The following is a 57,671-nucleotide window of genomic DNA, read 5'->3' on the forward strand; positions in this document are numbered from 1 at the left end:
GACGCATTCGGCCAATCCTTTTCTGCTCAAGACCATGAGCTATGATCCGATCAAGGATTTTACGCCGATCGCGCGCACCGGCGACCTGCCCTTCATGCTGGTGATCAATCCTGAGATTCCCGCCAACTCCGTGGAAGAGCTGATCGCGCTCGCCAAGAAAGAGCCGGGCAAGTACTCCTACGCATCGGGCAGTTCGTCGGCGATCGTCTCGGGCGCGACCTTTGCCCGCCTAGCCAAACTCGATCTCCTGCACGTGCCTTACAAGAGCTCACCACCCGCGCTCACCGATGTCATCGCCGGCCGCGTCAGCATGATGTTCGTCGACGTGCCGACCGGCTTGCCGCACGTCAACGCCAAGGCGCTGAAGTCGCTCGCGGTGACCACGAAATATCGCTCCAAACTGCTGCCCGATCTGCCGACAATGGACGAGGCCGGCGTGAAGGGCTTCGACATCACCTCCTGGCAGGGCTATCTCGGCCCGGCCAACATGCCGAAGGACATCGTCGTCAAGCTCAACGCCGAAATCCGCAAGATCGTCGAACGCCCCGAAATCCAGAAAGACCTCGCCAACCGTGGCATGGAAGCCTTCTCCGGCACGCCGGAAGAATTCGACGCCTTCCTGAAGGACCAGCTCAAGGTGTGGGAAAAGCTGATCACGAATGCGGGGATCGAGAAGCAGTAGAGAAGCAGCCCCGTTTGTCGTCTCCGCCCCTGCCTTTGGCGTGCGAGGCGGAGACGATGGCGGAGAGGCTGTGACCCAACCCGCAGCCGCGGCGACCCCATGCCGCAGCTCTTTCCCCTACTGTCACCCAGTCGTCATGAAATTGTCAGCGCAGCGTAACGCCCGCGCCCCAGAACACGCCGCATGGTCACCACAAAGGAGACAACCATGCGCAGCACATTCCTCTGCTCCGTCGCTTCCCTCGTCATGCTTTCTTCCGCAGCCTTTGCGCAGTCGGAAGGCGAATTCCCAGCCAAGCTCGCCGGCCATGCCGTGCTGCCGGCCACGTCGACCATCGACGCGCCCGCGGACGCGCCGAACGACCTGAAGACCTCGGGCAAATACACCACCGGCAAGCGCGTCGACGCGCTCGGCACCGTGATGGGCAAGTCCTATGAGCGCGCCACCGGCATCTCGCTGCCGATGAAGGGCCAGCCGCTGCAGGGCCATTCCGGCATCAAGGTGATGCCCGACGGTTCGTTCTGGGTGCTGACCGACAATGGCGCTGGCTCGCGCTACAATTCGGCCGACTACATGATCTATCTCAATCACCACAAGATCGATTGGAAGAACGGCAAGGTCGAGCGTCAGGCCACCGTGTTCCTGCACGATCCCGACAAGAAGGTGCCGTTCCGCATCGTCCATGAAGACACCGCCAAGCGCTACCTGACCGGCGCCGATGTCGACACGGAAGGCTTCCAGATCGTCGGCGACAATTTCTGGATCGGCGAAGAATTCGGCCCCTACATCATCAAGGCTGACAAGACCGGCAAGGTGCTGGCCGTGTTCGACACCGTCGCCGACGGCAAGCCGGTGCGTTCGCCGGATCATTGGTCGGTGCAGTCGCCGGGCGCGCCGGGCGCCACCTATACCACCGTCAACCTGCGCCGCTCCAAGGGCTATGAAGGCTTCGCCTCCTCGAAGGATGGCAAGTTCCTCTACGGTCTGCTCGAAGGCCCGATCTGGGATGCCGAGAAGAAGGACTGGGAAAAGGTCGACGGCAAGGAAGCTTCGCGCATCCTGGAATTCGACGTCGCCAACGAGAAGTTCACCGGTCGCTACTGGCAGTACGTGTTCGAACAGAACGGCAATGCCATCGGCGACTTCAACATGATCACCGCCGACAACGGCCTGATTATCGAGCGCGACAACGGCGAAGGCACCAAGGACAAGGCCTGCGCCGACGGCAAGCGCGGTGAAGACTGCTTCCCCGACCTCGCCAAGTTCAAGAAGGTCTACAAGATCGAACTGAACGACGCCAATGTCGGCAAGCCCGTTCGCAAGATCGGCTTCATCGACCTGATGAAGATCCAGGACCCGAACAAGCTGGCCCGCAAGCCGCTCAATGATGGTGTGCTGACCTTCCCGTTCTTCACCATCGAGAACGTCGATCAGGTCGATGCGACGCACATCATCGTCGGCAACGACAACAACCTGCCGTTCTCGTCCAGCCGCGATCCGAACAAGGCCGACGACAACGAGTTCGTGCTGCTCGAGGTCGCCGACTTCCTCAAGGCGAAGTAAGCAACGCGAGCAGGCACTCGCCTGAAACGACGAAAGCCCTCCCGCAAGGGAGGGCTTTTTGCGTTCGAGCTTGATCTACTTTCCTCTCCCACAAGAGGAGAGGGGAAGAAGTGCCTCTACGCAGCACGCACCTTGGTCAGGAACTCGTCCACTGCCGTCCGCAACATGCCGGACTGGGTATCGAGCTCCCTGGCATTCGACAACACCTGCGAGGCCGCCGTCCCGGTCGCTTCCGCTGCGCTGCTGACGCCCCCAATATGTTCGCTGATTTCACTGGAGCCCGCCGCGACCGACTGAATGTTGCGCGCGATTTCCCGCGTGGCCTCGCCCTGTTCCTGGACGGCCGTGGAGATGCTGGTGGTGATCTCGCTCATCTGCGCGATCGTGCCGGTAATGGCGCTGATCGAAAGCACGGCTTCGCTGGTGGACGCCTGCATGGCGGCAACCTGGGCGGAGATCTCTTCGGTGGCCTTGGCGGTCTGGCTCGCCAATGCCTTCACTTCAGAAGCGACGACCGCAAAGCCGCGGCCGGATTCGCCGGCGCGCGCCGCTTCGATGGTCGCATTCAGCGCGAGCAGGTTGGTCTGGGAGGCGATGCTGTGGATCAACTGAACCACTTCGCCAATCTTCTCCGCGCCGCTGGACAGGAGTTGAACGGTCGCATTGGTGCGTTCCGCATCGCCGACTGCCTTGCTGGCAATTTGGCTCGACTGCGAGACCTGCCGCAAGACTTCGCTGACCGAAGCCGACAATTCCTCGGCGGCGGCTGCAACCGTGCTGACATTGTCAGACGACCGCTCCGACGCGGCGCCGACCGTCGATGCCCGCGAACTCGCATCGCTGGCGGTTGCCGTCATGGATTGCGCGGTGGTCTGCATTCCTGCCGCCGCGGTCGATACCGAGCGGACAATTCCGTTGACGCTGCGTTCGAAGTCATCGGCGATGCTCTCCATGGCCGAACGCCGCTCGGCAGACGCGCGCGCCTGCGACTCGGCCTCGATCTTGTCGAGCCCGCGAATCCGGACGGCATTGTCCTTGAAGACCTGGACGGTCGATGCCATCGCACCGATCTCATCGCCGCGCCCGGTCCCGGGAATGTCGTCTTCAAGCGCTCCATCGGCTAGCGTGCGCATCCGCGCACCGAGCTGACCGAGCGGGCGGCTGATGCTGCGACCGATCATCCAGGCGATGCCGCCCGCGACCGCACCAATGGCAAGGATCGCCAAACCGAGCGCCCAGACGATCGGCTTCAACCTGGCGTCGAGATCTTCCAGATAGGCTCCGGCGCCCACATACATGTTCCATCCGGGGATCGCAGCGGCATAGGCAACCTTGCGCAGCGGCTCCGTCTGGCCAGGTTTGACGTAGTCATAAAACATCGTGTGCTCGCCTTTAGCAGCAACACTGTCGCGCCACTCGCGACCGATCGCCTTGCCATTGGTCACCACATCGAGGCGGTTCTGACCGATCTGCTTGGCATCCGGCGACAACACCGTCACGCCGTCCATCATGGAGCCAAACAGGTAGCCCGCGCCGTTGTCGTAGGTCATCGTATTTGCACGACGACCGAATTCAGCCATCGCGGCTTCCTTGGTGAGCTGGCCGGCGTCGACTTGCTTTTGCAGTCCGATCGCCACGCTGCGCGCGGCATCGACGAAGTGGCGAAGCTCCTCGATCCTTGAGGTCATCATCTCGCGCTGAACGAAATATCCCGCGAGAACGCCGGACGCGCACAGACCAAGCAACATGACACCCACCAGAATACCTAGCTTGGGCGTGATCGTCAGATTACTTATCTTCACAATGAGTTCTCCAAAAAAGGTCGCGGGGGCAAATACCAATTGAGGAGAAGAATACCGAACAGACCTTTTTTTGTTCTTTACAAACCAAACCCGCAAATCATCGAGCCTGTGATACTTGATGATGAGCAACGATTGCAGCGCTACAAGAGCTCGCTCTCCGCGAGAGAAGAGGAAAGGCCCTACGCTGCGCGAACCTTCGCGAGGAATTCATCCACCGCCTTGCGCAGGATGCTGGATTGGCCGTCCAGCTCCTTCGCATTCGACAGCACCATGCCTGCCGCCTGCCCCGTTGCTTCCGCCGCTGCGCTGACGCCGCCGATATGAGCGCTGACCTCGCTCGAGCCAGCGGCAACCGACTGGATGTTGCGCGCGATCTCCTGCGTGGCCGACCCCTGCTCTTCCACGGCCGACGAGATCGTCGTGGTGATCTGGCTCATCTGCGCGATCGTACCGGTGATGGCGTTGATCGAGTTGACAGCCTCCTGCGTCGACGCCTGCATCGCTGCAACCTGCGCCGAGATTTCCTCGGTGGCCTTGGCCGTCTGGCTCGCCAGTGCCTTCACTTCCGACGCGACGACCGCAAAGCCACGGCCGGATTCACCTGCACGTGCCGCTTCAATGGTCGCGTTGAGCGCAAGCAGATTGGTCTGCGAGGCGATGTTGTGGATCAGCTGCACGACCTCGCCGATCTTCTCAGCGCCGCTGGAGAGCTGCTGCACCGTCGCATTGGTGCGCTCCGCATCGCCCACTGCCTTGCTGGCGATGTCGCTCGACGCCGCCACCTGACGCAGCACTTCGCTGACCGATGCCGATAGTTCTTCAGCCGCGGCGGCAACCGTGCTCACATTGTCAGATGAGCGCGCCGATGCCGCACCGACCGTCGATGCGCGCGAGCTCGCGTCGCTGGCCGTCGCCGTCATCGACTGCGCGGTGCTCTGCATACCGGCCGCAGCGGTGGAGACGGAACGCACGATGCCGTTGACGCTGCGCTCGAAATCATCGGCGAGGCTCTCCATCGCCGCACGGCGTTCGGCAGCAGCACGGGCCTGGGATTCCACCTCGATCTTGTCCAGCCCGCGAATGCGCACCGCATTGTCCTTGAACACCTGAACCGTTGCGGCCATGGCGCCGATCTCGTCGCCCCGATCGACGTCGGGGATCGCTTCATCCAGCGCACCATCGGCGAGACCGCGCATGCGCGCGCCAAGCCGGCGAAGCGGAATGGTGATGCTGCGGCCAATCATCCAGGCAAGCGCGCCGAGAATAACAATGACCGCGAGTGCCGCGATCATCACGGTGCGCGCACTCTCCCAGAGCTGTACCTGCAAGTCGTCGATATAGACGCCGGTGCCGATGACCCAGCCCCAGGGCTCGAAACCGACGACATAAGAGAGCTTCGGCTGCGGTGCGTCCTTGCCGGGCTTGGGCCACAGATAGTCGACGAAGCCAGCCTTCTGCTTCTTCACGACATCGGCGAATTCGACAAACAGCCGCTTGCCGTTCGGATCCTTGTTGCCGGAGAGATCGCTACCGTTCATCTCGGGCTTGATCGGATGCATCACCATGCGCGGCTGCAGGTCGTTGATCCAGAAGTAATCGCCATTGCCGTAGCGCAGTTTGCCGATACGCGCCGCTGCGGTCTTGCGCGCGGCCTCGTCCGACACGCCGCTACGCTGAATCGTCGCGTATTCTTCCTGCGCGATGCCGAGCGCCAGCTCCGTAAGATGGGTCAATTCGCTCTGGCGCTGCTGCTTGAGGGAGTCGCCGAGGGTGTTCAGCTGCATCCAGGCCAGCCCGGCGAGGCCAAGAAAGCTCAAGCCAATGATGCTGTAGAGGCGAAGGCCGATCGAAATTTTCAAACGATTCATGGGAAGTATCCCTGTAAGGCGCGCTGAAATAAGCGAGTCACCATCGCAGGGTGTAGTTTCGAGTTCGTGAAGTGGTGTGTAGTTCCGTTTTTGCAACCGCGGTTACAGGTTACCTCGAATGCGCTAAAAGTCCCGCCACAGGTAGCTATGCACCTATATGAACTATCATTGTGCAGATTTTAATTTGGTGGTGCAGCGATACGACGCAGCGGCCGAAGCTCAATCGTTCAGGCAAGTCCCAGCCTGGTAGCTCCCCGAGCACAGCGAAGCCGCGCTCGGGGAAGGATTTGACTCAGGCCGCCCTCACCTTGGTGAGGAAGTCGTCGACCGCGGTACGCAGCATGCCGGACTGGCTCTCGAGCTCCCGTGCATTCGACAGCACCTGCGATGCAGCCGAACCGGTTGCTTCGGCTGCGCTGCTGACGCCGCCGATATGATTGCTGATCTCGTTCGCACCGGCCGATACCGACTGAATGTTGCGCGCGATTTCCTGCGTCGCCGTGCCTTGCTGCTCCACCGCCACAGAGATCGTGTTGGTGATCTGGCTCATCTGCGCGATGGTGCCGGTGATGGCGCCGATCGATGCAACGGCCTCGCTGGTCGATGCCTGCATGGCGGCAACCTGCGCCGAGATTTCCTCAGTGGCCTTGGCGGTCTGGCTGGCCAGCGCCTTCACCTCCGACGCGACCACGGCAAAGCCGCGACCGGACTCGCCGGCGCGTGCGGCTTCGATGGTCGCGTTCAGCGCCAGCAGATTGGTCTGCGAGGCAATGCTGTGGATCAGCTGCACGACCTCGCCGATCTTTTCAGCGCCGCTCGACAGGATCTGAACGGTGGCATTGGTGCGCTCGGCATCGCCTACCGCCTTGCTGGCGATCTCGCTGGAGGCCGATACCTGACGCAGCACTTCACTGACTGACGCTGACAATTCCTCCGCAGCCGCCGCAACCGTGCTGACATTATCGGACGAGCGCGTCGAAGCTGCGCTGACCGTCGCGGCGCGCGAGCTTGCATCGCTTGCCGTCGCCGTCATCGACTGCGCGGTGCTCTGCATACCGACTGCGGCGGTCGAGACCGAGCGGACGATACCCGTCACGCTGCGCTCGAAATCCGTGGCCATCGCCTCCATGGCAGCGCGTCGCTCCGCAGCGATGCGGCCCTGTGCATCCGCCTCGACCTGTTCGAGCGAGCGGATACGCAGCGCATTGTCCTTGAACACCTGAACCGTCTTGGCCATCGCGCCGACTTCATCGCCGCGGCCGACGCCGGGAATTTCCTCATCCAGCGCACCATTGGCGAGCGACTCCATGCGCGATCCCAGCATGCCGAGCGGCTTGGTGATGCTACGGCCGATCAGCCACGCGATCGCACCCGCCACTGCGGCAATGGCCAGCATGGCCAGGCCGAGCGCCCAGATGATCGGCTTCAGATGGGCGTCGAGGTCGTCGAGATAGGCGCCGGTGGCAATGAACATGTTCCAGCCGGGAAGCGCCGCGGCATAGCCCATCTTGCGCGACGGGACCTGCTCATTGGGCTTCTGGAATTCGTAGGTCAGAATCTTCGTGCCGTTGGCTGCGACGCCGTCGCGGAATTCACGCGTAATGGCAACGCCACTGACCTTGACGTCGAGCCGGTTGGATCCTGCCTTGAAGCCCGGCAGATGAACCACTTCACCGTCCATCGTGTAGATGAACAGATAGTTGCCGTTGTCATAGGTCATCGGCTCGATACGGCGTACCAGCTCGGCGGTCGCGGCTTCCTTGGTGAGCTTGCCTGCAGCGACATCCTTCTGGATGCTGGCCGCTACGTTGGTCCCGATTTCGACGATCGACTTCAGCTGCTCGGTTCGCGCAGAGAGCATCTCGCTCTTGACCATATAGGCGGCCAGAATGCCCGCGGCGCAGAGGCCGATCATGGTGACGGCCACCAGAACGACGAGCTTGTACGTAATACGGATATTGGCGAGCTTCACGGCTGTATTCCCCCGGGCGTGCGATTTTCGATCGCTGATTCCTCGGAGTAAAATGTATCGGGGTAGTGTTCCCAAATCCTTACACGTGCGGGCGGGGGCAACCTGCCGCGCCGACCTGAATGTGAACATTTTCCGCATAACGAAAAATCCCCGCCTTTCGGGCGGGGATTTCGGCAATGTCAGTTCAGATGAGGGACCTTCAGAACGTCAGCGCCTTGGCCTGTTTCACCTGCGGCAGCGCCTGCACCTTGCTCAGCACGTCGGCCGGCACAACGCCGTCGATCTCCACCAGCGCGATGGCGTCACCGCCCTGCTCGTTGCGGCCGAGATGGAAGGTTGCGATGTTGACCTTGGCATCGCCGAGCAGCGAGGCGAACTTTCCGATGAAGCCCGGCTTGTCCTCGTTGGTGACATAGATCATCGACTTCCCGAATTCGGCATCGACGCGGATGCCCTTGATATCAACCAACCGCGGCTTGCCGTCATGATAGACAGTGCCGGACACCGAGCGTTCCTGCCGTTCGGTGATAACCGTAACGGTGATCAGGCTTTCGTAATCGCTCTGCGCCGCGCGCACCACTTCATCGACTACCATGCCGCGCTCCTTGGCAACGGCCGGCGCGGAGACGACGTTGACGTCGCCGAGCATCGGCCGCAGCAATCCGCTCAATGCAGCAGACGTCAGGGCCTTGATCTTCATTTCGGCGACCGCGCCTTCATAGGTGATCTGCACCTTGGCAATTCCGGTCTCGGTGAGCTGGCCCGCGAACGAACCGAGCTTCTCGGCGAGTTCGATGAACGGCTTCAGCTTCGGTGCTTCTTCCGCGGTGATCGACGGGAAGTTGACCGCGTTGGAGATCGCGCCCGACAGCAGATAATCCGACATCTGTTCGGCGACCTGCAGCGCGACATTCTCCTGCGCTTCGGTGGTCGATGCACCCAGATGCGGCGTGCAGATCACGTTGGGATGACCGAACAGCACGTTCTTGGTGGCCGGCTCCTCGACGAACACGTCGAAGGCAGCACCGGCGACATGCTTACTATTCAGCGCATCGACCAGCGCCTGCTCGTCGACCAGACCGCCGCGGGCGCAGTTGATGATGCGCACGCCGGGCTTCATCTTGGCGATGGCGGCGGCATCGATGATGTTCTTCGTCTTCTCGGTGAGCGGCGTGTGTAGCGTAATGAAGTCGGCGCGCTTGAGGAGGTCGTCGAGCTCGACCTTCTCGACGCCGATGTCCTTGGCACGCTCCGGCGACAGGAACGGATCGAAGGCAATGACCTTCATGCGCAGGCCGAGTGCGCGGTCGGCCGCGATGGCGCCGATATTGCCGCAACCGATCACGCCCAGCGTCTTGCCGGTGATCTCGACGCCCATGAAGCGGTTCTTCTCCCACTTGCCGGCCTGCGTCGATGCGTCGGCCTGCGGGATCTCGCGAGCGAGCGAGAGCATCAGCGTGATCGCATGTTCGGCCGTGGTGATCGAATTGCCGAACGGCGTGTTCATCACGATGATGCCCTTGGCGGTCGCCGCGGGAATTTCGACATTGTCGACGCCGATGCCGGCGCGGCCGATCACCTTCAGGCGCGTCGCCCTTTCGAGAATCTTCGCAGTTGCCTTGGTCGCCGAGCGAATGGCGAGGCCGTCATAATTGCCGATGATCTCGGCAAGCTTGTCCTTGTCCTTGCCGAGGTTCGGCTGGAAGTCGACGTCGATGCCGCGATCCCGAAAGATCTGCACGGCGGCGGGAGAGAGGGCGTCGGAAATGAGAACTTTTGGGGCAGTCATGGATGTGATCCTCGAAATGGGAGCCAGTGTAGGCGCGACAAACGCAGCAGGCTCCTTCTCCCCGTACTCACGGGGAGAAGGTCGGGATGAGGGGCCGCTTGCCGACCCGTGAATGCCGAAGTGAGGTGAACCGAGTGCCTTGCCCCTCACCCGGACATCGCGCTACACGCGATGTCCGACCTCTCCCCGCCCAGAGCGGGGAGAGGTTAAGAACTACGCCGCCTTGGCGAGCGAGGCCTTGGTTTCGGCGAAAGCCCAGTCGATCCACTGCGTGAGGATCTCGACGTCCTTGGCTTCAACCGTGGCACCACACCAGATACGCAGACCGGCTGGCGCATCGCGATAATGCGCGAAGTCGAAACCGGCGTTTTCCTTCTCGACAGCCGCGACCAGCTTCTTGGCGAAGTCAGCCTGCGCGTCCGGCGAGAGCGCGGTGATCGCGGAATCAATAACCTTCATGCACACCGACGTGTTGGAGCGGATCGCGGGATCAGCGGCCAGGAAGTCGATCCACGGCGTCTTCGCTTTCCAGTCCGCGAGCGCCTTGGTGTTGGCGTCCGCACGCGCGATCAGCGCCTTGAGGCCTCCAACCGACTTGGCCCAGCCGAGCGCATCGAGATAATCCTCGACGCACAGCATCGACGGCGTGTTGATGGTCTCGCCGACGAAGATGCCTTCGTTGAGCTTGCCGCCCTTGGTCATGCGGAAGATCTTCGGCAGCGGCCACGGCGGCGTATAGCTTTCGAGACGCGCAACGGCGCGCGGCGAGAGAACGAGCATGCCATGTGCAGCTTCGCCGCCGAGCGCCTTCTGCCAGGAGAAGGTGACGACATCGAGCTTCGCCCAGTCGAGCGGCTGCGCGAAAGCGGCCGAGGTGGCGTCGCAAATGGTCAGGCCTTCGCGGTCAGCCTTGATCCAGTCGGCATTCGGCACGCGCACGCCGGAGGTGGTGCCGTTCCAGGTGAAGACGATGTCCGAGCTCGGATCGACCTTCGACAGGTCGGGGAGTTCGCCATAGCCAGCATGCAGCTTGGTGACGTCCTTGAGCTTCAGCTCCTTGACGATGTCCGAGACCCAGCCCTCGCCGAAGGATTCCCAGGCGATGGTGGTGACGGGACGCGGCCCGAGCAGCGACCACAGCGCCATCTCGACAGCGCCCGTATCCGATGCCGGCACGATACCGATGCGGTAATCTGCGGGCACTTCAAGCACTTCGCGCGTCAGGTCGATCGCGAGTTTGAGCTTGTTCTTGCCGATCTTGGCACGGTGCGAACGACCGAGAGCTGCGTCAGAGAGTTTTTCGGGGGTCCAACCGGGGCGCTTGGCGCAGGGGCCGGAGGAGAAATGCGGCACGTTGGGCCGCGAAGCGGGCTTCGCTGCAGTCATATTCTATCCTTCCAGATAGCTAGCCTCCCGTTGGGGGGAGGTGTCCCGCTGGCGTGGATATGGGAACCAACCCGGAGCGTCAAGCGACTTCCGGGCTATCACGCGTGATTGATGGCGTGACGATATCGCCCGCCGCCGCGTGATCAGCCACGGACGGGGCATCCCCGGGCATCGCGAGATCGACTGACGATGGAGCTTCGGCTGGCATCAAAGGCACATCGTTAAGTAACTCGGAGGCATCGACTACGAGCTGCGCGGCACGGCGCCGGCTGCCGACTTTCATGACGCTTTGATCGTCGACCTTCACGACATAGTCGCTGCCGACCTTCTCGATCGAATAATTGCTCATGAGTCCTTCCAACGTCCCCGCGCACAGGGATACGTCGCCCGTCCCCGCACGTTCCGAAACAAATCCCATCAGCGCTTTGCTGGTTTACGGGTCATTAACCGGAACAACGAGGCGCACAGCCACATGATACCGGCGCTCCTCCTCGTTATTCACCGCTCAAGAGCGAACACGGGCGGTCAATGAAAAAGGCAGCGATTGCGATCGCTGCCTTTGCGTTTGAGGTTGCAGCTCACTCGCTCTTGTGAGCGAAACGCCTATCGTCCGACCTTGCCGGGAAAACCCGGCGCATTCGGATTATCGCCAGGTAAGCCGCTCGGCGACGCGCCGGTGCCGATGCGTCCCGGCGTCGTCGTGTTCGGTGCGCCCGGCTGACTCGTACCACCGCCCATGCCTGTTGTACCCGTTGCGGGAGGCGGCGAGACATTCGGGCTCGGCATCTGTGTCACCGGAGCGCCAGTGATACCATCCGTGCCGGCCCCCTGGGCGGAAGCGAATGTGGTCGAGGCCAGAAGCGAGGCAACGATGATGGCGGAAAGACCGAATCGGGATTGCATGGACAGCTCCATCATTGATTGATGATGATGATGATGATGATGATGATGATGGGCAACCGCTGGCCTCGTTCGTCGTTCCGACACCGCACGGCATGGTGATCGCGCGTGGCCTAGAAGCGGAACGTCATGCCGACATGGCTGTCGGCGAAACCGAGCCGCTTGTAGAATCGCTGGGCATCGACCCGGGTCTGATGCGTCAGCAGCTCGACGAGTTTGCATCCCCTCGCCTGTGCCTCGCCGATGGCCCATCGCACCAGCAGTTCACCGATGCCCTGGCTGCGCAGCGTCGTCGACACACGAACATCCTCGATGAGCGCTCGCGAAGCGCCCTGCGAACTCAAGCCCGGCAGGATGCAGAGCTGCAGGCAGCCAACCACGCTGCCGTCGCCGGCTTCTGCAACCGTCAACTGGATATTTGGGTCATGTGCGAGTTTATCGAAGGCCTCGTAATAAGATTGCGGCAACGGGTCCTCGATCCGCTCGCGGCCACGGCCGAGCGCATCATCAGCCAGCATTACCACGATCGCGACGACGTCCTCGCGGCGCGCAGGCCGTAGCTTGATCTGCGTATTCACGAAATACCCAATGCCTTCTCACTGCCGGCGATCCAGCGCCTGATCGACGCGTAACCGTCGAGATGAAAGCCGCCCTCATGGGCCACGCGCGTATAGGCCAGCAACGACGCGTCGGCCAACGAGACGCGATCTCCCACAAGGAAAGGTGATGTCGTCAGGTGATGCTCCATGCGAGCGAGTGCGAAATAGCCGCGCTTGAGCTTTTCGGGATCGAGATCCGAAATCGCCTTGCCGAGATAGACGATCTGATAGCGGCACACCGCGATATACGGCTCGTGGCTGTATTGTTCCCAGAACAGCCATTCATCCATCTTGGCAGCGTCATAGGCATCGGTCGGGATCAGATCGCTGCCACGCGCGAGATAGCGGATGATGGCGTTGGATTGCGCAAGTGGGCGGCCGTCGTCGAGCACGACGGTCGGCACCTGACCGGCGCCGTTAAGCGCCAGAAACTCCGGCGTCCGGCTCTCGCCCTTGCTGGTATCGACATCGATCCACGCATAAGGAAGTTTGAGGTGATCGCTCACCCACTTCACCTTCAGGCAATTGCCGGAATTCAGATCGCCGTAGATTTTCATGATGGCTGCCCCGCATCATCAGACACGGTAAGGCAGCATTCGTCAAACGGCATGTCAACAGAGATCAAACTCGTGCCGAACGTACGCGACCTTGGCCGGTCAGAACTTGTAGCCGACGCCGGCTCGCACGGTGTTGATATTGGTATCAACCGATGACGTGAAGCGGACGTATTCCCATTCGGCGCGTGCGAACAATCCGCCGATCAGATTGATGTCAACGCCAAGGCCGGCAGAGTAGCCGTAGATGAGATGGCTGTATTGGCCTTCGGTCTTGCTATAGTCGAACGGGATGCTCTGGAAGCCCGGCGCTGCGGCTACATTGACGGCAACCCCGTGAATGCGTGCAGACCGAACGATATCGGCCTGCCCGAGCGCGAGACCTCCGAACATGTAAGGCAAGAACGCTCCCACGGCATAGCCGGCGCGGGCGCGCAGCGTGCCCATATCCGTAATCGACATCTTCGCAGCGGCATCGTAGGTGACGCCGTTGGTATAGCCGAGAGCATCGATGAACGAGCGCCCCATCGAGCCGCTTGCGTCGCCGCCGAACTTGCCATGCAAGTAGCTCATTTCAACGCCGATCACGACGTCGTCCCACTGGCTGTTGTAACCGATAAAGCCACCCCAGCCCTCGCCGCGCTGCGACGTCTTGCCGAGCAGCGGCCATTGTGAGACCTGGCCGGCGGACTCCATTGCGAGACCGTCTAGCAGGCCTCCCGCCAGGGTCCGCGTTGCGCCAGAGAAATTCATGTCGGACTGTCCGATGCCGGCTTGGGCGCCGATATAGAAGCCATCCCAGTCGGATCGCCCCATTGTTCTGCCTTCAGAAAGCGAGCCGCGCAGAAATGGCAGGTCGGCTGCATGAGCCGCTGGCGCTGCGATCGAAAGCACTACGGCAAAGATAAACTTACGCATCACGACAATTCCTCAACTCACCGAACTGTCCCGATCATCCGCTGTTAACCTTAATCATTGGTTGCAATCATACCGTCCGCACAAAACAAAACGGCGCGGGAAGCTCCCGCGCCGTTAAGGTCTCTTAAGATAGTTGAGGCAATCCGCTTAGCTTTAGCCCTTGCGGATCAACGGCGGCGGCGCATAGGCCGGCGGGCTGTCGAGATTCCAGCGCACGCCGAGCTTCAGGTCATGCGAGGTGATGTCCTTGAACTGCATCGCCACACCGCGGGTGAAGCCGTCATAGGTCGAGACCGGTCCGGTCTGGCCATCGCCGAGGTTCATGTAGCTGTAGCCGAGTTCGACGGTCATTGCCGGATTGACCTTGTAAGCCAGGCCCGTGTGCAGGGCCCATGCGAAGTTCCACTTCGATGCTGCCGGTGCGCTGGCATAGCTCGGGAACGGGCCGCCGATGAAGGGCACGCCGCCGGCGGAACCGACATTGATCGCACCGTTATCCGTGTAGTTCCCGATATTGACGCGAGCCATGCCGACGCCGGCGCCGACGAACGGGGTCACGCACCACCAGGTGCCGAGATCGACGTAACCATTGGCCATCACCACCCATTCGGACTTGGTGGCGTTGTAGTTGTTCACGCCGGTACCGACGAGGCCGCTCGACGGGAACGTTACGTGATCGGTGCCCTTGAAGTTCGAATTGCCGCGATACTGGCCGGTGATGTCACCGCGGAACCAGTTATTGAACTGATAACCGACACCGAGCTGGAAGATGCCAGCCGTATCAAAGGCAGTGGTCTGCTGAAGCGAGAGGAGATTGGCGTTGCGACCGTCACCCATCTCGATGTTCTTGACGCGCTGATTGCTGAAACCGATATCGCCGCGCAGGTACCAACCACCGAAATCTTCGACCGGCGGCGGCGCATACATCTGAGGCGGTGGAGCAATGGGCATGTCGGCAGCGAAAGCAGCGGTCGACATCAGGGAAGCCGCGCCTGCGGCCAGAATGAATTTAACGCTACGCATTGGCTTCGTCCTTTTGGGCCAGTGAGACAACTAATGGAGGCCTCACACTCGAAAACTCACAATCGGACGATGACACCAACTCCTTAAGCGGCGCTTAACCCTAACTTTTAAGGTTGATATTTGGTGACGAAAATGCACGCAAATTCCATCAGGCCACTGCGTCGCCACAGTTACTAACAATGTCTTGCTAATCAAAACGCGCTGCAATGCGCCGCGGCATCGCCAGGTGTTAACGAGGACTTACCTGCCAGGAGCCTTCGACTCTGACCGGATTAGAACCGAGGCTCCGGCTTTTTGTTGAGACGCGTTTTCTTGATGCGAACCGGTGCCCACTTCGCTCGAAAGCGCTCCAACGTGAGCTATCAAAATGCGGAAGAGCCGCCTCACCCGATAAATATTCGGACAAGACGGCTCTTCATGTCAGCTCGGCAGTTCGCGCTGGCGCCTCGGCCAGAGCGAACGAACAGGAAGCTTACGCTGCGGCCGCGTGGCCCAGCGCGTCAACGATGGAATCCACCACTTCCTCGACCATCACGCGGTCATCGCCCTCTCCCATCACACGGATGACCGGCTCCGTGCCCGACGGGCGGATCAGGAGACGACCATGACCATTGAGGCGCTGTTCGCCGGCAGCGATGGTGGATTTCACTTCCGCATCATCGAGCGGCTTGCCGCTGCGATAACGCACATTCTTCAGAATCTGCGGCAACGGATCGAACAGGTGGCAAACTTCCGACACCGGCCGACCGAGCTTGGTCACCACGGCCAGCACCTGCAGCGCGGCTACGAAACCGTCGCCTGTCGTCGCATGGTCCGACATGATGATATGGCCCGAGGGTTCGCCGCCGACATTGTAGCCGTGCTGCAGCATCTGCTCGAGCACATAGCGATCACCCACCGCCGTACGGATGAGGTCGATGCCCTGCCCCTTCAGGAAGCGCTCCAGACCGAGATTTGACATCACGGTGGAGACGATACCCGGCTTGGCAAGCCGTCCGTCTTCCTTCCAGCTCTGCGCAATAACGGCGAGCAACTGATCGCCATCAACCAGATGGCCACGCTCGTCGACCATGATCAGCCGATCGGCGTCGCCATCCAGCGCAATGCCGATATCGGCGCGCATCTCGCGCACCTTGCGGCTCAGCGCTTCCGGCGCAGTCGATCCGCATTCCTTGTTGATGTTGAAACCGTCGGGCTCGACGCCGATGGAGATGACGTCCGCGCCGAGTTCCCAGAGCGCCTCCGGCGCCACCTTGTAGGCGGCGCCATGGGCGCAATCGATGACGACGCGCAAGCCATCGAGGCTGAGATTTCGCGGCAGTGTACGTTTGGCGAATTCGATGTAACGATCATGCACCCCGTCGATGCGGCGCGCCCGACCGAGGCTGGCGCTCTGCGACAGTCTCTTATCGAGATTCTCGTCGAGCAATTCCTCGATCTGCTTCTCGACATCGTCCGACAGCTTGTAGCCGAGCGGTCCGAACAGCTTGATGCCGTTGTCCTCGAACAGATTGTGCGATGCGGAAATCATCACGCCGAGATCGGCGCGCATCGACTTGGTCAGCATCGCCACGGCGGGCGTCGGCATCGGCCCGACCAGCAGCACATCCATGCCGACCGACGTGAAGCCTGCCACCATCGCATTTTCGATCATGTAGCCGGACAAACGGGTATCCTTGCCGATCACGACACGATGACGGTGTTCGCCGCGCTGAAACACAAGACCTGCGGCCTGCCCAACCTTCAGTGCCAGTTCCGGCGTGATCAAACCATTGGCGCGGCCGCGAATGCCGTCTGTCCCGAAATATTTACGGCTCATGGTAACCCCCAATGCCCTCGCGTCTTGCGCGAGGACTCAAAACCCTGTCTCAGGCGACTGACCCATTGGCAGCGCCATATATGTGACGGACTTATAAGGCTCGGGCCCCTAAAATCGCTTCAAAAAATATGATGAATCATTACCAAGGCCCGGAACACGTAATTAACGACAAGCCATTGATATTACTTATATACCGCACCTTTGATGTAACGCCTTCGAGAGAACGCCGGCTTACGGAACCCGGCCCAGCTCAGTCCTTTCGCTTGATATGCGCATCCGCCTTTGAATGGGCAGGCTGGGTCACACTGACCGGATCGGAGCCCGGAAAAGTCTCCTCCAACCCTTCGTCCAGCGCAACTTCCAGCTGTCGCTTTTCTTCGTCCGCAGCCGCCTTGCCTGGAGCCTTGCCGACCCCGTGGCCTGCTGGATTTGTCTTGGAGCCGGACATTCTGGCCTCCTTCAATTTCGACGACATCCCGATGACAAGGATGATATGGCGGACCGCCTAACCATGCTAGATGACACCGAAACAAGCAAATACAAGCAAAGACAAGAACGGCTGGGACATCTCATGAAGCATATCACCTGCATCGAAGATCTTCGCCTTGAGCATAAGCGCAACGTGCCAAAGGCGTTCTTCGACTATGTCGACCATGGCTCCTATAGCGAAGACACGTTCCGCGCCAATTGCGAGGATCTGCAAAAGCTGAAGTTCCGCCAGCGCATTCTGGTCGACATCGCCAATCGCGACACCTCGACGACCATCCTCGGTGAGAAGGCCACCATGCCGCTGATCTGCGCGCCGGTCGGCTCCACCGGCATGCAATATGGCGACGGCGAAATTCACGCCTGCCGGGCGGCGCAGGCGGCGGGTATCCCCTATACGCTCTCGACGATGTCAATCAATTCGATCGAAGACCTCGCCGAGAATGTCGAGAAGCCGTTCTGGTTTCAGCTCTATGTCATGAAGGATCGCGGCTTCATCAAGGAGCTCATCGAGCGCGCCATCAAAGCGAGGTGCAGCGCGCTGGTGCTGACTGTCGATCTGCAAGTGATCGGCCAGCGTCATGCCGACATCAAGAACGGTCTGTCCGTGCCACCGCAGCTCTTCAATCTGAAGAATATGATCGACTTCGCCAGCAAGCCCGGCTGGCTTATGCGCACGCTGAAAGCCAAGCGGCGCAACTTCGGCAACATCGCCGGCTTCGTGAAGAACACCGACGATCTCGGCTCCGTCGCGCAGTGGACAGCATCGCAATTCGATGCGTCGTTGAACTGGAAGGATCTCGACTGGATCCGCAGCATCTGGCCCGGCAAGATCGTGATCAAGGGCATTCACGATATCGAGGATGCCCGCGAAGCCGTGAAGGTCGGCGCGCAGGCGATGGTCGTATCCAACCACGGCGGACGTCAGCTCGACGGCGCACCGTCGTCAATCTCGGTACTGCCGGGGATCGCCGATGCCGTCGGCTCGGACATCGAAGTGATGTTCGACAGCGGCATCCGCTCGGGGCAGGACGTGATGCGTGCGCTCGCCCTCGGCGCGAAGTCCTGCATGATCGGCCGCGCCTATATCTACGGCCTCGGTGCCTATGGCGGCCCCGGCGTGACCAAGGCGCTGGACATCCTGCGCAACGAACTCAGCGTGACCATGGGCTTGTGCGGCGTGAATTCGATCGCCGAGATCGACAGGCACGTTTTGGTGCAGTAAGGCCTCGTCAGATCGCCGCGTCGATCCACGCGGCGATCGTATCGACGACTTTTTGCTCGATGCCGTAATAGCCGTGCGGAGACAGCGACCCGCAATCCGTGGACGAGCGCTGATCTCCGCCACTGACCCTGATGACCTTGACGCGCGGCGCGCCGGTCATCGCTGCTGCGATCTTGTCGGCGTCTTCCGGCGGTGCGACATTGCAGCGATCGTCTGAATTGGCGACGACGAGTGCGGGCACACTGACTCGTTCAGGATGCGCGTCGAACACCGTCTCGTGACTGCCACCAAGGCGCGACACCGACTCAGTGAGCACGATACCCGCGATCTGACCGTCACGCAGATTCGCTGCGCCGTTCATCGCCGCAATCGAGCCTTGGCTGGTCCCGAGCAGAAAGACCGGTCCCGGCGCCTGCGCATGAGCCGCAGCGACGAGATCGCCGACAAGTGCTGCATATTGCGGCGAGCTGCGCAGCCCGCGCAAGTTCTGACCATCCACGGTGTCGGGGATCAGCACCGCGAAACCCGCAGCATTCCAGAGCGCGCGCGAGCGGACGACGAAGTTGTTACCGTGCGCTATCGCGCCATCCCGGGCGATGCCTACATCGCCCGCTCCTCCGGGCATCATCACGATGGTCGCGCGTGGATGCGATGGACTGGCGTAGAGCGCGCGCTGCTGATCGCCGCCATAAACAGGTAGGTTCAGCACGCGCTCTGTCGGAGCAAGTGTCTGCGCAGCAACGAATTGCAGCGCAGACAACAACAGAGATGCGAGGATCAGGCACGGTGTGAGGAATGGTCTGCGCAAGAGCTCCTCCGCTGTTTCGAATTTCTTACATCGGCGGCGTCAGCCCATCCAACCCGACATTGACGCGCGCCGTCTCGAAGGTGCCGTCATCCTTCTTGGTAGCGCCCATGATGATGATCTTGGCGCCGGGCTTGAGTTCATCCTTGTTGCCCGGCACGAATGTCACGATCGGCGTGTCAGGCGTCACGGTCACTTTCTTTTCCCCGTCCTTGTACTTCACCGTCACCGTCTGGCCATCGGAGGCCTGGACCTTCTGATCGACGGTGGCATTGGTCATGCTGCTGTTGGGGCGCAGATCCCAGGGGCGCGAACCTTCGCCGGTGCCGCGCATCGCTTCCGGAAAGATATGGATCGCGATGGCCTTCTGCGACCCATCGGCCTGTGGCATGCCGGTCACGCCGATATAGGAGCCGGGCTTCACCTCGGCCATTGTCGTTCTGGCTATGCCGGTGACGGTGACATTGTCCGTCATCTTCACTTTGCGCTCATCGCCTTCGCGCGTCTTGATCGTCAACACCGCGCCATCGACGGCTTCGATGGCACCACGGATGCGCAGAGATTGCGGCTGCTGCGCCGATGCAGCGGAGATCAGCAATGAACCAGCGAGAAGTGAGCCCGCGAACAAGCGAGCCGACGTCGATAAGATCTGAACCATAGGGGAATTTCCTTTGAAGGCAGCGCCCACCGCTGCAGATGGAAACCCCAAGGCCAAATGGCTATTCCCCGCTCACGCCACTGTGAGATCGGCCTCGACGAGGCGACGCAGTTCGGGCGTCACATCGGGGCGCTGCCCGAACCAGAGCTCAAAGCCGCGCACGGCCTGATACAGCAGCATGCCGAGACCGTCCGCGGTGCGGAGGCCCCGCGCGCGGGCGGCGGCGAGCAGCGGCGTATCGAGCGGCACGTAAACGAGATCGGCGACGACCGCCTGGTCAGGCAACAGATCGAGGTCGATGATCAATGGCGGCTGACCGCCCATGCCGAGCGACGTGGTGTTCACCAGCAAGGATGCGCGCGGCAACATGCTGGCGACATTCTCCCACGCCAGCGGCACCACCTGCGAACCGAATTGTGCGGCCATCGCCTCGGCGCGATCGAGACTGCGATTGGCGACATAGACGTGTTTGATTCCGCGCTCGAGCAATCCGAACACCACTGCACGCGACGAACCGCCCGCGCCGAGCACCAGCGCGTCATCGGCATGGTCCCAGTCGTGCGCGCAATGATCGAGATTGTCGATGAAGCCCTCGATATCCGTATTGGTCGCGCGCAGCGTACCGTGATCGTACCATAGCGTGTTGGCGGCCCCGACCGCGCGCGCGCGGCGATCCGGCGCGGTGAGTTTCAGCACGCGCTCCTTGTGCGGGATCGTCACGTTCGCGCCGATGTAACCATGCTTGGACAGGTTCATCACGAATTCGGCCACGCCTTCCGGTGGAATCGATTCGATACTGTAGCCGCCCGGAATATCCATGCTGCGCAGCCAGTGATGGTGGATCAGCGGCGAGCGCGAATGCGCGGCAGGCCAGCCGATCAAACAGGCGGCGCGGGGCTTGGTCTCGTTCGGCATCATCCATCCTTCGCTTCAAGCGGAAGCGTGCGTAGCATGAAAATCATGCAGGGGCTCTTAATCATCCGACAGTTTTGCGGCGCACAGCAAGTCCGACAACCCATGCAGACGATCAATATCGCAGCTGCGAGCAATTGCCGATGCCATCAGCGCAAGCTCGACGTCTCCTGGATCGCTGCAGCGCGTCGGGTCTTGATCTCGCTGACGGCCGCTGCAACATCCGCACGGTATTTGACCAGCGGCGGTCGCGCGCCGTGGGTCAGCAGCGCCCGGCGCACGCCCTGCGAGGTGCCGGTGAGAATCACGCGGACGCCCTGTCGCTTTGCCTTCTCGGCAATGCCCTTGATCGCGTTCGCAGCAGTGGAATCCAGGAAGGGGACCGCGGCAAAATCGATCACGAAAGCCTTGTGGCGATCCGAGAAGCCGTCGAGCACCGAACCAATGGTCGAGGCCGCGCCGAAGAAGAACGCACCGGTGATGCGATAGACCATCACATCCGGATCGCTCGCCAGTTTCGCATCGTATGGTGCGCGATCGCCATTGGCATCATCCGCGCGATCGGCAGCGACCAGCGGCCCATCAGCCTCTATCCCCGTGATCTCCGCCATGCGGTTGATGAACAGCACGGCGCCAAGCGCGAAGCCGACCAGGATGCCCTCGGTGAGATCGCGAAAAATCGTCAGCAGGAACGTCGCCAGCAGAACCAGCGCATCGCCCCATGACGAACGCAGCAGCGTGATGAACTCATGCTTCTCCGCCATATTCCACGCCACCACCGCCAGCACGGCGGCCAGCGACGCGAGCGGAATATAGCTCGCCAGCGGCGCTGCGATCAGAATGAACGCCAGCAGGAACACAGAATGCAGCATGCCCGAGAGCGGCCCATGCGCGCCGGCCCGGACATTGGTCGCGGTCCGCGCGATGGTGCCGGTCACGCAGATTCCTCCAAACAAGGCTGCGCAGATGTTGGCAACGCCTTGCGCCACCAATTCACAGTTCGACCGGTGCCGCCGCCCGGTCATGCCATCGGCAACAACCGCCGACAAAAGCGATTCGATGGCGCCGAGCAGCGCGAAGGCAATCGCATCGGGGAGGATGGCCTGCAATTTGGCGAGGGACATCGCGGGCAGCGTCGGCAACGGAAACGATTGCGGAATGCCCCCGAAGCGGGTGCCGATGGTTTCCACGGGCAGCGCCAACGAAGCTGCCGCGACGGCGCTCGCGACCACCGCGATCAGAATGCCGGGCCATGATGGCCGCAGCATCCTGAGTCCGACAATGATCACGAGCGAGACGACGGTAACGGCAACGGCCGCAGCGTTCACGGTCGGCAAAGCGGAACCCAGGGCCTCCAGCTTGGGAATGAGATCTCCTGGCTCCTTGCCAGTCAGCGTCAGACCCAACAGATCCCTGATCTGGCTGGCGAAGATGATGACGGCGATGCCGGCTGTGAAACCGACCGTGACCGGATAGGGAATGAACTTGATGTAGGTGCCGAGCCGGAGATAGCCCGCCGCCATCAGAAAAATGCCCGATATCATGGTGGCGAGGATCAGTCCGTCGATCCCATGGCGGCTCACGGTGGCAGCCACCAGCACGATGAAGGCGCCGGCCGGGCCACCGATCTGAAAACGGCTTCCACCCAGCGCAGACACCAGGAAGCCGCCGATCACAGCGGTGATGAGGCCACGATCCGGTGACGTCCCCGAGGCTATGGCAATCGCCATCGACAATGGAAGCGCGACGATTGCCACCGTCAAGCCGGACAAGATGTCGGCGCGCAGATCGGCGATGCCGTAGCCTTCGCGCAGTGCCGTGATCAATTTCGGCGTGAACAGTTCGGCGAAGGTCGGCTGATGCGACCCCCGCGCGCGATTTCTGGAAATGTCCATTCCCGACTCGCCCCTGTCACTCGCCGCGAATCTCGATCGAGGCCGCGGCCCGTTCTCAATCCGTCAGCTTTGGCTCTTCAAGTTTCGGTGGTGGACCGGGCTGTTTCAGCCTCACCCCTCGTCCGCCGGAATCGCTGCGAACGTTCTCGCCGATCAAATCGACGCCTGAGCGATCGAGGGCATCGACAACCTTGATCAGCGAATCCACCACTCCTCTGACGTTGCCATCACTCGCTTCCATGCGCTGAATCGTCGGCAGCGAGACGCCGGCCAGTTCCGCCAACCGCTTTTGATCGATCCCCAGCAACGCCCGCGCCGCGCGCATCTGAAACGATGTGATCAAGCTAATCTTCCTGTTTAGGGAGTCTTATATCAAATATAAAATGGCTTCAATGATGTTTAAAACATCATTGAAGCCGTTTGAAATTGGTATAGCCGGAAAACGTGCAGCTACGGACCGATCCCGGCCAGGTTCGCCACAAAATCATCCACGGCGGCTCGGTCACCGAACCTGATCTTCGCGTTCGGGAATTGCGCGAACAATGCCTGATGTCCGGCAAAGGATGTGGACGTCGTTCGCTGCCAGTAGTCCTCCGCCCATCCGAGAAAGTCGGCATGCTCCTCGGCTGCCGCGCCGCGCCAGGGGCCACGCGCACCAAGACTGTCGCGGCAGACCTGCGGACTCATATCGAGCCAGATCAGCGTCGTCGCACGCGCGAACGCGGCTTCGGCCAGCCAGCCATAGACGCCTTCGATGATCCAGCTCGGCTTGGCAGCAACGGCGGCAACCCGCTCCCTTGCTTCCTCCTCGTCGCGCTTCACTCCGACCCTGTCCAGCCAATGGATATGATCAAGATCCGTGCGTTCGCCACCGACGCGGCTTTCAAGCTGCCGCGCCAGCGTGCTTTTGCCCGAGCCGCTATTGCCGATGATCACAACCCGCGGTCCAAGCGTCATGGGCCACTGTACTAAGCCGCCACCCGATGCGCCGCAACGATCTGGTCGGCGGTGCGGCCCGAGACTTCGGCCATGTGGTCGAAGCTGCGGGTGAAGCTGCCGGCACCGGCAGTGGCCGATCGGAGTTCGACGATCAGGTCGCCGATCTCCGCTTCCGGCAACATCGCGCGCACCGTGTCCCAGCCCGGCCAGTTGTCCCGGGTGTCGAAACCGAGGATCTGGCCGCGCCGTCCAGACAGGATGGCGTTGACCTTGGCCGTGGCCTCGGTGGGACAGACGATCTCCACCGTATGGATCGGCTCCAGCAGCACCGGCTGGCATTGCGGCAGCGCCTCGGTGAAACCGATGCGGGCAGCCGTCCGGAACGCCTGATCGGAAGAATCGACGCTGTGATAGGACCCGTCGGTGAGCGTCACCTGCACGTCGATGACGGGGAAACCGAGCGGGCCACGCTGCAGCCCGTCGACGACGCCTTCCTGCACCGCGGGAATGTAGTTGCGCGGCACCGCGCCACCGACCACCTTTTCCTGGAATGCAAAGCCTTCGCCGCGCGGCAACGGGCCAATCTCCAGCACAACGTCGCCAAACTGGCCGTGACCGCCGGACTGCTTCTTGTGCCTGCCGCGCTGGGTGATCGGTTTGCGGATGGTCTCCTGATAGCCGATCACCGGCGCATGCGATTTGACGTTGATGCCGAAGCGTTCGTGCAGACGCTCCATCGCCACCCGCAGATGCATCTCGCCCTGCCCCCACAACACCACGTCATGGGTCTGCGCGTTATTGACCACCGCAAGTGACGGATCTTCCTCGGTCAGCCGCAACAGCGCCTGGCCGAGCTTGACGTCGTCCTTGCGATCGGCCGACGCCAGCGCCATAGCCAGCACCGGCGACGCAGCCACGACATTCACCAGAGGCGCCGGCGCGGTCTTGCCGGTCGAGATCGTGTCGCCGGTCCTGACATGATCGAGCTTGCCGAGCGCGACGGTCTCGCCCGCTTCGGCCGATGCGCGCTTGCTGTCATGTCCGCCGCTCGCCGCAAGAATGCCGGAGACACGGCCGCTTTCGCCGGACGAGGACAACAATGTTGCGCCATCATCGAGATGACCACTCAGCAAGCGCGCGTAAGACAGCTTGCCGCCATGCTGCAGATGGCTGCTCTTGAACACGTAACCGATCGCATCCTTGCTGTCGGCCACGCCGAGGCGCTTCGCCGTCTCGGCCACGCCGGGTGCCTCATGGCGTAGCGCCTTCATCAGCCGCAGCACGCCGTTCTCGCGCATCGCCGAGCCCAACAGCACCGGACAGATCAGGCCTTCGCGCAATTCGCGCGCGAGATCGTCGAACACGGCGTCGGCCGGCGGCGCGATGTCGTCAAGCAACTGCTCCATCAGCGCGTCGTCATGATCCGCAAGCTTCTCCAGCATGGAGAAACGCGCTTCCTTCTCGCGGTCGAGATCGCCGCCTTCGAGCTTGATGACCTCGGACGCCTTGTGCTCGCGATAGACGAAAGCGCGCTCCAGCGCGAGATCGACGAAACCGGCGACCAGGTCGCCGTTCCAGATCGGGATCTGCCGCAGCACCAGCGGCACGCGCGAGGCTGGCTGCAATGTGGCTAGCGTCTCGCGCACACGCTTGTGGGCGCGGTCGATCTTGTTGAGAAACAGAAATCTGGGAATGCCCAGGTCTTCGAGTTCACGCAGGATCAATTGCAGCTGCGGCAATTTTCGCGCATCTGCCTCGCAAACCACGATGGCTGCGTCGACGGCGGGCAATGCCGCGCGCATGTCATGTGCGAACTCCACCGAGCCCGGACAGTCGATGAATGTGTAGCTGTCCCCCATGAAAGTGGTAGTGGCCGCGGTGAGGCCGACGCCCATCTTGTGGGCTCTGGCTTCCGCATTGGCGTCGCCGATGCTGGTGCCGTTGTCGACACTGCCGGCCCGCGGGATCGCCCCGGTACGGGCCATGATCGCTTCAAGCAGTGTGGTTTTTCCGCTCTGGAAGGGGCCCACCAGCGCAATGCACCTTGCGGCATTGCCTTGTGGACCGCGGGGACTTCTCAGGTCTTGTCCCATTGCCGCCTCCTTGTCTGGAGCTCGGCCCGTGATTGGGTCGGCCATCGATGCTCGACCCGGTCCGGACATTTGGCAAGACGGAAACGTCGCTGCGATGCGGCAGGCACAATCAAATGTGGTGGGATCGCGATACGAAAAATCCGGCTCCGCATATGGCGAAGCCGGATTGGACGCGTTCAAGCGACCGTTGTGGCGATCAGCGGCCCGGGCGCAGTTCCAGGCTTTCGAGACCGGCGGCAACATTGAGACCGGTCGAACCCTGCAGGCTGAGCGGCTGCAGCGCGATCGAATTCTGCGAACCGCCCACCAGCACGTTGGCGCCGAGGCCGACACCGAACGAGGCTGAACCCTGTGCGCCGGCATAGTTGCCGGACAGATCGCCCTGACCGGCATAGTTCACCGGTGCGAACACGGCCCATGACAGTGCGGTTTCCTGGGTGATGCCGAGATCGATACCCACCTTACGGATGGTTGCGACATAAGGCTGATCCGGACGGCCGGTACCGGTAAGGACGCAGCCGAGATTGGTCACCGACCCAACGACGAAACCGACACTGGCGCCGCCGCGGCAATTCAGGACGCCGAGTTGAACGGGCTGCTGGGCTTGCGCGCTGAAGGCAACGAAGGTCGAGGCGGCAAGGCCGAGAAGGAGCGAAAGGCGGCTCATCGAGTGATCTCCGGGTGAACGGTGTGATGCAGGGATCCTTGACGCGGAGGCTTCAATCACATCCGCGTCAACTGAACTATCCATAGCCAATGATACCGCTCAATGACAGCGCCACGCATGTGGCGCGCGCAACAAAAAAGGCCCGCTCGCGCGGGCCTTTTCGTTAACCTTGCCGATCGCTTACACGATCGCAGCAATCACTTAGCGGTGGCTACGATGACCACGCTTGTGGCGACGATGACCGCTGACCGGACCGGTCGCTTCCAGTTCGAGCTGAACGATGCCGCTGGCGACGTTCAGACCGGTCTGGCCCTGCACCGAGATCGGCTGCAGCGAATAGGTGTTGCCCGGACCGCCAACGAGGAAGTTGCCGCCGAAACCGAGGCCAACCGATGCGTTGGTACCAACGCCGCCGTAGCTGCCGGCCAGTGCGCCGCGCGGCACGCGGGTGGTCGGAGCGAATGCAGCCCACTGCACCGTGGTGTTTTCGGTGAAGCCGAGATCAAGGCCGAAACGGCGGATGTTCGCGACGTAACCTTCGGCGCGGCCACCGGCGCTCTGGAAGACGCAATTGAGGTGCGCATTCGAACCGACCACGTAGCCGACGTTCTGGCCGCCACGGCACTCCAGCACGCCAACCTGAACGCTGCCAGGCTGCTGTGCATTTGCGGTCGCAACCGACGCCGCAAAGGCCACGGCCGTCAGGCCGAACATCTTGGAAAGTCGCATAGTGTTACTCCACCTTGGGGATTTTGATAGCGGGGGGACAAGAAGGAAGCGCCGTGTCGAAAACAAGGCGCTTCCTGGAATAAGCCCCGAAATCGTCAAAAGTTTCGGGGCAGGTTTTGTTACCGAAGATTTCCGCAGAAGCGCTGGATGCGCTTGCAGGCATCTTCGAGATCGGACGTTTTCGTCGCGTAGGAGATGCGGAATGCCGGGCCGAGGCCGAAGGCCGAACCCTGCACCACCGCCACGCCTTCGGTTTCCAACAGTTCTGTGACGAAGTCTTCGTCATTGGCAATAACCTTGCCCGAAGGCGCAGTCTTGCCGATGGTGCCGGCGCAGGACGGATAGACGTAGAACGCGCCTTCGGGACGCGGGCAGTTGATGCCCGAGGCCTGATTCAGCATTGCCACCACGAGATCGCGACGCTCCTTGAACACGGCATTGTTCTTCGGGATGAAGTCCTGCGGACCGTTGAGCGCTTCGACGGCTGCCCACTGCGCGATCGACGACGGGTTCGAGGTCGACTGCGACTGGATCGTCGCCATTGCCTTGATGAGCTCGGCGGGACCACCGGCGTAACCGATGCGCCAGCCGGTCATGCAGTAAGCCTTGGAGACGCCGTTCACGGTCAACGTGCGATTGAACAAAGACGGTTCGATCTGTGCCGGCGTGGTAAACTCGAAGTCGTCATAGACGAGGTGCTCATACATATCGTCGGTCATCACCCAAACGTGAGGATGCTTCACGAGGACATCGGTGAGTGCCTTGAGCTCCGACTTCTTGTAGGCGGCGCCCGTCGGGTTCGACGGCGAGCACAGGATGATCCACTTGGTTTTCGGCGTGATCGCCGCTTCCAGCGCGGAAGCCTGCAGCTTGAAGCCGAATTCTGCGGTGCAGACCACGGACACGGGCGTGCCGCCGGCCAACGCCACCATTTCCGGATAGCTCACCCAATACGGCGCCGGGATGATGACTTCGTCACCCGGGTTCAGCGTCGCCATCAGCGCGTTGTAGAGCACCTGCTTGCCGCCGGTGCCGACGATGATCTGGTTCGGCTTGTAGGTCAGGCCGTTCTCGCGCTGAAACTTGCCGATAATGGCTTCCTTCAGTTCGGGAATACCGTCCACGGCGGTGTACTTGGTCTTGCCGGCCTCGATGGCGTGAATCGCTGCCAACTTGATGTTCGCCGGGGTGTCGAAATCGGGCTCGCCCGAACCAAGGCCGATGACGTTGCGGCCGGCTGCTTTCAGCGCACGTGCTTTATCCGTCACCGCGATCGTCGCGGACGGCTTCACACGGTCGAGCGCAGCGGACAAAAACGACATCATCTTCTCCTGAGAAAGGTCGCGGACCCGCGGTCGGCGACGTCAAAATGGCTGATCCTGCTGGGATCGGCGCACCCTAGTGCGTGCGACGTTGCATCGCAAGAAGCTTGGGCAAAAACACATCTGGAAGTGATGCAATTCAGCAAGCGTTAAACGGGGGCCGGTAGCGTCAACCGCACGCCGCAATCGACGATTTGAGCCAAAATGCACCCTTAGAATGATCCGGATCTGGCAGCACATTGAAAGCGGCGCATGGCTGACCCTCGAACGCGTGCGGGCTTACAGCCTGATCGTGCTCGCTCTGGGCATATTGGCCGTCGCCGGCTGGATTGCGGTCTCGGATGGCGTGATCGACCGCAACGGCAAGCCGATCGGGACCGATTTCTCAAGCTTCTATACCGCGGGAGCGCTCGCCCTCGAGGGCAAAGCCCACGATAGTTATACGGTAGCGGCGCACTACGCGCGCCAGCAGCAACTTTTCGGCAGCGATACCCCCTATTACGCCTGGTTCTATCCGCCGATTTTTCTGCTGGTCGCAACTCCGCTGGCAATGCTCCCCTACCCGTTCGCGCTTGCTATCTGGCAGGGCGGCAGCTTCGTATTCTACCTGTTCGTGATCTCGGCGATCCTGAAACGAGCTGCCCTGCCTGATGCGGTCCATCGCTTGTGGCTCCCGGTAGCGATGGCGTTCCCAGCGGCATTCATCAATCTCGGTCATGGTCAGAACGGCTTTTTGACCGCGGGCCTGTTCGGCAGCGCCCTGCTCGCTCTTCCGCAGCGCCCTTATCTTGCAGGCATCCTGTTTGCGCTGATGGCCTACAAGCCGCAATTTGCCATTGTCATTCCGCTGGCGTTATTCGCGGCGGGCCAGTGGCGATGCATTGCTGCAGCAACCATCACCATCATCGCTCTCACGTGTATCGCGACCGCCTTGTTCGGCATCGACTGCTGGATCGCTTTCGCATCCGTTACCGAGACATCGCGTCAGCTCCTGCTCGAACAGGGACAGGTCGGATTCGAGAAACTGCAGAGCGCATTCGCGGCAATACGGATGTGGAGGGGAAATATCCTATCCGCGTATCTCGTCCAGGGCATCGTCTCGATCGCCGTGATTGCCAGCGCAGTCTGGGCGTGGCGCGTCGCACGTGACGCAAATCTCAAGGCCGCAATCCTGTTGATCGCAACCCTTCTCGCTTCGCCGCACGTGCTTGACTACGATCTGATGCTTCTCGGTCCAGCCATTGCATTCATGATCGTAACCGGCTTCAGCACAGGATTTCGCGATTATGAGATCAGCCTGCTCGCATTGACCTGGATCATGCCGCTGCTGACGCGCAGCATCGCCGGCGCCATCGAACTGCCGCTCGGCTTTCTGGTGATGGTCGTTTTCTATATCATCGTGGTGCGGCGCGCACTCGCTGATAACAGCACATCGCAGCACCTTCACACACAGATCGCGGCAGCGTGATCTTCCATTGCGGAATGCTGCCTGACATACATTTTTCTCAATCCAGACTGCCGCAGCCGTTTTCGACTTTTTCCATTCCTTGGGCCTTGCGACAGGCTCGCATCAGCATCATTGTCTAACCGCGATACGCGTTGGCCAATCGCGCAGTTGCCTTGACCTGAAATGAATTGAACATCTGCGAATGTACAAACTCTATTCGATGCAGCGCTCTGGCAATAGCTACAAGGTTCGCCTTGCGCTGGCGTTCCTGGACGCGCCTTATCGCGCCATCGAAGTGGACATTCTGCGCGGCGAGAGCCGTACCCCGGAATTTCTGGCCAAGAATCCCAGCGGCCAGGTGCCGCTGCTCGAGATTGCCGAAGGCCGCTATCTCGCCGAATCCAACGCCATCCTCTGGTATGTCGCCATCGGCACGTCTCTGGCGCCGGAATCGCGGATGGACCGTGCCGAAGCCATGCAGTGGATGTTCTTCGAGCAGCACGCGCTGGAGCCGAATCTCGGTGCTGCCTATTTCTGGCTATGCCTGGTGCGCGGTGGTCGCGACCTGCAGACCCACGCGCTGGAAGACTGGATGGAGCGGGGCTACGCCGCGCTGCAGGTGATGGAGAATCACCTCAAGATCCATGACTTCTTCGCCGCGGGCCAGCTGACCATCGCCGACATCGCGCTGTACGGTTACACCCACGTCGCCGAGAAGTGCGATTTCGACCTGTCCAGCTTTCCGTCGATCCGCCGCTGGCTGCGACTGGTGGAGACCCAGCCGGGCTTTATCTCCATGGACTGGCATCCGACATCGTCGGAATACGATACTTTGGACGTAGTCGCCGACGCTTAGGTCCTGAAATAGCGGGCATAGACGCCGTGAATGCCATTTTCCTGCCATAGTTACGGCCAATCCCGCCCAAATCTCGCCTGCCGCAGCTGCGAATTTGTAGCACGCGGGTGATTCGCCCGCGATTTGAAGGATTTACGGCCATGATACGGTCGCTTCGCGTGGGTGCAGGATTTCAGGCGCGCCCCACGTCCATCGCATCCACCCGGTTGACCCACGCCGTCGCGGCGTCGCTCGCGGTTGGTTGTCTGTCGCTCTGCGTCATTCTCGCCCTCACCGTGATGTCGATCCCGGTGGCGAGTGCGATGCCGCTCTGACGGTCCCCACAACTCATAAACACTCAGCCGCGATGCCGCGCATCGCTTATGCAACCTGCGACTCCGTGATGGAGCCATACCGATGAAAAGGCCCGTGATCTGGGTCACCGTCACGTTGACGGCGGCTATCGTCGTGACCGCGAGCCTTCTGATCGCCACGACCACCCGTGGCGAAAATACCTCGTTCGGCTCGTCGGCCGGCAGGCTCGAAGTACAGACCGTCGCCTGCGGCCTCGCTTATCCATGGGCACTGGCGTTCCTGCCCGAGGGCCGCATGCTCGTTATAGAACGGCCCGGTCGCATCCGTATCGTCTCGCCGCAGGGACAGTTGTCGCCTGCGGTGAAAGGCGTGCCCGAGGTGATGGCCGTCGGCCAGGGCGGTTTGCTCGATGTCATCACCGACAAGAACTACGCGCAGAACACCACGATCTACTTCTGCTACTCGGAACGTTCGGGCAGCGGCGGTCGCACCGCCGTGGCGCGCGGCAAGCTCATCGACGGCGCTGCGCCGCGCCTCGACGACATGAAGGTGATCTTTCGCCAGGACGGCCCGCTGTCGTCGGGCAATCACCACGGCTGCCGTATTGTTCAGGCGCCTGACAGCAACCTGTTTGTTACACTCGGCGAACACTATAGCGGCCGCGATCAGGCGCAGAGTCTCGATAATCATCTCGGCAAGCTGATCCGTATCGCGCCGGATGGATCTGTGCCGAAAGACAATCCATTTGTCGGCCGCGACGGTGCCAGGCCGGAGATCTGGAGCTACGGTCATCGCAACCAGCAAGGCCTCGCCATCAATCCGGCGACCGGTGAGTTGTGGGAGACCGAGCACGGGCCACGCGGCGGCGATGAAGTGAACATCATCGGCAAGGGCAAGAATTACGGCTGGCCGGTGATCGGCTACGGCATCGACTATTCCGGCGCGAAGATCCACGAAACCACGTCGAAGGCGGGCATGGAGCAACCCGTGAAATACTGGGTGCCGTCGATCGCCCCGTCCGGCATGACGTTCTATACCGGCGATCTCTTCCCGCGCTGGCGCGGCAGCCTGTTCACCGGCGCCCTGGCCGGCCAGATGCTGGTGCGGCTACAGCTCAACGGAAACACGGTCACGTCCGAAGAGCGCGTCCTGCAAAATCTCAACGAACGCATCCGCGACGTCCGGCAAGGACCGGACGGCGCACTGTGGCTGCTGACGGATAGTTCGGCAGGACGAATCTTGCGGATTACGCCAGCCGGGAAGTAAGCGGTCGCTGCTACGACCACTTGTGAAAAATGAAGAACGCCCCGAGCGCGATGAAGGCAAAGCCCAGCGCGTGATTCCAGCCGAGCGGCTCCTTCAGATACAGCACCGAAAATGCAGCAAACACGACCAGCGTGATGACTTCCTGCATCGTCTTGAGCTGGGCGGCATTGTAGACTTCGCTGCCCCAGCGGTTGGCGGGCACCGCCAGCCAGTATTCGAAGAAGGCAATGCCCCAGCTCACCATGATGACGAGGGGCAACGAGTGATCCTTGAATTTGAGATGGCCATACCAAGCGAAGGTCATGAAGATATTCGAGGCCAGCAGCATCAAAATCGGTAGCAGCAGCGGCGGAATGGTGAAGGGCATTCGATCGGGGTCCTTTTTAAATCCCGGCGCTAACATTCAGGGGCCGGCGCCGGTTCCGGGCATCGATAGCATTTGAAGCGAACAAGGGGAAAATGATGCCGGGCTCTTCACGCGCCGTTAGCTATACCGCCGGGAAATTGTGGGCCTTTTTGCAACCAGAGGCCAACCTGCGTTTCTTACCTTTGTACGGACACAGGTACAGCCGATGCAGTACGATTGGCGACTGATTCTCGATCCGGGAATTGAAACGGCGATCATTGTGATCGCAGCCGTTGGGATCACTTTGGCAATCCGCCTCTTTCGGCTGCGACGCGCGGCCCGGGCCCGCGAGAATGAGCAGCAAGCCACCGCCCAGCGCCTTTCGGCTGCGCTCGACCGGATCGATATCGGTATCGTGCTTCTCAATGCCGACACCCGCGCCGAATTCATCAACCGCGCCTTCCGCGACTACTTCACGCTCCCCGACGAGAAGGCCGACAGCAAGCCGCCGCTGATCGCGCTGATGTATCACGCGCGCGATATCCACGCTTACGCCCTCCCCGACGACGAAGTCGACAACTTCATCGCCAGGTGCGTCGAGATGATCCGCGCCGGCACTTCCACGCCGACGACGTTGCGCCTCTCCAATGGCCGGGTGCTGCGGCTGAGTTGCGCCGTGCTGCCCGATGGAGGGCGGATGCTGAGCTACACTCCGGTGACCGACCTCATTCGTCACACTGACGACCTCTCCGAGCGCGACTATTATCTGGCGCTGCGTGAGGGCGACGTGTTCGGCTCCCACCGGCTGGATGCAGCCGAATAGGGCGTAACGCCACCTGTGGATATCCCGGGTTGTCATGGCGATGTCACTCGCCCCGGCTAGGCTTCCCATGCAGCCGGTTGCTTCCCCCCGTCGCCAATCGGGTGCTTCCCCAGCGGTCTCCGTCAGTTGCCGCGCTGACCGGGACCGCTTCTTTTTGCCTTGGTTTCTTTTAATTCATGCAACTGACTTTGCCTGCGGAAGTCGGCCCCGGTATAACAAACCCATGATCCGTTTCGCCGCCGTCCTGCTCTCCTTGACCATGCTGACGCTGCTGCTGGCGCCGTTTCAGCTGATCGCACTGGCCTTCGGCCTGCGCTGGCAGCAGAGCATTCCGCATCTGTTTCACCGCGTGCTTTGCGCGCTGATCGGCGTGCGCATTCACGAGGTCGGCAAGCGGACGACGGACACGCCGGTATTGATCCTCTCCAATCACGTCTCATGGCTCGACATCATCATTATCGGCGCCAGGGCGCCCGTGGTGTTCGTCGCCAAAAGCGAAGTTGCCAAATGGCCGGTGTTCGGCTGGCTTGCCAAATTGCAGCGCACGATTTTTGTCGAGCGCGAACGCCGCCAGAAGACCGGCGCGACGGCGCAGGAAATCGGCGACCGCATGCTGTCCGGCGACGCGGTGGTCCTGTTCGCGGAGGGCACTTCCAGCGACGGCATGCGCGTGCTGCCGTTTCGCTCGGCACTGGTCGGCTCGGTGCATCACGCGCTCGGCGATTCCACGCATCACAAAGAGATCACGGTGCAACCGATGTCGATCGCCTATGTCGGCTTCGGTGGATTGCCGGTCGGCCGCGCCTTTCGCGAAAACGTGGCATGGTATGGCGACATAGATCTGATCCCGCATTTCATCGGCATCCTGTCGTCGGGCGCCATCGACGTCGTCGTAAGCTGGGGCGAGGCCGTCGCCTATGACATGTCCGCTGATCGCAAGACCATCACGCGTAACGCGGAAAACGCCGTGCGGCGCATGACATCCGCAGCCCTGCGCGCCGGCCCGCCGCGGAAGACCCCGACCGCCCTGCCCGCGCCCGACGCTCAACCGCCCGAGTCCGCGTCCGCCATCGCCTGAGCGCCCGCGCGACTGCCATGATGCAGAGCGTCTTGCTGCGCGACGAGGCCCGCGCCATAACCCTGGTCCGCGCTTCCCTCACAAGGCACACTCATCATGGAAATCCGCAATCTCGGCCGCTCCGGCCTTCGCGTCTCCGCCGTCGGTCTCGGCTGCAACAATTTCGGCCAGCGCACCGATCTGGAGACCGCGCGCAAGGTCATCCACAAGGCGATCGATCTCGGCATCACTTTGTTCGACACCGCCGACATCTATGCCGGCATGGGTGGCTCCGAGACGGTGCTGGGCGAAGTGCTGGGCGATCGCCGCAAGGACATCGTGCTGGCGACGAAATACGGCAAGCCAATGAGCAATGACGGCAGCAAGCAGGGCGCCTCGCGCCGCTACATCATGAGCGCCGTCGAAGCCAGCCTGAAGCGGTTGAAGACCGACTATATCGATCTGTATCAGCAGCACGATTACGATGCGCTGACGCCCATCGAGGAGACGCTGCGTACGCTCGACGACCTCGTCCGCCAGGGCAAGGTGCGCTATATCGGCAATTCCAACTTCCCGGCCTGGCGCATCGCCGAAGCCGAGATGGCCGCGCGCCAGATGGGCGTTGCACCCTTCGTGTCGTGCCAGGACGAATACAGTCTCGTCGTCCGCGACATCGAGAAGGACCTGCTGCCGGCCGCACAGCATTTCAATCTCGGCCTGCTGCCATTCTTCCCGCTCGCCGGCGGCATGCTGACCGGTAAATATGCCGGCCTGAAGAACGTCCCCGCCGATACGCGCTTCGGCAAGACCCCCTATATGCAGGAGCGCTATCTGAACCCGCGCAACATCGCCTTGGTCGATCAACTGCAGGCCTTCGTCAGCGCGCGCGGCCATTCGATGCTTGAGCTCGCCTTCTCGTGGCTCGCCGCCCGCCCGCAAGTCTCCAGCGTCATCGCCGGCGCATCATCGCCGGAGCAGATCGAGCAAAATGTGAAGGCGGCGCAGTGGAAGCTGACGGCGGAGGAGATGACGGAGATCGACGGGATTACGCTGGCAACGTAGCCCAGCAACGCGCATCACTACAATTTCTGTCATGGCCGGGCTTGTCCCGGCCATCCACGTCTTGACCACTGTCGATTTAGCAAAGGCGTGGATGCCCAGGACAAGCCCGGGCATGACGAGTTCTTCTGTAGCTACCCCACCAATCCCTTCGCCGGCTTCACCAGTGCGCTATCCGGAAACACCTGCTCGGCCAGTGCACGCTCGCTGATGCCGAGGTGATCGTGGAGCACGCCCTTGAAGATCGCGCGCAGATCGGTTGTCGGCGCGAGGTCGCGGGCCTCATACAGTTTGCCATTCGCAAGGCCCGGCCAATCCGCAATCACCCGGCCGCCCTTGATCGCGCCACCCGCAAGCAACGCAATCGTGCCGGTGCCGTGATCGGTGCCGGCGGTGCCGTTGATCTTGGCGGTGCGACCGAATTCGGTGGCGACCACGACAATGGTGTCCTTCCAATGCGGCCCAAGCCCGCTCTCGAATTCCGCCAGCGCGCCATCGAGACCGCCGAGCAATTGCGCGAGGCGCCCGACCGGGCCGCCTTCCTGCGCATGGGTATCCCATCCGTCGAAGGCCAGCGCCGCGATGCGCGGGCCGTCATCGGCAGCCATCAGTTTCGCTGCGCCGCGTGCGACCTGGCGCATCGCCGCCACGGCATTGCCGCCGCCCTTCGGTTTCATCTCGTCGCCAACGGCGATCTTGTCGAGCTTCAGGCCCTGCGACAGTGCCGTCGCCAAAGCGGGATCGCGGTCCTGATAGAGTTGCATCAGCCGCATCGCCGTATCGTCGGCCGCATTGGGCAGATTGACCGGCGCCCAGCCGACAGTCGGCGCGGCGCCGCGCAGCACCAGCGGCGTGGTCGGTCCAATCGCAAGACCCGACGAGACGCGCTCGCCACGCGGTAACGCTTCGATAGCGCGGTTGAGCCAGCCGGACTGCACGCGGCCGGGGCCAGCATAGCCGCTCTCCAGCACATCCTGGCCGTCGAAATGCGAGCGCTCGCGATAGGACGTCGCCACCGCATGGACCACGGCCGCTTTCTTGTCGCGATACATCCGCGCGAATTCCGGCATCGCCGGATGCATGCCGAAGAACGAATCCAGCGCGATGGCCGCGCTGGGTCCGTCCTTCGCCAGCGCGATCGAGCCGTGCAGGCCCGCGTAATCGGGATCGCCGAGCGGCGCGACTGTGGCGAGGCCATCGAGCGCGCCGCGCAGGATGACGACGACAAGGCGCGGATCGCGCGCGTCCGCAGCGCGCGCGAACTTCGGGATATAGGCCCAGGCGGCAAAGGCTGCGCCTGACAGCAAGAACGAGCGGCGCGTCGTGCCGAGCGAGGTCCGGCTTTCACAGCAGTCCATCGTCATCTCCTCTGGAATTCCGGCGACATCAGCAGCAGCGTCAAGGCCTGTTGCCGCGTCTCCGCGCGCGCGATCGTCTGTCGTGTTTCGGATGAGGCCGCCTCGCCGGCGACCACGTCGAGCATCTCGCGCGGATCGATACTGTCGGGAATGCGCGACGAAACCTGCGCCGCGAGATCGAGCCGCAGCTTCATGCCTTCGGGCACCGCCCAGGCGGCATTGCCGTCCGGAAAACCGTTCGGCCCCGGCGGTGTCCAGAGCGGCTGGCCGAGCGTCTGCAGCCCCGCAAAGTAACGGCCGGGATCTTCCGGGATACGTGCCAGCAATCGACCGGTGGAAATCAGATATTCATAGGGCGTGCGGAGCTTGGCCATTGGCATCTGCCAAGCCTCATTGGAATCGAGCAGCGCCAGCGCCAGCGCCTTCAGATCGCCGTCGGTCTTTGTGAACATGCCTTCCAGCCGCGCCAGCAGTGCCGGCGGCGGCGCATCAGCCACGAAATGCTGCGCGAATTTCCTGGCGATGAATTTCGCCGTCGATGGATGGCGTGCGAGATCGGCGAGCGCGGCTTCGCCCTGCGTCACCCCGGTGTCGTCATAGGTCTTGTCCAGCAATTGCTGCGGCCCGGGCTCATGCGCATTGGCGTTGAAGGCGAAACTGCCGGGGGTGCCGATCTTTCCTTCACGGCCCGCAAAGGTCCAGCCGGTGATGATCCGCGCCAGCGACGTCACATCGGCCTGTGTGTAACCACCACCGACGCCGAGCGTATGCAGTTCCATGATCTCGCGCGCGAGATTCTCATTAAGTCCGCGCTTGCCCCTCTCGCCGGCTTTCGAATTCGGGCCGATCGATTGCTGGTTGTCGAGAAAGAACAACATCGCCGGATGCTGTTCGACGGCCTTCAGCATGTCGGTAAATTTGCCGAACACATAAGGGCGGATCGCCTCGCGTTCGAATGAGCCAGCCCACATCCGCGCCGGGTCGCCCTTGCTGGCCGAGATGCAGAAATGGTTCGACCAGAACACGACGAGGCGTTCGACGAAGCCACCCTCGGCAATAGTCGCGCGCTGGATCCGCGCCAGCGCTTCTGCGCGATAGGTTTTCTGCACCACATTGGGCGGCAGCGCGACGGCCGGCGGCGGCTTCGTCGCATCGGGCTGCACGGTCATGGTGGTGTTGCCGGTCATGGCTGGCGCTTCCGGCTTCTTGTCCATCGCAGCCGGCGGCGCTTCAACCGGCACCCGGCCCGGTGTCTTCAGCGCCGCCTCACGCGCCGTCTTCACCTCCAGCTGATAGGCAAACATCGCCTGCCCCAGTTCCGTCGTCGATTGCAGGCCGGGCAATTCCAGCAGCGCCGCATTGGGGCGCGCGAGCTCGGCTTTCACGAAGCCGCGGGGGTCGGAGGCCGCATTGACGATATCGCCGGAGGCGCCGCCGCGCGCGCCAAAACCGAAGCGATTCAGCGCGATCAGCGCACCTTGCGGGTCGCGGGCCATCGGGTTTCCCTCACTCTGCCTTCGTCCTATGATGCATCTGGCCGTCACAGGCGCCACACCCGATATACGGGCGGAACAGATGAACCCGGCATGAAAATCGCGCTGAAATTTGGGCTGCTTTCATGAATTATCGGACAGAAACTGCACAGCCGCTCAGCCGCCGCCTGACTTGTTCGGACTGCGGGACTGAATTCGGCTGCGACCTGTCCGGCAATTGCTGGTGCGCCGAGGAGACCGCGAAACTGCCGATGCCGACCACAGGCGGCGACTGCCTGTGTCGCGACTGCCTACGCGCCAAGGCGGCGGCGCACGCCACGACCTGACGGACGTGCCTGATCCACGTCGCGCGCGATTGCGCATCGGCTCCCGCAGCCTGCCTACACCATGCCCGCGCTGCGCCGGTCGCGATCGGGCTGCGCATAGTAGCTGCGTTTGGCTTGCAGCATTTCCATATCGGCGCGCTTGACCACGGCTTCGAGCCGCTCGCCGGTCCGGCTGGTGGCAATCCCGGTGGAGAGACTCAGCGTCAGATCCGGATAGTATTGGTTGTTGACCTCGATCAGTCGCGCCAGCGAGGCAAGCACAGCTTCGCCGCCGGCAGCATCGACTCCGGGCAATAAGACGGCGAATTCGTCGCCGCCGATGCGCGACACCGTCGCCGGCTTTTCGACCAGTTCGCCAAACACCTCGCCGGCACGGCGCAGCAACCCGTCGCCGGCGGCATGGCCAAGATCGTCATTGGCAGCTTTCAGTGCGTTGAGATCGGCGACGATCACGGTGACCGGTTGCGATCCCTTGCGTTCGAGCCGGTTGAGTTCGTCCACGAAGAACGAGCGGTTCGTGGTGCGCGTCAATACGTCGTGGGTGCCGAGATATTCCAGATAAGCTTCCGCCTTCTTGCGCGCCGTGATGTCGGTCAGCGCGACCTGCACCTGCGACCAGTCGCGCTCATGCCCTGGCAATACTGAAAACTGCAGCAGCAGATGAAGCTTGGTGCCGTCGAGCGCGTAGTTGACGACCTCACGCTGCTGGAACAGCTTGCCCTCCCACAGGTCGATCAGTTGTTCGCGGAAATGCGGCTCCATCTCGTCGCGAAATACATCCGACAATTGACGGAGCAACGTGTCCTTGTCGGGCGCGCCGAACAGTTCGAGCGTGCGGCTGTTGACATCGAGCACGCGGATTTCGCTCATGCAGCGCAAAACGAATTCCTCGTGCACATCCGTGAACACGCGAAAATCCTCGATACCCCGCGCGCGAACGTCGTCCACCAGGCGCTTGACGCCGCTGAAATCCTCGACCCACAGCGACACCGGCGAATGCGCGAACAGGCCGAACGCATAATTCTCGCTCTCCGCGAGGCGACGGCGCGCGCCTTCGCGTTCGGTCACATCCTCGATGGCGATCATCACGCGATCCCAGCGCTCTTCATGCCCGGGAAGAACAATGCCGTGCAGCTGGATGTCGAGGCGCTCGCCCTTCAGCGTGTAGTTGACCGTATGGCTGGAAAAATGATTCCGGCCGCTCCAGAGCTGGGCCAGTTCCGACACGTGGCTCTTGAACGTATCGTCGCGCATCACCAGGCCGAGACTGAGCGTCAGGTGAGACAGGTCGCGCGCGCCGAACAGTGACAGCGTCTTGCGATTGACCTTGAGAATGCGGATGTGCTGCGAGCACTCGCGGACCCGTTCGGGATTGGCAAGCAGGAATGTCTCGATATCGTCAACACCCTGCGCCTGCCACTGCTCGAACAGCGCCTTCACGTCGCTGTAGTCCTCGATCCAGAGCGAGACCGGGGCTAGGTCGAACATCACGGCATCGTCGGCGAGATTGGTAGGCGGAACGGACATAGAGACCTTGGCGCGTGAGACAGCGTGAATCGTTGAGGTATTCCCTTATAGCGAGAGTTACAGGGAATATCCTCGGATTTTCACGAAGGCACCAAGCACCACGAGAACACCGCTGGTATGCGGACATGAATACCAGCGACTGCTCCATTCATCGCCCATAGAGAGAGTGGAACTCAGACCGGATAGCCCGCCGAGTTCCGCGCCATGCCGTTAAAAGCATCAAGCATTTTTTCGCGCCATGCATAGATCGCGTCGTCTTCCGCCAGCAGCTTGAACGGCGAGATCGCGCGCGCCCACTGGAACGGGCCGAATACGATGTAGTCGGCATAGTTTGGCGCGGCGCCGCCAAGGAACGGCTGCGTCTTCAGGGTGAGGCGCATCGGATCAAGCGACTTGCGGAAGGCATCGACGCCCGTGTCGCGATTGGACGCGACCTCTTCCAGCGACTTCTTGAACCGCGCTTCGCGGCTCTCGCGGAAATAGACCTGATCGACCGGACGCAGATGACCATGAATATCCGCGACAATGAACGGGAACATGCCGGCGACCACGACGGTGTCGCCCCACCAGTTCAGCATCCGCCCCATGGCGCGGCCGCCCTCGCCGCCGAACAGTGACGGACGATCCGGATAGGTGTCTTCGAGATAATTGGCGATCGCCCAGGAATCGCTGACTACGTGCTCGCCATCGAGCAGCACGGGCACCTTTTCAGACTGGTGCGGCTTGATCGCGTCCTTCTCGGTGAAACGCCAGGGTACCGACGTCGCTTCGAGGCCCTTATGCGCCAGCGCCATCCGGATGCGCCAGCAGAACGGGCTGAAGGGACGATCTTCGTCAGTGCCGACCAGTTCGAACAGTTGCAGCGCCATGATTGCTTCTCTTAATTCCGGTCTAATTCTTCACGACAGCGGACGTCTGGCCGAACAGCAGCTTGCGCTCTTCCTCGGTGCGGATCGGCGGCTGCCCGAAATTGGGATTGACCTCTTTGGCGATCTCATAAGCGCGCTTGACGGCGGGACGCTCGGCGATGGTTTCGAGCCAGCGCTTGAGATGCGGGAAGTCGTTGATGTCCTGGCTCTGATTCTTGTAGGGCACGATCCAGGGATAGCTCGCCATATCGGCAATCGAATAGTCGCCGGCGATGAATTTGCGGTCCGCAAGGCGCTTGTTGAGCACGCCATAGAGCCGGTTGGTCTCGTTCACATAGCGATCGATGGCGTAAGTGATCTTTTCCTGCGCGTAGTTGCGGAAGTGATGGTTCTGTCCGGCCATCGGGCCGAGGCCGCCCATCTGCCAGAACACCCACTGGATCGCATCATAGCGCACAGCGAGATCATCGGACAGGAACTGCCCGGTCTTCTCGGCGAGATACAGCAGCATCGCGCCGGACTCGAACACCGAGATCGGTTTCGAGCCGCTCTTGGGCGCATGATCGAGCAGCGCCGGAATGCGGTTGTTCGGTGCGATGGCCAGAAACTCGTCCTTGAACTGGTCGCCCTTGCCGATATTCACCGGGATGACCTTGTAGGGCAGCCCCGCCTCCTCAAGAAAGATCGTGATCTTGTGGCCGTTCGGCGTGCTCCAGTAGTAGAGGTCGATCATCGGGTGTTCCTGCGCGTGTTGGATGGCATGCATCCGAACTGAATGCGGTTGCATCGAGTTCGCCAGAACGACCAAGTGAAGTCAATGCCGGCGGAGCACGGGAATGCAGATCCGCTCTGCAGAACGTGAATGCCGCGCTCCCACGGAATGCGGCATTCGTTGGTGATGTTGCGTGAAATCGCAGCGTGCGACTTACATGCCCATGATGGCGATATCCGTCACCTTGCCCGTGACGTCCGAAATCCTGGCGGCCTCGGTCGCCTTGCCGGTGGCGAGATCGACCGAATAGAGCGTGCCGTCCGCCATCAGCCAGGCTTCATTCCTGGTGCCATCCGACCAGATATCGAAGGCGACAGTCGCCGGCTTGATGCCGAGTTTGCCGACCGCGCCGAGGATGCCGTCATTCGGCGGCGCCTGCTTGACCAGCGCGCCGATGGTGCCATCGATGTTGAACAGCGCCGTCTCCTTGGTACCCTTCACCGAATTGGTATAGGCGCCGGCAATGACGTTGGGCTTTTCGCCCTTGTGCATGTCGGTCTCGGCATATTTGTGATCGCCGTCCTTGGTGACCTTGCCGTCGTCGACATTGGCGCGCAGGCTCATGCCGTCCGAGCCCATCACGCGCAGACGATCGGCCACGGGGTTGAAGTCGACGGTGGCGGTGACGCCCTTGGCCAGCATGGTGTCGAGCTTCGACTTCACCGTCGCCGTGCCGTCCGCGGCAATGGTGACCACGGTGCCGTCATCGACCAAGCCATAGAGCATGCCATCGGCCGGCCGGACATCGATGCCGACCAGCGCGCCGGAAATACCAGTGACCTTGACGGACCCGGTCGCCTTCTTCTGCGCGGTGTCGACCGTCGCAATGGTGTCGCCGCCGACCAGGGCTGCGACCTGGGCGGCATTAGCGACGGCCGCGGGGATCAGCAGCAGCGCGGCGGAGGCGGCGAAAAGCGAACGAAATGACATAAGTGGCTCCCTGTGTTTCCGCGATCCCCTCGGGACCGACACAAGGACTACCGGCGGGCCCTCCCGACTGGATGCACGCCCCTGAAAATAAATTCATTTGGGTGCATCCAATTGCGCGCGGCAAAGGTAGACTGACCATGCTAGGGCATGGACATGACTGGGAATGGCACCATTACCGAGACCCGGCGCGACGAAGCGGGCCTCGGCCACGCGCGCGAGGCGCAGCTGTCGGCCGCGCTGGCGCGCTGCGCAGCCGGCGATCGCACGGCTCTGCAGATGATCTACAATAGCGAAGCCCCGAAGATGATCGGCGTCGCTCGCCGTATCCTGTTCCGGCAGGATCTGGCGGAGGAAGCCGTGCACGATGCCTTCGTGCGGATCTGGGGTGCGGCCGCCTCGTTCGATCCGCATCGCGGCTCGGCGCGCGGCTGGCTCTATGCCGTCGTGCGCAACCGCGCGCTCAGCATTCACCGCAACGAGCATCGCTATGACGCATCCGACGACAGCGCGCTCGATATCGACTGCGAGGGGACCGTGACGCGGATGCCGGAGACCTCGGCGCTGCGCAAATGCCTCGAGCGTATCGACCGCCCGCGCCGCGATGTCGTGGTGCTGGCCTATGTCCATGGCATGAGCCATGGCGAACTGGCCGGACGACTGAAGGTGCCCTTGGGCACCGTGAAGAGCTGGGTCCGCCGCAGTCTGTTCGCACTGCAGGAGTGCATGGGATGAGCATGCACGACGACAACACGCGTTCCACCGACGATCTCGCGGCGGACTATGTGATGGGCCTGCTGGAAGGCGCGGAGCTCGCCGCTGCCGAAGCGCGCATGACCGACGATGCCGATTTCGCCAGGGCCGTCAGCACCTGGCGCGAGCGATTGGCCGATCTCGACGCCACAGCCGAAGCGCTCGCCCCCAGTGCTGCGCTGTGGGACCGCATTGCCGACTCCACCAAGGTGAAACCGGCGATCCCGCTGCCCGGCGCCCGTGCCGCGCTGCGCGGCGCAACGCTGTGGGATAATATCGGCTTCTGGCGCAGCACCGGGATCGGCGGGGTGCTCGCGGCCTTGATGCTTGTGGTGATCCTGATCGGCGCGCTCGCAACGTCGCGCCAGCTGCGCCGCGAACTGATCGCCCTGGCGCAGCGCAAGCCGATCTATGTCGCCGTGCTGGTCAACGACGCCACCAGGGAAACCGGCGCCATCGTCAACACCTTCTCCGACGGCCGCGTCGAGCTGATCCCGCTGCGCCCGATCGACGTCCCCGCCGGCCGCACGCTGCAGGTCTGGACCCTGTGGGATCGCGACATCGGCCCGAAGTCCATCGGTCTCACCGGACAGTCGCGGACATTGCAGCTCGATCTGGAAGCACTGCCGGAAACCGTCCCGGATCAGTTGTTCGAGATCACGCTGGAGCCTGAAGGCGGCTCGCCGATCGACCGACCGACCGGGCCGATCCTGTTCAAGGGCAATGCGGCGCGGGCGCTTTAAGCCTCCTCATCGCTCGTGCCGAAGTCATGCCCCCGCGAAATAAGGATCCTGGACGCCATCACTGAGTTGTCGGTTGTGTAGGCTTCTCCGGCTTCGCGATTGAGCCGGTTGGATCAGGGTCCCGGGCGGCTGGACTAGAAGACGATTGCGGTGGACTTTCTGAGGGCTTTGACGGGGGCTGCGCAACTCTTGTGGCTCTCGGTGCAGCGGCACTATCGATGCGATCAAAGCGCTCATTCGGATGACTAAGATTGATCTGAATCGACTGCTTCGTCGCATAGACAGAAGCTTTGGTCATCAGTGCACCGCATTCCGTCTCCGTAAGATAGTTCGTGCAGGACCGCCAGATAAAACGACTAACGAGCATAAAGTGCGGCGCGTACGCTTCAACATACGGGTTTGTATAGTTCATGTTGCGAACGAAGTTGCGCCAAAGCGGAAGACTGCCGCCACCTCGGCTTAAAACGTAGTAAACATAGTCGCGTTTCTCGCAAGGCTCCATGTTTGTGAGCGCAGGCGTACCATCCGCGTTGAAAAGACGAGCGGCATCAGTGCTGACATTGAGGTTGCAGGCTTTGTTGAGCGAATCCAGGATGACCCACATGTTCAACTCAAGCGCATCCCTGTACAGCGGCAGCAAGATGAGCGTCGGTCCGAGGCTGGAGAAGCTCAAATTGAGCAGATCATCCACGATATTTGTCGCTTCATTCGCAGCCTTGACAGTGAAGATGGCAGCTTTGGCCGATGCAGACAGAACGGGGAGTTCACCGACAAGCTTATCGCGGATCGTGGCAAGTTTTGCGTTCGTCTTCTCGTTGAACAGCGCACTCAGAGCTAACCGGTAAAGCGCATAGTCAAGCCGTGCCATCTTCTCATCGAAAAATTGACAATTGGCCGGCTCCGCAAAGGCGATAGTTTTGAAAGTGGCACTCGCCGGCGCATCGCTCGCGACCTGCGTCATCCATTCCGTTAGTGTCCGGTTTTGTCGATCCTCACGTGCATCTCCCCGATTTTGGTAGAGGCAGGCATAGGCCTCGAAGGCAACACTCAGGGTCTCCTTCAAACTTCCTTCGATCGCTGCTCGATCTGCTTGATTGTGCCCGCCCTGCCGTGCCGCTGCCATCAAGACGCCGATCAGCATGTAAGATCGAAACAACCGGTGGCTCTTAGTGTGCGCCGTAAACAGGACGTAGTCTTCGACCTCTGCCACTATGCCACCGCGCTTATCGAACTCCGCACACCCCGTCAGCATTGACGCCACCAGAACAAGCGCCGTCATTCGCGCAGTAAAGCGCGTCGGGAATCCTGAAAACATGACCGCCCCCAAGCAAATCTTTGATTTGTAATGAGGTGAAGCTCGCCAGATTCGCGACGCATCCCGTAGTTGATATTTATCAGGACATTTCTTTTGATTGATTTATCCACATCAATCGCTTTTGGGTTGAGTGTCCATTCGCGCGCCTGGCGCAGCACGGCGGCGCCGTCGCTTCGGCGAGGTCCCGACTATCGCCGGAAATCGTCACCGACCAGCTGTTCGAGGTCACCCCGGAGCCCGAAGGCGGCTCGCCGATCAGGCGAACGACCGGGTCGATCCTGTCAAAGGGCAATGCGGTGCGGCCGCTATAGCAGTCGCATTCGCCCTCCGATCGTTTGCCTGCTTATTGAACGTATCAGCCACTGCGCTCGACAAAGGCGTGGCATCGCGGCAGGACATATAGTCTCCTGAAGCTAGTCCTGTTGACTCGATTGATCCATCTTGCGGCGTCGAATGGCGCGTTGCGGAGAGAGTGCATGCGATATTCGACCGATGATCTGCGCGCGGCTGTCACAGCCGGCGTGCTTCCTTCCACGCAGCTCGACGCCCTGCTGGCTTTCCTCACGGCGCGCGTGCCGGAGCAGCCGGCTGCCGGGCCCAAATTCGATGTCGTGCATCTGCTCTGGTACGCCGGCGCGCTGGTGGTGATATCAGCCATGGGGCTGTTCTCGACGCTGGCGTTTTCGCAAATGGGCGGACAGGCTCTGACCGCCACTGCGCTGGTCTATGCCGGCCTGTTCACCGCCGCCGGTCACTATCTCTGGACGGTCAAGAAGCTGCGCACGCCGGGCGGACTGCTGATCGCCGTGGCCGTGGCAATGACGCCGCTCGCCGTGTTCGGCATCCAGGACGCCTACGGTGCCTGGACCGAATTCGGCAGGCCGAAGGCGATGCGCGATTTCTATGTCTGGATCAAGGGCAGCTTCGTCTTCATGGAGCTTGCGACCATCGCGGCAGCCATCGTGGCGCTGCGGTTCTATCGCTTTCCCTTCATCGTCTTCATCATGGCGGTTGCGCTGTGGTTCCTGTCGATGGATGTCGTGCCCTGGATCGCGGGCGCGGGTTATGGCAACTGGGAACTATCGCGCAAGGTCTCCATCTGGTTCGGCCTCGGCATTCTGGTTGCTGCGGTGATCGTCAACCTGCGCCAGCGCAGCGGCGATTTCGCATTCTGGCTTTATCTGTTCGGCGTGCTGACATTCTGGGGCGGCATCACCGCCACGTCGAACGGCACCAATCTCGACAAGGCGCTATACTGCCTGCTGAACGTCGGCTTCCTGCTGATCTCGGTCGCTTTGTCGCGGCGGGTGTTCGCGGTGTTCGGCACCATCGGCATCGCCATCTATCTCGGCGACCTCGCCGAGAAGATCTTCAAGGATTCGATGCTGTTCCCGTTCGCGCTGTCGCTGATCGGCATCGGCATCATTGCGCTGGGGCTGTATGTCCACCGCCACCAGCGCGACATCGGCACCTGGGTCGATGCGCGCCTGCCTGAATCGCTCAAGCGCCTGCGGGCGGAACCGGTCGCCGGACAGGCGTGACGAAGCGGCCCCCTGCAGGACAGCAACTCTCGTCTCTTGAATCGATTATTCTGTTCAGGCATCCTTGCAATCAAGGATAGCACTCGAGGGAGGCCGCCATGGCGTTGTCGCGTCGGACCGTTCTGTTGTCGCTGGCCCTGCCGCTCGCCGTCGTGCTGCCAGCCAGCGCTGCCAGTTTCCTCGTCAGGCTCGATCCCGACAAGGATGGCACCGTCGACATGGCCGAGGCCAAGGCCGCCGCCGGCAAATTGTTCGACCTGCTCGACCGCGACAAGGACGGCACGCTGGACGCCCGCGAGTTGCGCGGCCGCATGAGCAAGAGCGAACTCGCCGCCGCCAATCCGGACAATGACGGCACGCTCGACAGAGCGGAATATCTTGCCGTGGTGGAAACCCGGTTCCGTGCGGCAAACCCCGACAATGACGGCACCATCGATGCCAGGGAATTCGCCACGCCAGCCGGCAAGAAGCTGTTGAAGCTGCTCAAGTAGGGCCCCCTTTTATCGCCACCGGACTCGCCCCATATTCCGCCCATGGCGAAGAAACCCGACACCCCGAAAAATCCCGCAAAATCAATCAAGACCCCAAAAGCCAAGCCCGGCGCCGGCCGTCCCGACGTCAAGCCGATCGGGCCCGCGCTGGCGGAATTGCTGAATCCCGCAATTAATCGCGGCGATGCCGGCATGGGCTCGGGCACCGGGTTGCAGCCGCCGCCGACCAATTCCTTCGAGCGCCGCTCCGGCGGCGAGGCCGCGGTGCATCGCGCGCGCAAATCGACACCGAAGAAATTCGAGGGCGACGAGGGCATGCGCCCGACGCCGTTGCAGCCGTTTCCACAGCCCGTCGTCGCGCCCTATGCGCCGCGGCTGAGCGAGCAGAAGGGTCTCGAGGAAGCGCCGCAGGCCAATTACAACACCTCGGCGGCGATCCCGACGCTGGATCCGGAACTGGCCAGGCAGCTCGGCTACACCACCGAGGAGGACGACGCCGCGGCAATGGCCCGCCCGCCGCGCAACAAGATGGAAGCGCTGGGCGTGCAGGCGACCGCCGATGCGCTGGAAGCGCTGGTGCGCGATGGCCGCCCGGAATTCAAGGACCAGAAGATATGGACGCCGCACCGTCCGCCGCGCCCGGAGAAATCCGAAGGCGGCGTACGCTTCGAGCTGAAATCCGAATATGAGCCGAAGGGCGACCAGCCCACCGCGATCAAGGAACTGGTCGAGGGCATCGACCGCAACGACCGCACGCAGGTGCTGCTCGGCGTCACCGGCTCCGGCAAGACCTACACCATGGCCAAGGTGATCGAGGCCACGCAGCGCCCAGCCATCATCCTCGCGCCGAACAAGACGCTGGCCGCGCAGCTCTATGGCGAGTTCAAGAGCTTCTTCCCCGACAACGCCGTCGAATATTTCGTCAGCTATTACGACTACTATCAGCCGGAAGCCTACGTCCCGCGCACCGACACCTATATCGAGAAGGATTCGTCCATCAACGAGCAGATCGACCGCATGCGCCATTCGGCGACGCGCGCCCTGCTCGAGCGCGACGACGTCATCATCGTGGCGTCGGTGTCGTGCATCTACGGTATCGGCTCGGTGGAAACCTATACCGCGATGACCTTCGCGCTCAAGAAGGACGAGCGCATCGACCAGCGCCAGCTGATCGCCGATCTCGTGGCGCTGCAATACAAGCGTACCCAGCACGATTTCACCCGCGGCACCTTCCGCGTGCGCGGCGATGTCATCGACATCTTCCCGGCCCACTATGAAGACCGCGCCTGGCGCGTGAACCTGTTCGGCGATACCGTGGAGAGCATTGAGGAGTTCGATCCGCTCACCGGCCACAAGCAGGACGAGCTCGAATTCATCAAGATCTACGCCAACTCACATTACGTGACGCCGCGGCCGACGCTGATCCAGGCGATGAAATCGATCAAGGAAGAGCTGAAGTGGCGGCTCGACCAGTTGCACAATCAGGGCCGCCTGCTCGAAGCGCAGCGGCTGGAGCAGCGCACCACTTTCGATCTCGAAATGATGGAAGCCACGGGTAGCTGCGCCGGCATCGAGAACTATTCGCGCTATCTCACCGGCCGCCGGCCGGGCGAGCCGCCGCCGACCCTGTTCGAATATGTCCCGGACAATGCGCTGGTGTTCGCTGACGAGAGCCACGTCACGGTGCCGCAGATCGGCGGCATGTTCAAAGGCGACTTCCGCCGCAAGGCGACACTCGCGGAATACGGTTTCCGCCTGCCCTCCTGCATGGACAATCGCCCGCTGCGCTTCGAGGAGTGGGACATGATGCGCCCGCAGAGCGTCGCGGTGTCGGCGACGCCGTCCGGCTGGGAGCTGCAGGAATCCGGCGGCGTGTTCGTCGAGCAGGTCATTCGCCCGACCGGCCTGATCGATCCGCCGATCAATATCCGCCCCGCCCGCACCCAGGTCGACGATCTCCTCGGCGAGGTCCGCGCCACCGCGGCCCAGGGCTATCGTTCGCTGATCACCGTGCTCACCAAGCGCATGGCGGAAGACCTCACGGAATTCCTGCATGAGCAGGGCATCCGCGTGCGCTACATGCACAGCGATATCGACACCATCGAGCGGATCGAGATCATCAGGGATCTTCGTCTCGGCGCCTTCGACGCGCTGGTCGGCATCAATCTGTTGCGCGAAGGTCTCGACATTCCCGAATGCGCGCTGGTCGCCGTGCTCGATGCCGACAAGGAAGGCTTTTTGCGCTCGGAGACCTCGCTGATCCAGACCATCGGCCGCGCCGCGCGCAATGTCGACGGCCGCGTCATTCTCTATGCCGACCAGATGACCGGCTCGATGACCCGCGCCATCGCCGAAACCGACCGCCGCCGCGAGAAGCAGGTCGAATACAACACGTTGCACGGCATCACGCCGGAAAGCGTAAAGAAGTCGATCGGCGACATCATGAACTCGGTCTATGAAGGCGACCGTGTGCTGGTGGATATCGGCGGCGGCATGGCCGAAGATGCCATCACCATCGGGCACAATTTCGAAGCCGTGCTGGCCGATCTGGAAGTGCGGATGCGCGAGGCCGCAGCCGACCTGAACTTCGAGGAAGCCGCCCGCCTGCGCGACGAGGTCAAACGCCTGCGCGCCACCGAACTCGCCGTGGTCGATGATCCCACCGTCAAGCAGCGCGGCGTCGCCGCGCGCGGCGGCGCCTACAAGGGCGAGAAGAAATATGGCGATGCCGCCAACCTGCCCGCGCGGCTCGACAAGGCCGCACAAGGCAAGGCGCGCGGCAAATACGGCAAGAGTTCATCAGCGGGCGGCGCCTCGTCGAAAGTGCACAAGCCCGGGCTCGACGAGATGGGCATCGCGAACTGGCATGAAGTGAAGCCCGCCCGCGGCAAAGAGGTGGAACGTCCGCGCAAGCCGACACTCGACGAGATGGGACCGGGCACCGAGAGCAAGATCTTCCAGCCGAAGAACTCCCGCGAGTCCGGGCCGGAATTTGGCCCCGCGCCAAGGTCAACCGGCGGCGCGCCGGGGCATCGGGGCGGGTGGAAGAAGAGGTAAGGCGGATGGCGCTACTTGGACTCACCCACGTCAAGAGCGGAGCGCGCGCGTGACATCAATACACTCAGGCGCTCAACAGGACTGTTCCGATGCGCTCTGCGATTAGCGCTCCATTCTGAAAGTTCGCGGTCGAGGTGCGAGATACGATTGTTTCTGGCATCGAGATAATGATTCCAGTCCCCGTCAGAAACTTCTTTGGGCCGGATTATCATTTCCCGCAACTGAATCGCTAGACTCTTGTTGCTAATGGCTTCGGCCGCACGAGCTAGCAATTCTAGCAGGGTCTGCTGATCGGCGAATATATAGGCATCGCTTACACGGTGTTCGGCTATTCTCGCAATTGCCTCCGCACAAGCCACTGTCACATCAGGATAACCAAGCTCAAGAGCATCAATAGCAATAAGCGAAAGTCCATTCGCGCCATCTCGAACAAAATTAGTCCCACTTGCCTGCACTGAATAGAAATTGGAAGCCCAAGACAGCAGCCATTTCATCGCATCTACTACTGAATGTTTATGCCCCTCTCCACTCTCAAGAGGACGTCGGAGCAACCCTAAGTGTACGCGCGCGCTCGCCAGCAGCGCGTCAACGGCCCATTTGCAGAACAGCCCATCACTTACATACATCTGAGAAAGAGTTCGAAAATAATGCCTGGCGTCTTCTGACGCGTGGAGAAACTCGTCATAGGGATTTCTCCAAGAGCTTTTTTCAGACTCTTCAACCTTGCCCGCCACTATTTCCAACAAAAGGGGCAAACTCGCCTCAAATCCTAAATTATGCACCGGAAAGATCTGCAAACTCCGACGCCTGGTAGAATCTGCACTTACTTCAAACGGCACAAACGCAAGCGCTGCGGCGAGTGCCTCCTCCAGTAGGCCACCTCCCTCATATTCTTGACATCTTACATTCAATTCAACCGCGCGAAACAATGCTTCGACCGCTGGATAAGTAATGATGTGGGTGGCCTGCGAATATCCTCCGACAGCAATTTTGGATAACACTTCAAACGCCTGCTGTTCCATTCCACGCGTGTCAACCTCAGCGGACTGACTGAGTAAAAGAGACTGCAACGAACGAACACCTATCAAAACGGCATCGAGCATATTGGCTTTTAACGCAACTTCAATGCATCGACCTAGATGGAAACATCCAGCAAACGCTAACGGGGCGACTTTCTGAGCCGCGAGTTCATCATCAGCAAGCATAGTCATTGCTTTTTTCGCCATCGCACTGGAGGCTTCTACGCATCCGATAACGATTCTTTCGTTCGAAGCAGCCGACGCATCGTTCGCTATGGCGAGAACGCTCAAATAGATTGGATCAAATACATCTTGAATGTCGCTAAGATGGCCAGCAAAGATATTTCGTTGATCAAGATGTAAAACAACACTCCCCTTCCGCGCATCGGCATATTGGAGCGCAACGTACTGCATCGCAGTCAGCACGCTTAGACAAGACGACGTATCGCGCCTTGATACAAATCTATGCGCAAACTCCTCGAATTGAGAACACCAACGCAAAATTACCGTGGGCAACTGCGAATCGCGAAAAAATTGCGCGCGAATTTTGGGCTGAGTTACGTCTGGCGTGGCTAATAGTAGAGCGGAGGAAGCTTTATCCACGACCCACTTTGTCAAAGATAGCTGCTTATCGCATTCGCGAAGTACGATATTGATTGCCGTCTGTGGAATGAGCAAATCTAGCGTTCGCGAGTAAAACCATCGCAAAGCATCAAACGAAAATCCCATGAGCAGCAACTGTATGCAAATCGAGTATTTTGGCTCGATTGGCAGCCAGCCCGCGCCAAGCGCAACCGACGCAAGCGTTGCAGAAACAAGGATGATAAAAACCGAAATAAGTACTCTATCACGTGCATAGAGCTTAAGGATTGACATGGAAAACAGCTCTGCCGCGCGCTGCGCAGGGATAATCGAGAGCGATAGAACCAATGCAAGCGCCGCGCCTATGATTTGCGCAGCAGCTAGATGAATTTCGCTAACCTTAGGCTCTTTTGGGACATCAAACCCCAACAGAGAGGCTGCAAGTAACATCGCTACTAAGGTTGCCACGACTTGCAACGGAAAACGAACAAAAATGGAAGACCAGTTCGAAGCACGAATTCTGAGATTGATGAAGCGAAAGCGCGCCTTGTACAAACTTCTATTCAAAATGACACGGAACACTCCTAGAAACTTCGAAGTGTGAATTTTCATTCTCTTCACTGAACCAGAAATGAGCGACAGAGCATTGGAAAACGCAACGCGAGTGATTGTAAGCAGAGAGGTGCGTCGCTCAGCTCCTTGCTTGTCCGGGTCGTTGGGTAAATAGTTCAATTCATGGCTTCTATCGTGGGAGAATTGAAGCTCGAAACAGGAAGCGGACCGCAACAAAGAAAAAGCAGAACCACTTCTTTCCGTTGATACTACACACTGATCTCCGCTACCAGCCGAGACCTCAATAATCCTCTTACGCCTCCGCTCGCAACACAGCGCAGCCATTTCATTCTGAAGGCTAGTCGACTAGCTGCCGCGGGAGGTTGGCTTGGGAACGCCAGAGGCAAGCTACCGCTTGACCTAATTCCTATAAGACTATATACTCCTCCCTGTCCTGCTCATGAGGGGCGCTTCTCGAGGGCGCTTTCGAAGTGGAGCACGGATACGGCGCCTGCGGACGTGCCTCGCAAGCACGGACTCGGGAGGTCCGGGGTCACCGTCCTGGCCCACTACGGGGCTGCGCCGGAAACGGCTGGACGGGTGCGGGTGAAGGCAGGCGAAAGCCTGTCCGGAACGGAGGACTTTCATTAGTCCTGCCCAGTACCCGGAAGCACGGTCCCTGGAACAGAAATCGCCGTGATGGAGCGCCGCAAGGCGTTGCGCTGCAGAAGGCGAGGCGTCGCAGCCGAGCCGGATTTGGCGACTGTACTCAAGGTGCGCCTTGCGGCGCTCCATTCCCCTCAGTTTTCGAGGGGAGAACGACAGCTCACCTCGGGGCTTTCGCCCGCGAGAACGAATTTGCGTGGCTGTTTGACATGTACATCCGAGCGAACGACGGCGGGCTTCTCCCGCGTCGTTACTTCCCCGCCGGCGGCGCGACGTCGGCGACCTGGCCGCTGCGCTTCAGGGCTTCGGCGACGAAGCCCGACGCCTTCATCTCCTCGACGAAGGCGGCAAGATAGACAACGCCAGCCGTGCGCGGCTTGTCGGCAATGCGCGGCATGGCCATCGCCTGCTGGATCTCCTGGAAGTGCCCGGACATCACGCGCATCTCCGGATGGTCCTTGGCATAGGCATCGAGCTGCTGGCGCACGCCGGCGGCGGCATCGAGCTTCTCGTCGAGAAACTTCTTGATCATCGCGCTGCCGCCGCCGGCATCGGCGCGCAGCACGGTGGCATGCTTGATGGTGCGGGTGAGATAGAGGTCGTAGGCCGAGCCGAGGCCGACCGACATTCTGACGCCGTCCCGGTCGACGTCGTCGACACTCTTCAGCGGCGAATGCGCGGGCACCATGTAGGTGCCCTCGATGATCACATAGGGCGCGGTGAAGATGATCTCCTGCGCGCGCACCGGTTCGATGGCGATAAAGCCGACATCCCAGGCGCCGGCCTTGGCGCCGTCGAACACCTTGCCCGCGGCCTCGTAAGGCACGTAGTCCACGGCCACGCCGAGGCGCTTGGCTAGTTCGGCGGCGAGATCCGCCGAGACGCCGCGGGGCGCGCCGTCGGGACCCTTCTGGGCCAAGACACTATTCCCGTAATTGATCGCGGCGCGGAGCTTTCCGGTGGGGGCGAGATCGCGCAGCACCTCGGGCGATGCCTGAACGGACTGGACCGCGGGCTGGGCGAAAGCCGGGGATGCGGCAGTCATGAACAGCACCATCCATCGTAAAACACGCATCATAGGCCTCCCCGATTTCGGCGCGACCATGCCCGCAAACCCGCCACGCGACAATCGGCGACCCGGGACCTCAACGACAGCGTGACCGGCCCGGTACGCCAACCTCCGTTCGTCACGCGGACGGGATGGCTGATATGCCCGGCCGGGAATGCCTGTTATCGCGTTGCGCGAACGTCTACACTCATGCCCGTGGGCGCAGTGGGGCTCGATCGGTGTTCGACGGTTTTTACAAATGTGACTACCGGGCGGGCGACGTGGTCGGCCGCAGCGTCATGTATTGCAAGGACGGCCGCATGCTGGGCGGCAACACCGCCTTCGCCCATATCGGCACCTATGAGGAAGCCGACGACGGCATCCATGCGGAGATCCACGGCCAGCGCCATCATATCGGCTCGCAGTTTCGCACGCTCTACGGCGACGACGACGGCTCGATCCGCGTCCGCGGCATCCACGACGGCAAGAACTACAGGTTCACGGGCGGCGACGCGCAGGGCAAGGGGCCGGCCTTCGAGTCGGTGATGACACGGCTCGACGAAGAGGACTTCCCGGACACCGGCACGGTAGGCGATGGCGGCATCGCCAACGGGCTGTATTCGTTGCACATGAAAACCCTCGACGGCGTCGAGGACGGGCTGACCGGCGTGATGCTGCTGTTCGACGGCCGCATTCTGGGCGGCGACGCCCGCTTCTATTATCTCGGCGCCTATGGTTCGGCCGGCGGCCGCTGGAAGGGCGAGATCGTCAATCAGGAGCACACGCCCGCAGCCGGCGGGAGCTCGCTGTTCGCCGGCTATGAAGTGGGCATCGGTTTTTCCGGCAGCTGCAGCGACGGCTGCGCGGCATTCGAAGCCACCGCCCTCGCCGGCAAACGCAGCCTGCGCCTGAAGGCCGAGCTGTCGCTGCTGCACAAGGCCTGATGGTTAGGCGCGCGCCAGCACCTTGCGTTCGACGGGATGAATGTCGATGGCGCGCAAGCGGCCCATCCGCAACACGTCGATCTCGATCGTCCGATCGATACGATCGCGATCAAGAATGCGGATCAGATCGTCGACGCCATTCACCGGCACGTGATCGAGACTGACGACAACATCGCCAGGCAACAGACCAGCCTTGAACGCTGGACCGTCGGGATCGATCTGGTCGAGCAGCGCGCCCATGGTGTTCTCGATGCCGGCAAGCACCGCATGGCGGCGCGGGATCGGCGCGGTCTGGCCGGACACGCCGATGAAGGCGCGGCGGACATAGCCGTGCCGGATGATCTCCGACAGCACGAATTGCGCGGTGTTGCTGGCGACCGCAAAGCAGATGCCCTGCGCGCCCTGGATGATCGCGGTGTTGATACCGATCACCTCGCCGCGCGACGACACCAGCGCGCCGCCGGAATTGCCGGGATTGAGCGCGGCATCGGTCTGGATCACGTCCTCGATGTTGCGCCCGCTCACCGATCGGATCGAGCGGCCGAGTGCCGAGACGACACCGGCGGTGACCGTGGATTCGAAGCCGAGCGGATTGCCGATGGCGACCACGAGCTGGCCGCGCTTCAGGTTCTTAGAATTGCCGAGACCCGCATAACGCAACTCGCGCGCGCCATCGGCCCGCAGCAAAGCGAGATCGGTATCGGGGTCGGCGCCGAGCACACGGGCATCGGTGACGACGCCTTCGGTGTCGCGCAGGCGAATATGTTTCGAATTGCCGACGACATGGCTGTTGGTCAGGACAAGGCCGTCCGGCGAGATGACGATGCCGGAGCCCAGCCCGCCGTGTTCGCGGGCATTCGGCGTCCTCGCTCCGGTCTCGACGCGCACGACCGCGGGACCGACGCGTTCAGTCACATCGATGACAGCGTTCGAATAGGCATCGAGCAGCGCCGCATCGTTCGGCACTGCGGCAACGGCGGGTGTCGCGGAATCGTCATCTAAGGGATGTGCGGTGATATCAAGCATGGCGATGCTTCCTTTGACATTTAAATGGCCCCGGCGCGCACCACTGCAAGTGCAGCATGCGCAGTGGACATAGCGGGGCTGCATCGCGCCTTGGCCTCAGTTCTGTTCAAACCGTGACTTTACGCCGCAGCTCAGCACACCTATGTTTTGCGCGCGGCTGTCGATGGTGATGAGCGCTTTTCAAGGGACGAAACCACGATGGCCAAGCAACCCTGGTATCGCATTCTCTATATCCAGGTGCTGATCGCGATCGCGATCGGCGTCACCGTCGGCTACTTCTATCCAGATGCCGGCAAGGCCCTGAAGCCGCTCGGCGACGGCTTCATCGCGCTGATCAAGATGATGATCGCGCCGGCGATCTTCTGCACCGTGGTGCACGGCATTGCCTCGATCGGCGACATGAGCAAGGTCGGCCGCATCGGCGGCAAGACGCTGCTGTACTTCGAGACGGTCTCCACCCTGGCGCTGCTGATCGGCCTCCTGGTCGGCCACTTCCTGCAGCCCGGCGCCGGCTTCAATATCGATCCCTCCACATTGGACGCAAAATCCGTCGCCAGCTATGTCAGCCGCGCCAAGGAGGAAAACTTCGTCAGCCATCTGATGGGAATCATTCCGACGTCCTATTTCGACTCGCTGGCCAAAGGCGATCTGCTGCAGGTGCTGCTCGTGGCGATCCTGTCCGGCTTCGCGATCTCGCATATGGGCAAGCCCGGCGAAAAGATTGCCGAAGGCGTTGATCTCGCGGGCAAGATGTTCTTCCGCATCATCGGCATGATCGTGCAGCTCGCGCCCATCGGCGCCTTTGGTGCAATGGCTTTCACCATCGGCTCGTTCGGCCTCGGCGCCCTCGTCAATCTCGGCTATCTCATCTTCACCTTCTATCTGGCGTCGCTGCTGTTTGTGCTGCT

52 protein-coding genes (2 of these 52 only partly in view) are annotated in these 57,671 nt (G+C 61.5%); 18 read left to right on the top strand and 34 right to left on the bottom strand.

Translation table 11 applies throughout. From position 1 onward, the window contains the following. Both AB8A38_RS13030 and AB8A38_RS13035 read left to right on the top strand, forming a co-directional pair. Positions 1-682, top strand: partial view of a Bug family tripartite tricarboxylate transporter substrate binding protein gene (locus tag AB8A38_RS13030; protein WP_439086241.1) — the 3' portion only. It extends 305 nt beyond the left edge of the window; only the last 682 of its 987 coding nucleotides appear in the window; its start codon lies off the left edge, out of view; its stop codon occupies positions 680-682. Between the two features lie 207 nt (positions 683-889). Further along, complete coding sequence (locus tag AB8A38_RS13035; protein ID WP_439086242.1) at positions 890-2,245, top strand: esterase-like activity of phytase family protein; 1,356 nt, start codon at positions 890-892, stop codon at positions 2,243-2,245. A 116-nt stretch (positions 2,246-2,361) separates the two neighbouring features. Here AB8A38_RS13035 and AB8A38_RS13040 read toward each other — a convergent pair whose 3' ends face one another. The 13 genes from AB8A38_RS13040 to AB8A38_RS13100 all read right to left on the bottom strand — a co-directional run bounded on the left by AB8A38_RS13040 (position 2,362) and on the right by AB8A38_RS13100 (position 17,323). Next, positions 2,362-4,047, bottom strand: a complete 1,686-nt coding sequence (locus AB8A38_RS13040) for a methyl-accepting chemotaxis protein (RefSeq protein ID WP_315840885.1) — start codon at positions 4,045-4,047, stop codon at positions 2,362-2,364. A 179-nt stretch (positions 4,048-4,226) separates the two neighbouring features. Next, entirely contained in the window at positions 4,227-5,915 is a 1,689-nt protein-coding gene (locus AB8A38_RS13045; RefSeq protein WP_315840884.1) for a cache domain-containing protein, read from the bottom strand. A 292-nt stretch (positions 5,916-6,207) separates the two neighbouring features. Then, entirely contained in the window at positions 6,208-7,887 is a 1,680-nt protein-coding gene (locus tag AB8A38_RS13050; protein ID WP_439086243.1) for a methyl-accepting chemotaxis protein, read from the bottom strand. A gap of 199 nt (positions 7,888-8,086) precedes the next feature. Then, on the bottom strand, positions 8,087-9,676 hold the full coding sequence (gene serA / locus AB8A38_RS13055; RefSeq protein WP_315840882.1) for a phosphoglycerate dehydrogenase: 1,590 nt from the start codon (positions 9,674-9,676) through the stop codon (positions 8,087-8,089). 213 nt (positions 9,677-9,889) lie between these two features. Continuing rightward, the gene (locus tag AB8A38_RS13060; RefSeq protein WP_315840881.1) at positions 9,890-11,062 is read right to left on the bottom strand and encodes a phosphoserine transaminase; all 1,173 of its coding nucleotides are present in this window, start codon (positions 11,060-11,062) and stop codon (positions 9,890-9,892) included. A 79-nt stretch (positions 11,063-11,141) separates the two neighbouring features. Next, on the bottom strand, positions 11,142-11,411 hold the full coding sequence (locus AB8A38_RS13065) for a hypothetical protein (RefSeq protein ID WP_315840880.1): 270 nt from the start codon (positions 11,409-11,411) through the stop codon (positions 11,142-11,144). Positions 11,412-11,665: 254 nt separating this feature from the next. Next, the gene (locus tag AB8A38_RS13070) at positions 11,666-11,965 is read right to left on the bottom strand and encodes a hypothetical protein (protein WP_439086244.1); all 300 of its coding nucleotides are present in this window, start codon (positions 11,963-11,965) and stop codon (positions 11,666-11,668) included. A 110-nt stretch (positions 11,966-12,075) separates the two neighbouring features. Further along, the gene (locus AB8A38_RS13075; protein ID WP_439088513.1) at positions 12,076-12,480 is read right to left on the bottom strand and encodes a GNAT family N-acetyltransferase; all 405 of its coding nucleotides are present in this window, start codon (positions 12,478-12,480) and stop codon (positions 12,076-12,078) included. Positions 12,481-12,536: 56 nt separating this feature from the next. Next, complete coding sequence (locus AB8A38_RS13080; RefSeq protein ID WP_439086245.1) at positions 12,537-13,118, bottom strand: glutathione S-transferase family protein; 582 nt, start codon at positions 13,116-13,118, stop codon at positions 12,537-12,539. A 99-nt stretch (positions 13,119-13,217) separates the two neighbouring features. After that, on the bottom strand, positions 13,218-14,033 hold the full coding sequence (locus AB8A38_RS13085) for an outer membrane protein (protein ID WP_439086246.1): 816 nt from the start codon (positions 14,031-14,033) through the stop codon (positions 13,218-13,220). A 153-nt stretch (positions 14,034-14,186) separates the two neighbouring features. Continuing rightward, positions 14,187-15,056: an outer membrane protein gene (locus AB8A38_RS13090; protein ID WP_439086247.1), complete on the bottom strand. Its 870-nt coding sequence runs from the start codon at positions 15,054-15,056 to the stop codon at positions 14,187-14,189. A 472-nt stretch (positions 15,057-15,528) separates the two neighbouring features. Continuing rightward, on the bottom strand, positions 15,529-16,875 hold the full coding sequence (gene glmM / locus AB8A38_RS13095) for a phosphoglucosamine mutase (protein WP_089261706.1): 1,347 nt from the start codon (positions 16,873-16,875) through the stop codon (positions 15,529-15,531). A gap of 250 nt (positions 16,876-17,125) precedes the next feature. Continuing rightward, a complete protein-coding gene (locus AB8A38_RS13100; RefSeq protein WP_315840874.1) occupies positions 17,126-17,323 on the bottom strand; it encodes a hypothetical protein in 198 nt (65 codons plus the stop codon). A 123-nt stretch (positions 17,324-17,446) separates the two neighbouring features. Here AB8A38_RS13100 and AB8A38_RS13105 point away from each other — a divergent pair, with 123 nt between their 5' ends. Then, positions 17,447-18,586, top strand: a complete 1,140-nt coding sequence (locus tag AB8A38_RS13105) for an alpha-hydroxy acid oxidase (RefSeq protein WP_439086248.1) — start codon at positions 17,447-17,449, stop codon at positions 18,584-18,586. Positions 18,587-18,593: 7 nt separating this feature from the next. Here AB8A38_RS13105 and AB8A38_RS13110 read toward each other — a convergent pair whose 3' ends face one another. From AB8A38_RS13110 to AB8A38_RS13155, 10 genes are all read right to left on the bottom strand, one after another. Next, positions 18,594-19,394, bottom strand: coding sequence for an alpha/beta hydrolase (locus tag AB8A38_RS13110; protein ID WP_439086249.1), 801 nt, complete (start codon positions 19,392-19,394; stop codon positions 18,594-18,596). Positions 19,395-19,419: 25 nt separating this feature from the next. Beyond that, positions 19,420-20,049: a hypothetical protein gene (locus AB8A38_RS13115; protein WP_439086250.1), complete on the bottom strand. Its 630-nt coding sequence runs from the start codon at positions 20,047-20,049 to the stop codon at positions 19,420-19,422. Between the two features lie 72 nt (positions 20,050-20,121). Further along, positions 20,122-20,967: a shikimate dehydrogenase gene (locus AB8A38_RS13120; protein WP_439086251.1), complete on the bottom strand. Its 846-nt coding sequence runs from the start codon at positions 20,965-20,967 to the stop codon at positions 20,122-20,124. Positions 20,968-21,110: 143 nt separating this feature from the next. Beyond that, the gene (locus AB8A38_RS13125) at positions 21,111-22,856 is read right to left on the bottom strand and encodes a SulP family inorganic anion transporter (protein WP_439086252.1); all 1,746 of its coding nucleotides are present in this window, start codon (positions 22,854-22,856) and stop codon (positions 21,111-21,113) included. Positions 22,857-22,911: 55 nt separating this feature from the next. After that, a complete protein-coding gene (locus AB8A38_RS13130; RefSeq protein WP_315840868.1) occupies positions 22,912-23,199 on the bottom strand; it encodes a helix-turn-helix domain-containing protein in 288 nt (95 codons plus the stop codon). A 107-nt stretch (positions 23,200-23,306) separates the two neighbouring features. Continuing rightward, a complete protein-coding gene (locus AB8A38_RS13135; RefSeq protein WP_439086253.1) occupies positions 23,307-23,813 on the bottom strand; it encodes a hypothetical protein in 507 nt (168 codons plus the stop codon). Positions 23,814-23,824: 11 nt separating this feature from the next. Then, on the bottom strand, positions 23,825-25,888 hold the full coding sequence (locus tag AB8A38_RS13140) for an elongation factor G (protein ID WP_439086254.1): 2,064 nt from the start codon (positions 25,886-25,888) through the stop codon (positions 23,825-23,827). Positions 25,889-26,084: 196 nt separating this feature from the next. Continuing rightward, positions 26,085-26,555, bottom strand: a complete 471-nt coding sequence (locus AB8A38_RS13145; RefSeq protein WP_315840865.1) for a DUF992 domain-containing protein — start codon at positions 26,553-26,555, stop codon at positions 26,085-26,087. Positions 26,556-26,756: 201 nt separating this feature from the next. Further along, positions 26,757-27,284, bottom strand: coding sequence for a DUF992 domain-containing protein (locus AB8A38_RS13150; RefSeq protein ID WP_315840864.1), 528 nt, complete (start codon positions 27,282-27,284; stop codon positions 26,757-26,759). Positions 27,285-27,403: 119 nt separating this feature from the next. Continuing rightward, positions 27,404-28,606 carry a pyridoxal phosphate-dependent aminotransferase gene (locus AB8A38_RS13155; protein ID WP_068731379.1) on the bottom strand — a complete coding sequence of 401 codons (1,203 nt, stop codon included), beginning with the start codon at positions 28,604-28,606 and terminating at the stop codon, positions 27,404-27,406. Between the two features lie 217 nt (positions 28,607-28,823). Here AB8A38_RS13155 and AB8A38_RS13160 point away from each other — a divergent pair, with 217 nt between their 5' ends. The 4 genes from AB8A38_RS13160 (at position 28,824) to AB8A38_RS13175 (ending at position 32,469) form a co-directional block, all read left to right on the top strand. Continuing rightward, the gene (locus tag AB8A38_RS13160; RefSeq protein ID WP_439086255.1) at positions 28,824-30,074 is read left to right on the top strand and encodes a glycosyltransferase family 87 protein; all 1,251 of its coding nucleotides are present in this window, start codon (positions 28,824-28,826) and stop codon (positions 30,072-30,074) included. A gap of 181 nt (positions 30,075-30,255) precedes the next feature. Further along, positions 30,256-30,909: a glutathione S-transferase family protein gene (locus tag AB8A38_RS13165; RefSeq protein ID WP_089261726.1), complete on the top strand. Its 654-nt coding sequence runs from the start codon at positions 30,256-30,258 to the stop codon at positions 30,907-30,909. Positions 30,910-31,049: 140 nt separating this feature from the next. Further along, complete coding sequence (locus AB8A38_RS13170; protein ID WP_175367576.1) at positions 31,050-31,223, top strand: hypothetical protein; 174 nt, start codon at positions 31,050-31,052, stop codon at positions 31,221-31,223. 82 nt (positions 31,224-31,305) lie between these two features. Further along, entirely contained in the window at positions 31,306-32,469 is a 1,164-nt protein-coding gene (locus tag AB8A38_RS13175; protein WP_439086256.1) for a PQQ-dependent sugar dehydrogenase, read from the top strand. A 10-nt stretch (positions 32,470-32,479) separates the two neighbouring features. On the opposite strand, the gene AB8A38_RS13180 is transcribed toward AB8A38_RS13175, so the two are convergent. After that, positions 32,480-32,836, bottom strand: coding sequence for a DMT family protein (locus tag AB8A38_RS13180; RefSeq protein WP_068731204.1), 357 nt, complete (start codon positions 32,834-32,836; stop codon positions 32,480-32,482). 259 nt (positions 32,837-33,095) lie between these two features. On the opposite strand from AB8A38_RS13180, the gene AB8A38_RS13185 reads away from it, so the two are divergent. The 3 genes from AB8A38_RS13185 to AB8A38_RS13195 all read left to right on the top strand — a co-directional run bounded on the left by AB8A38_RS13185 (position 33,096) and on the right by AB8A38_RS13195 (position 35,757). Next, positions 33,096-33,638: a PAS-domain containing protein gene (locus AB8A38_RS13185; RefSeq protein WP_439086257.1), complete on the top strand. Its 543-nt coding sequence runs from the start codon at positions 33,096-33,098 to the stop codon at positions 33,636-33,638. Positions 33,639-33,861: 223 nt separating this feature from the next. After that, positions 33,862-34,716 (top strand): lysophospholipid acyltransferase family protein, encoded by an 855-nt coding sequence (locus AB8A38_RS13190; RefSeq protein WP_439086258.1) that lies wholly within the window; start codon positions 33,862-33,864, stop codon positions 34,714-34,716. 96 nt (positions 34,717-34,812) lie between these two features. Next, a complete protein-coding gene (locus tag AB8A38_RS13195) occupies positions 34,813-35,757 on the top strand; it encodes an aldo/keto reductase (protein WP_439086259.1) in 945 nt (314 codons plus the stop codon). Between the two features lie 131 nt (positions 35,758-35,888). Here AB8A38_RS13195 and AB8A38_RS13200 read toward each other — a convergent pair whose 3' ends face one another. Both AB8A38_RS13200 and AB8A38_RS13205 read right to left on the bottom strand, forming a co-directional pair. Further along, positions 35,889-37,118, bottom strand: coding sequence for a DUF1501 domain-containing protein (locus AB8A38_RS13200; protein ID WP_439086260.1), 1,230 nt, complete (start codon positions 37,116-37,118; stop codon positions 35,889-35,891). Next, positions 37,115-38,608, bottom strand: coding sequence for a DUF1800 domain-containing protein (locus AB8A38_RS13205; protein WP_439086261.1), 1,494 nt, complete (start codon positions 38,606-38,608; stop codon positions 37,115-37,117). Before AB8A38_RS13205 ends, AB8A38_RS13200 begins: the two co-directional genes overlap by 4 nt. A gap of 122 nt (positions 38,609-38,730) precedes the next feature. Here AB8A38_RS13205 and AB8A38_RS13210 point away from each other — a divergent pair, with 122 nt between their 5' ends. Next, the gene (locus AB8A38_RS13210) at positions 38,731-38,931 is read left to right on the top strand and encodes a cysteine-rich CWC family protein (RefSeq protein ID WP_439086262.1); all 201 of its coding nucleotides are present in this window, start codon (positions 38,731-38,733) and stop codon (positions 38,929-38,931) included. A 54-nt stretch (positions 38,932-38,985) separates the two neighbouring features. On the opposite strand, the gene AB8A38_RS13215 is transcribed toward AB8A38_RS13210, so the two are convergent. The 4 genes from AB8A38_RS13215 to AB8A38_RS13230 all read right to left on the bottom strand — a co-directional run bounded on the left by AB8A38_RS13215 (position 38,986) and on the right by AB8A38_RS13230 (position 43,029). Next, positions 38,986-40,458 (bottom strand): diguanylate cyclase domain-containing protein, encoded by a 1,473-nt coding sequence (locus AB8A38_RS13215; RefSeq protein ID WP_439086263.1) that lies wholly within the window; start codon positions 40,456-40,458, stop codon positions 38,986-38,988. A 173-nt stretch (positions 40,459-40,631) separates the two neighbouring features. Beyond that, positions 40,632-41,327 (bottom strand): glutathione S-transferase family protein, encoded by a 696-nt coding sequence (locus AB8A38_RS13220; protein ID WP_439086264.1) that lies wholly within the window; start codon positions 41,325-41,327, stop codon positions 40,632-40,634. A gap of 22 nt (positions 41,328-41,349) precedes the next feature. Further along, positions 41,350-42,060, bottom strand: a complete 711-nt coding sequence (locus tag AB8A38_RS13225; protein WP_439086265.1) for a glutathione binding-like protein — start codon at positions 42,058-42,060, stop codon at positions 41,350-41,352. 192 nt (positions 42,061-42,252) lie between these two features. Continuing rightward, entirely contained in the window at positions 42,253-43,029 is a 777-nt protein-coding gene (locus tag AB8A38_RS13230) for a DUF4394 domain-containing protein (protein WP_439086266.1), read from the bottom strand. Between the two features lie 153 nt (positions 43,030-43,182). Here AB8A38_RS13230 and AB8A38_RS13235 point away from each other — a divergent pair, with 153 nt between their 5' ends. Both AB8A38_RS13235 and AB8A38_RS13240 read left to right on the top strand, forming a co-directional pair. Continuing rightward, a complete protein-coding gene (locus AB8A38_RS13235) occupies positions 43,183-43,761 on the top strand; it encodes a sigma-70 family RNA polymerase sigma factor (protein WP_439086267.1) in 579 nt (192 codons plus the stop codon). Beyond that, entirely contained in the window at positions 43,758-44,522 is a 765-nt protein-coding gene (locus AB8A38_RS13240) for an anti-sigma factor (protein ID WP_439086268.1), read from the top strand. The genes AB8A38_RS13235 and AB8A38_RS13240 overlap by 4 nt, the downstream gene beginning before the upstream one ends. A 58-nt stretch (positions 44,523-44,580) precedes the next feature. Here the strand turns inward: AB8A38_RS13240 and AB8A38_RS13245 are convergent, their stop codons facing one another. Beyond that, positions 44,581-45,837 carry a hypothetical protein gene (locus tag AB8A38_RS13245; RefSeq protein WP_439086269.1) on the bottom strand — a complete coding sequence of 419 codons (1,257 nt, stop codon included), beginning with the start codon at positions 45,835-45,837 and terminating at the stop codon, positions 44,581-44,583. 476 nt (positions 45,838-46,313) lie between these two features. Between AB8A38_RS13245 and AB8A38_RS13250 the strand changes: the two genes are divergently transcribed. From AB8A38_RS13250 to uvrB, 3 genes are all read left to right on the top strand, one after another. Next, the gene (locus AB8A38_RS13250) at positions 46,314-47,378 is read left to right on the top strand and encodes a hypothetical protein (RefSeq protein WP_439086270.1); all 1,065 of its coding nucleotides are present in this window, start codon (positions 46,314-46,316) and stop codon (positions 47,376-47,378) included. 98 nt (positions 47,379-47,476) lie between these two features. Continuing rightward, the gene (locus AB8A38_RS13255; RefSeq protein ID WP_439086271.1) at positions 47,477-47,869 is read left to right on the top strand and encodes an EF-hand domain-containing protein; all 393 of its coding nucleotides are present in this window, start codon (positions 47,477-47,479) and stop codon (positions 47,867-47,869) included. Positions 47,870-47,911: 42 nt separating this feature from the next. Continuing rightward, on the top strand, positions 47,912-50,926 hold the full coding sequence (gene uvrB, locus AB8A38_RS13260) for an excinuclease ABC subunit UvrB (RefSeq protein ID WP_439086272.1): 3,015 nt from the start codon (positions 47,912-47,914) through the stop codon (positions 50,924-50,926). An 11-nt stretch (positions 50,927-50,937) separates the two neighbouring features. On the opposite strand, the gene AB8A38_RS13265 is transcribed toward uvrB, so the two are convergent. Together AB8A38_RS13265 and AB8A38_RS13270 are read right to left on the bottom strand one after the other, a co-directional pair. Then, positions 50,938-53,259: a hypothetical protein gene (locus AB8A38_RS13265; protein WP_439086273.1), complete on the bottom strand. Its 2,322-nt coding sequence runs from the start codon at positions 53,257-53,259 to the stop codon at positions 50,938-50,940. Positions 53,260-53,995: 736 nt separating this feature from the next. Further along, entirely contained in the window at positions 53,996-54,820 is an 825-nt protein-coding gene (locus AB8A38_RS13270) for a transporter substrate-binding domain-containing protein (RefSeq protein WP_439086274.1), read from the bottom strand. Between the two features lie 134 nt (positions 54,821-54,954). Here AB8A38_RS13270 and AB8A38_RS13275 point away from each other — a divergent pair, with 134 nt between their 5' ends. Beyond that, a complete protein-coding gene (locus AB8A38_RS13275) occupies positions 54,955-55,737 on the top strand; it encodes a GrlR family regulatory protein (protein ID WP_439086275.1) in 783 nt (260 codons plus the stop codon). Positions 55,738-55,740: 3 nt separating this feature from the next. Here the strand turns inward: AB8A38_RS13275 and AB8A38_RS13280 are convergent, their stop codons facing one another. After that, positions 55,741-56,763, bottom strand: a complete 1,023-nt coding sequence (locus AB8A38_RS13280) for a trypsin-like peptidase domain-containing protein (RefSeq protein ID WP_439086276.1) — start codon at positions 56,761-56,763, stop codon at positions 55,741-55,743. A gap of 198 nt (positions 56,764-56,961) precedes the next feature. Here AB8A38_RS13280 and AB8A38_RS13285 point away from each other — a divergent pair, with 198 nt between their 5' ends. Next, positions 56,962-57,671, top strand: partial view of a dicarboxylate/amino acid:cation symporter gene (locus AB8A38_RS13285; protein ID WP_439086277.1) — the 5' portion only. The gene runs 610 nt beyond the window's last position; 710 of the gene's 1,320 nt are visible here — the first part of the coding sequence; it begins with the start codon at positions 56,962-56,964; its stop codon lies beyond the right edge, outside the window.

Origin of the sequence: Tardiphaga sp. 839_C3_N1_4 (assembly GCF_051811045.1) — a bacterium.
In the GTDB taxonomy this organism is placed as follows: Bacteria; Pseudomonadota; Alphaproteobacteria; order Rhizobiales; family Xanthobacteraceae; genus Tardiphaga.

What these genes read in the sequence shown, in the direction of transcription:
- AB8A38_RS13075 (WP_439088513.1), bottom strand. Translation starts at nt 12,480, where the DNA reads ATGCTGGCTGATGATGCGCTCGGCCGTGGCCGCGAGCGGATCGAGGAC.
- AB8A38_RS13235 (WP_439086267.1), top strand. Translation starts at nt 43,183, where the DNA reads ATGACTGGGAATGGCACCATTACCGAGACCCGGCGCGACGAAGCGGGC.
- AB8A38_RS13205 (WP_439086261.1), bottom strand. Translation starts at nt 38,608, where the DNA reads ATGGCCCGCGACCCGCAAGGTGCGCTGATCGCGCTGAATCGCTTCGGT.
- AB8A38_RS13155 (WP_068731379.1), bottom strand. Translation starts at nt 28,606, where the DNA reads ATGTCGTTTTTGTCCGCTGCGCTCGACCGTGTGAAGCCGTCCGCGACG.
- AB8A38_RS13090 (WP_439086247.1), bottom strand. Translation starts at nt 15,056, where the DNA reads ATGCGTAGCGTTAAATTCATTCTGGCCGCAGGCGCGGCTTCCCTGATG.
- AB8A38_RS13245 (WP_439086269.1), bottom strand. Translation starts at nt 45,837, where the DNA reads ATGTTTTCAGGATTCCCGACGCGCTTTACTGCGCGAATGACGGCGCTT.
- AB8A38_RS13220 (WP_439086264.1), bottom strand. Translation starts at nt 41,327, where the DNA reads ATGGCGCTGCAACTGTTCGAACTGGTCGGCACTGACGAAGATCGTCCC.
- AB8A38_RS13250 (WP_439086270.1), top strand. Translation starts at nt 46,314, where the DNA reads ATGCGATATTCGACCGATGATCTGCGCGCGGCTGTCACAGCCGGCGTG.
- AB8A38_RS13165 (WP_089261726.1), top strand. Translation starts at nt 30,256, where the DNA reads ATGTACAAACTCTATTCGATGCAGCGCTCTGGCAATAGCTACAAGGTT.
- AB8A38_RS13225 (WP_439086265.1), bottom strand. Translation starts at nt 42,060, where the DNA reads ATGATCGACCTCTACTACTGGAGCACGCCGAACGGCCACAAGATCACG.
- AB8A38_RS13120 (WP_439086251.1), bottom strand. Translation starts at nt 20,967, where the DNA reads ATGATGCCGAACGAGACCAAGCCCCGCGCCGCCTGTTTGATCGGCTGG.
- glmM (WP_089261706.1), bottom strand. Translation starts at nt 16,875, where the DNA reads ATGAGCCGTAAATATTTCGGGACAGACGGCATTCGCGGCCGCGCCAAT.
- AB8A38_RS13275 (WP_439086275.1), top strand. Translation starts at nt 54,955, where the DNA reads ATGCCCGGCCGGGAATGCCTGTTATCGCGTTGCGCGAACGTCTACACT.
- AB8A38_RS13085 (WP_439086246.1), bottom strand. Translation starts at nt 14,033, where the DNA reads ATGCGTAAGTTTATCTTTGCCGTAGTGCTTTCGATCGCAGCGCCAGCG.
- AB8A38_RS13135 (WP_439086253.1), bottom strand. Translation starts at nt 23,813, where the DNA reads ATGACGCTTGGACCGCGGGTTGTGATCATCGGCAATAGCGGCTCGGGC.
- AB8A38_RS13125 (WP_439086252.1), bottom strand. Translation starts at nt 22,856, where the DNA reads ATGGACATTTCCAGAAATCGCGCGCGGGGGTCGCATCAGCCGACCTTC.
- AB8A38_RS13045 (WP_315840884.1), bottom strand. Translation starts at nt 5,915, where the DNA reads ATGAATCGTTTGAAAATTTCGATCGGCCTTCGCCTCTACAGCATCATT.
- AB8A38_RS13175 (WP_439086256.1), top strand. Translation starts at nt 31,306, where the DNA reads ATGAAAAGGCCCGTGATCTGGGTCACCGTCACGTTGACGGCGGCTATC.
- AB8A38_RS13160 (WP_439086255.1), top strand. Translation starts at nt 28,824, where the DNA reads ATGATCCGGATCTGGCAGCACATTGAAAGCGGCGCATGGCTGACCCTC.
- AB8A38_RS13070 (WP_439086244.1), bottom strand. Translation starts at nt 11,965, where the DNA reads ATGCAATCCCGATTCGGTCTTTCCGCCATCATCGTTGCCTCGCTTCTG.
- AB8A38_RS13140 (WP_439086254.1), bottom strand. Translation starts at nt 25,888, where the DNA reads ATGGGACAAGACCTGAGAAGTCCCCGCGGTCCACAAGGCAATGCCGCA.
- AB8A38_RS13280 (WP_439086276.1), bottom strand. Translation starts at nt 56,763, where the DNA reads ATGCTTGATATCACCGCACATCCCTTAGATGACGATTCCGCGACACCC.
- AB8A38_RS13080 (WP_439086245.1), bottom strand. Translation starts at nt 13,118, where the DNA reads ATGAAAATCTACGGCGATCTGAATTCCGGCAATTGCCTGAAGGTGAAG.
- AB8A38_RS13065 (WP_315840880.1), bottom strand. Translation starts at nt 11,411, where the DNA reads ATGAGCAATTATTCGATCGAGAAGGTCGGCAGCGACTATGTCGTGAAG.
- AB8A38_RS13180 (WP_068731204.1), bottom strand. Translation starts at nt 32,836, where the DNA reads ATGCCCTTCACCATTCCGCCGCTGCTGCTACCGATTTTGATGCTGCTG.
- AB8A38_RS13190 (WP_439086258.1), top strand. Translation starts at nt 33,862, where the DNA reads ATGATCCGTTTCGCCGCCGTCCTGCTCTCCTTGACCATGCTGACGCTG.
- AB8A38_RS13210 (WP_439086262.1), top strand. Translation starts at nt 38,731, where the DNA reads ATGAATTATCGGACAGAAACTGCACAGCCGCTCAGCCGCCGCCTGACT.
- AB8A38_RS13035 (WP_439086242.1), top strand. Translation starts at nt 890, where the DNA reads ATGCGCAGCACATTCCTCTGCTCCGTCGCTTCCCTCGTCATGCTTTCT.
- AB8A38_RS13230 (WP_439086266.1), bottom strand. Translation starts at nt 43,029, where the DNA reads ATGTCATTTCGTTCGCTTTTCGCCGCCTCCGCCGCGCTGCTGCTGATC.
- serA (WP_315840882.1), bottom strand. Translation starts at nt 9,676, where the DNA reads ATGACTGCCCCAAAAGTTCTCATTTCCGACGCCCTCTCTCCCGCCGCC.
- AB8A38_RS13115 (WP_439086250.1), bottom strand. Translation starts at nt 20,049, where the DNA reads ATGGTTCAGATCTTATCGACGTCGGCTCGCTTGTTCGCGGGCTCACTT.
- AB8A38_RS13100 (WP_315840874.1), bottom strand. Translation starts at nt 17,323, where the DNA reads ATGTCCGGCTCCAAGACAAATCCAGCAGGCCACGGGGTCGGCAAGGCT.
- uvrB (WP_439086272.1), top strand. Translation starts at nt 47,912, where the DNA reads ATGGCGAAGAAACCCGACACCCCGAAAAATCCCGCAAAATCAATCAAG.
- AB8A38_RS13150 (WP_315840864.1), bottom strand. Translation starts at nt 27,284, where the DNA reads ATGCGACTTTCCAAGATGTTCGGCCTGACGGCCGTGGCCTTTGCGGCG.
- AB8A38_RS13105 (WP_439086248.1), top strand. Translation starts at nt 17,447, where the DNA reads ATGAAGCATATCACCTGCATCGAAGATCTTCGCCTTGAGCATAAGCGC.
- AB8A38_RS13195 (WP_439086259.1), top strand. Translation starts at nt 34,813, where the DNA reads ATGGAAATCCGCAATCTCGGCCGCTCCGGCCTTCGCGTCTCCGCCGTC.
- AB8A38_RS13255 (WP_439086271.1), top strand. Translation starts at nt 47,477, where the DNA reads ATGGCGTTGTCGCGTCGGACCGTTCTGTTGTCGCTGGCCCTGCCGCTC.
- AB8A38_RS13270 (WP_439086274.1), bottom strand. Translation starts at nt 54,820, where the DNA reads ATGCGTGTTTTACGATGGATGGTGCTGTTCATGACTGCCGCATCCCCG.
- AB8A38_RS13060 (WP_315840881.1), bottom strand. Translation starts at nt 11,062, where the DNA reads ATGACTGCAGCGAAGCCCGCTTCGCGGCCCAACGTGCCGCATTTCTCC.
- AB8A38_RS13170 (WP_175367576.1), top strand. Translation starts at nt 31,050, where the DNA reads ATGATACGGTCGCTTCGCGTGGGTGCAGGATTTCAGGCGCGCCCCACG.
- AB8A38_RS13200 (WP_439086260.1), bottom strand. Translation starts at nt 37,118, where the DNA reads ATGACGATGGACTGCTGTGAAAGCCGGACCTCGCTCGGCACGACGCGC.
- AB8A38_RS13240 (WP_439086268.1), top strand. Translation starts at nt 43,758, where the DNA reads ATGAGCATGCACGACGACAACACGCGTTCCACCGACGATCTCGCGGCG.
- AB8A38_RS13215 (WP_439086263.1), bottom strand. Translation starts at nt 40,458, where the DNA reads ATGTCCGTTCCGCCTACCAATCTCGCCGACGATGCCGTGATGTTCGAC.
- AB8A38_RS13145 (WP_315840865.1), bottom strand. Translation starts at nt 26,555, where the DNA reads ATGAGCCGCCTTTCGCTCCTTCTCGGCCTTGCCGCCTCGACCTTCGTT.